The organism is Gordonia hankookensis, from assembly GCF_014673215.1.
In the GTDB taxonomy this organism is placed as follows: domain Bacteria; phylum Actinomycetota; class Actinomycetes; order Mycobacteriales; family Mycobacteriaceae; genus Gordonia; species Gordonia hankookensis.
Map to the genome: position 1 here is coordinate 288,358 of NZ_JACWMS010000005.1, position 57,671 is coordinate 346,028.

The following is a 57,671-nucleotide window of genomic DNA, read 5'->3' on the forward strand; positions in this document are numbered from 1 at the left end:
TCCGTCTCCCACGCGTCCCCTCCTTCGCGGCCCTGACCGACAACGCCGAGTGGGCCGAAGAGCTCGAGGACATCTATGGTGACATCGACAACCTCGACCTGATGGTCGGCCTGCACGCGGAACGCAAGCCCCCCGGATTCGGTTTCAGTGACACCGCGTTTCGGGTGTTCGTGCTGATGGCGTCCCGGCGGTTGTCCAGCGACCGCTTCTTCACCACCGACTTTCGGCAGGAGATCTACACCGAGGTGGGGATGGCCTGGGTGCGCGACAATTCGATGCGGTCGGTCTTGCTGCGCCACTTCCCCACCCTGGCACCGGCTCTCGCGGGTGTCGACAATCCGTTCGCACCGTGGCCGGGCCGATGACCCGAGAGGACCCCAGCACGATGACCAGCACGACGACGTACGTGCCCTACGACCCCGACCTGGAGCGCCCGAAACCCGACGAGGACACCTACATCGACAAGATCGTGGACAGCCTGCGCGGCAACAACGAACGCGCATATCGCAAGACCAAACGCGGTTTGCGTGATGCCCATGCCAAGAGCCACGGCATCCTGCGCGGCACACTCGAGGTCCACGACGATCTCGACGATGAACTGGCACAGGGCCTCTTCGCTCATGGCGGTCGACGTTTCGACATCATCACGAGGTTGTCCAGCACATCGGGTGCCATTCGCAGTGATCAGATGCGAGGTGTGCGCGGTCTCGGCATCAAGGTCCTCGGGGTGGAGGGTGAACGCGCACTGCCCGAGGACACCGCGACGACTCAGGACTTCATCATGGTGACGCACCGGGACTTCCTGTTCGCCGACGCCGAGGCGTACTACAAACGGGGCATGCCCACCGCCTGGGCACTGGCCCGTCTCTCGGATCCCGCACTGAAGATCGGGAGCGAGCTCCTGGCAGGCGTCGACAAGTGCCTCCTGCGCCCCATCGGCCGTCCGCTGCCGGAAAGTCTTGCGGTCTTCGTCCGACCGAACACCCACATCCTGGGCGACACGTTCTATTCGTCTGCTCCCTTGCGCTACGGCGAGTACGTGGCCCGGATGGCGTTCGTGCCGTCGTCGCCGGAGGTACGTGCGCTGGCGGGGGTGCGCGTGGCCGACGGCACCGGAGTCAACGCGTTCCAGGACATGGTGGTCGACTTCTTCTCCTGCCACAGCGCCGAATACGAGCTGCGGGTCCAACTCTGTGCGAGCAGTGACCGCCGGTGGATCGAGGACGCGACCTTCGACTGGCCGGAGGAGGTGTCCCCACACCGGACGGTCGCGACCGTCCGATTCGATCAGCAAGACCCCTACACGCCCGAGCGGCGGGCTTACGGGGATGACGTGTTGTCGTTCAACTCGTGGCGCGGGCTCGACGCGCACCGGCCGCTGGGGTCGATCAACCGGCTGAAGCGGAAGGTGTACGACGCATCGAGCCAATTTCGCCACCAGGTCAACAACGCGCCGATGAGCGAACCCGGTTGCCCCGGCGATCTGCCCGAATGAGCACCCTCACAGGTATGCCAGACGAGGACGAGGGACTGCGCCGAACAGTCACACCTGACCGGTCGTCCGATCTATACTCGGCCCCCATGGGAGGCCGCTGGCAGCTGCTCGGTCGACCGGCCGAAGATCATGCCATCCGAACCGCGTTGACGAGTTCTGATGGTCGCGGCGTGGTGCTCGTGGGCGCCGCGGGCGTGGGTAAGACGACGTTGGCGCGGACCGCCGCAGGCGCACTCGGTGTACCCGTCCAGTGGGCGGCCTGCACGGAATCGTCGCACGCGATTCCGCTCGGTGCGTTCGCGCCCTGGGTACAGCCGATTGCATCGCGCGACCCGATCGCAGCACTCGTGTCGGCGCGGGAAGCTCTCCTGGCCGAGCCCGACACCATCGTCGGGGTCGACGATGCGCATCTGCTCGACCAGCTCTCGGCCACACTGCTCCATCAGATCGCCATCGAGCGGTCGGCCCGCATCGTCGCGACGGTGCGGACCGGCGAACCGGTTCCCGATGCGGTGACGTCGTTGTGGAAGGACGGCTACCTGACGCGCATCGAACTGCAGCCGCTCGGCAAGGACGAATGCACCACCCTGGTCGAACGCGTGCTCGGCGGAACCCTCGAAGGCCTGAGTGCGGACGTGATCTGGGAGTCGTCCGGCGGCAACCCGTTGTTCCTGCGGAACATGGTCGAAGGCGCCGTGGACGCGGGTACCTTGTCGGAGACCAACGGGGTCTGGCAGCTCCGTGGCCCCACCGCGGTGCCGTCGGGCCTCGTCGCGCTGCTCGACGATCGTCTCGATCGCGCGGGCGCGCAGGTGATGGAGGCGCTCACGTTGCTGGCGCTGTGCGAACCCCTCGACATCGACACGCTCATCGAGTTGGTCGGCGCCGATGCCCTGGACGCGGCGGAGGTGCAGAATCTGATCCGCGTCACGCGGGACGGCCCGACCACCAATGCCCGGTTCGTCCACCCGCTCTACGGCGACGTCATCCGTCGGCGGATCGGCACCATGGCCGGCCGGAAGCTGCGCTCCCGCATCGCCTCTCGACTACGTGATCGGGAACTCGAATCTGCCGCCGACCGTATTCGGCTGGCCCGGCTGTGCGTCGACAGTGACCAGGAGATAGACGCGGGCCTGCTCATCTCGGCCGCCAAGGATGCGCTCTTTCTTGCCAACCTCCCGCTGGGCGAACGTCTGGCCCGGGCGGCATTCGACCGTGACGGCGGACTCGCCGCAGGCGAGCTGCTGTCGCGGGCACTGCTCTGGCAGGGTCGTCCGATGGAGGCCGACGACATCCTGGCCCGCTTCGACCCCGATGATCTGGACGAGCTGCAACTCGTGCAGTGGGGCGTGCCCCGCATGAGTCTGTTGTTCTGGTCGATCGGCGACGTCGAGCAGAGCCATCGGCTCCTCGATCTGATGCGAGACAAGGTCGACTATCCCGCGATCATGTTGGTCGTGGACGCTGCAGGGGCCGCGATGGCTGTGCACGAGAACCGGATCGCCGAGGGTATCGACGAGGCCGAACGGGTGCTGGCCCAGCCGGACGTGCCGAAGCAGGCCATCGACTTCGCGGCGTTCGCCGCCGGGCTGGCCATGCCGGTCGCCGGTCGCGGTCACGACTACGAACCGATCGCGGAACGGTGTCGAGCCGAGCAGAAGGCCACCGACGGGATGATCCGCGTCATGGTGCGGTACTGCGACGCGCTCGCGCTGACGATGGTCGGCGACCTCGCCACGGCCGAACGGCGGGTGGCCGGGTACACCGAGTTCTCGTCGTCGGGACAGTTCCTCGGATGGGCGATCGCCAAGATCATGTCCGGTCTGGTCGCGACCTACCGCGGGTGCTTCCGCGAGGCGATCTCGGCGATCGAGCAGGCACTCGCCGCTCTCAACGCGGAGACGTCACTGCCCTGGCGGCTTCCCGCGCGACTGCTGCTGGCCCGGGCCTATGCTGCCCTCAACGACGTGACAGAGGCTGAGCGTGTGCTTCGCGACGCCGAGGAGCACGTGGGATCGCATGTGGCGCTGCACGAACCGCAACGCATCATCGCCCGCGCCTGGGTTGCTGCCGCCGGAGGGAGTGACCGCTCGGCGGTCGAGCTCGCGCGTTCGGCGGCCGATGTCGCCCACGACAGTGGGCAGTTCGCTCTCGAAGCAGAGGCCCTGCATCACGCCGCGAGATTCGGCGACCGCACCGTCGCCGACCGCCTTGCCGCTGTCGCGCCCGGCCTGCAAGGAGGGGTGGCGCGTCTGTACGCACGGCACGCCGCGGCGGTCGCCCAGGCGGACGCGGCGGCACTCGACGATGTGAGTCGGGCCTTCGAGCATGCCGGACTGCTCTTGTCGGCAGCCGATGCCGCAGCCCAGGCGGTCGCTGCGCACGAACACGCCGGACGACGTGGGAAGCGCGCGGAGTCGAGCGCGCGTGCCCTGCGCCTCTCCAAGATCTGCGACGGCGCGACCAGCCCCGCGATCCGTCTGGCCGCCCGACCCTTGCCGGTCACGGCGCGGGAACGGGAGATCACGGCATTGGTGGCCCAGGGACTGACCAACCGCGAGATCGCCGAACGCCTCACCGTGTCCGTGCGGACCGTCGAGGGACACATCTATCGGGCGTCCATCAAGCTCGACGTCGCCGATCGGGAAGCACTGGCCAAGATCGTCTGGGACCAATAACCGCGAGCACTCGCGACCGACGGCGACTTCGGTGCACAGATGTACACTCGGTTCGTGACCGCTTCCGTCGACCGTCGCCAGGAGGAGCTCGACGCCCTCGCCGTGCTCGCGGGGACCGAACTCCGCCGCGCGACCACCGGCGTCGCCAAGGTCCATGCGTCCATCGCCGACGGCGTGTTCGGCGGGTTACGCATGGCGTTCGGGCGTCGAGCCGACCCGGTCCGCACGGTCCACAACACGCTCGCGCTGGCGGCCTACACCACCGTCGGGGGATCCGCCGATCTCGTCGGGAGACTCACCGGCATCGTCGCTGCGGTTCCGGTGGCCCGCCGGGCCCCTTCCGAGACCTCCCGCGGAGCAGTCACGCTCGGTATCCTCAACGGACTCATCGGCGACGAATTGTCCCGGGACGCTTCCCCATTGGCCGCCACGATGACGATACGTGTCGACGGCCGGGAGGTGCTCCCCACCGCGGAAGCCCTGCGAGCGGCGTTTCCCGGTGCCGGCAGCCACCTCACGGTGTTCCTCCATGGCCTGATGGAATCCGAGTACGCCTGGGAGATCGGCGGCCGCTCCAGCTACGGTCGACGACTGAGCGACGACATCGGCAGCACCGAGATCCGGATCCGTTACAACTCCGGCCTCCACGTGAGCGACAACGGTCGTGAACTCGCCGATGTCCTGTCGGCTCTCGTCCTGCTCTGGCCGGTGCCGGTGACCGGCCTGTCGCTGATCGGCCATTCCATGGGTGGGCTCGTCATCCGGAGTGCCTGCGAGCGAGCCGCCCGCGAAGACCTGTATTGGGCCGGATTGCTGAGACATGCGGTGTATCTGGGTACGCCCCATCTCGGCGCACCGATGGCGAAAGGCGTGCATGCGGCCACCGCCGCGCTCGGCGGGTTTCCCGCGACGAATCCGTTCGGCAACCTGCTCCGTCGACGCAGTGCGGGAGTCCGGGATCTCTTTCACGGAACGCTCACCGAAGAGGGGTGGCACGACATCGAGCGCGATGTGCTCCGACAGCCGCTCCCCGACGACGCGCCGCTGCCGCCGAACGTCCGCCATCTGTTCGCGACCGCGTCGGTGACCCGACGCGCCGATCACCCGCTCGGGCGACTGCTGGGCGATGGTCTGGTACTCGCCGGGAGCGGGCGCGGACAGGGTCGTGACCGCACAATCGGTCTGCGGCCGTCGGACGGCTTCCATCTCGGGAGCGCGCACCATTTCACGCTGTTGAACCACGACGGTGTCTATGCATGGCTTCGCTCCGAACTGCGCCCACGGCGTGCACTCGAGCGCCGATCCGATGCCATCGGCTTCAGTGTCCTGTGAAGGCTTCGGCCAGCCACCAGGCCCCGCCGTCGGAAGCGATCTTCGCATCGACGACCAGCACCCCCGAGGGGGAATCGAGCCACGTCACAACGTCTTCCATGTCCGCGCGGCTTCTGACCGTGACCGCGGCCGCGCCGAAACCACGCGCCAGCGCGGCGATGTCGGTGTCCGGGAAGGTCACCGATCCGAGGTCGGCGTCGGGGCCGAAATGATGCACCTCGGCGCCGTATGCGGAGTCGTCGTACACCGCGATCAGCATCGGCCGACCGAGCCGGACCGCCGTTTCCAACTCGGCGACACCCATCAGGAATCCGCCGTCGCCTGCCGCCACCACCGCGAGCCGGTCCGGTTGTGCGAGCATGGCGCCGATCCCGCTGGACAGACCGAGCCCGATGGACTGGAACGCCTGGGTGAACACGAAACCGTTCTCGTCGGGAACCCTCAGGTAGGCACTGGGATAACCCATGAAATTGCCGGAGTCGACCGCGACGACGCGCTCGGACGGCAGTGCGCGATCGAGTAGGACGCTGAACACGCGCGGATCGATGCGGTCGGCCGTCGAGATGTCCGTGGTCGTCACCTCGTTCCAGCGTCGCCCGGCCGCCAGGCGCCGCGCCACCTCCGCGGTCCGGTATCCGGTGCGCTCCTGCTCGATCGCATCGATCAGATCGGCCGCGGTCGCGTCGCAGTCCCCGTGGATTCCCATGGTGATCGGGCGATGAGCGCCGAGCGCGCTCTGATCGTCGTCGACCTGCACGACGGCAGTCTGCGCGCCGATCAGTGTGCCGTGCCGCATCGTCCACATGTTCAGGGCACAACCCCACCCCACGATCAGGTCGGCGGAACGGATCAGCTCGGCGGTGAGTGGCGTGGAGAAGCCACCGGAGATGCCGAGATCGAAGTCGTCGCCACGGAACAACCCGTTCGCGACCGCCGAGGTCGCGACGAGCGCGCCGGCACGCGCGGCGAGCTCGGCGATCCGGGCCCCGGCGGCACGACCCCCGCGTCCGGCCACGAACACCGGACGCTCCGCCGCTTCGATCGCCATCTGGAGTGCCGCGACGGAATCCGCAGATGGCCGAACCGGATCGGAGGTGAGCAGGGTGGCCACGGCATCCGGCGCGGCGAGTTCGGCGGCCTGGATGTCGAGCGGCAGACTCAGGACGACGGTACGCCTGCCCTGCACCGCGGTGCGATATGCCCGTGTCACGTCGGCCACGGCGGAAGTGGGCCCGTGGACACGATCGGCCACGGCACCGACACTGCGGGCCAGAGCGTCCTGATCGACGTTGAAGTTCGAGAGCACGGCCCCGGCCGCGGAGTCCGCGGCCAGCACCAGCATCGGGGTGCGGCTCTTGGCCGCCTCGGCGATGCCGGTCATCGCGTTCGTCAGTCCGCAGCCCTGGTGCACCGACACCAGCGCCGGGGCATCGGCAACGCGACCGTACCCGTCGGCCATCGACGCGGCGCCCCCTTCGTGACGCGTCGCCACGAACGGCACACCGCGTGCCCGAAGGGCATTGGTGAGGACGAAGTTGCCGCTACCGACCACCCCGAAGCAGGTCCCGACGCCCAGTTCGACGAGAGTCTGGGCGACGACGTCCGCCACGCACACCATGGTGTCGGCCGATCAGGCCGGGACGAGGGCGAGAACTCGTGCCGGCGAGCCGGTTCCGCCCACGATCGGCAACGGTGAGACGACCAGCATCGCGCCGGAGCGAGGGACGGCTCCGAGGTTCTGTAGCTGCGTCAGCCCATATTTGTCGGCACCGAGCAGGTGGTGATGGGCCGGGAAGATCGGATCCATCGCCGCTGCCTGTCCGGCGTCGATACCGACCGTCTCCACGCCGTATCCGGTGATCGGCGACGACGCCAGCCACTGCGCGGCGGCCACCGAGACCCCCGGGCTGTGCGGTCCGTCGTCGTCGGCGTTGAGGAACCGTTCGGCGTCGGTGTTGAATCGGCTCCACCCGGTCCGGAACAGCAGCCAGGCGCCGTCGGGCAGCGGTCCGTTCTCGGCGACATGGGCATCGAGATGCGCTGGCTCCAAAAGGAAGTCCGGATCTTCGGCAACCGCGTCGGTGAAGTCGAGGAGCACGGCCGGACCCACCAGACGACCCGGTGGGATCTGGTCGACGGAGCTACCGTCGCGGCCGGTCGCCCAGTGGCTGGGGGCGTCGACATGGGTACCCGTGTGCTCGCCGGTGTGAATGTTGTGCCAGCCCCAGAACGGTCCGTTGTCATCGAAGTCGCTCACGGTCTCCAGCGACATCGAGATCGTGTTGGCGAACGGCGGGGGCAGCTGCAGAACCGGTGTGGTCGGGCTGAGCGGCGCTGTGAGGTCGACGACCGAGACCGAGCCGTCGGCGAGCGAACTGAGAAGTGTGTCGATGACTGTCATCGGGGGCCCTTCGGGAGTCGTGCGGCTCAGCTGTCGGTGTCCACGGCGATCCGGACCAGCACCTGGCCCTTGTCGTCGCGGCGACTGATCGCGTGTCCGGTGCGTGTCGTCCCGTCGGTCACCATGGTGACGGGGCCTCCCTCACCGGTGAAGTTCCGCCACCAACTCTTCTTGTCCGGCATCGCCACGCCGACGACGATGTCGCCGCCGTCGCGGCGGTAGCCGACGGGGAGCTCGAAGCTCTTGCCCGAGGTACGCCCGGTGTATCGGAGGACCATCATCGACCGGCCGAGAACCGAACCGAGACCCGGGAGCCGCAGCACCGGGGTCACGAACTTGTTGACGATCGATGCAGTCTGCTGAAACCGGTTCACAGGGATCCCCTCGAGCGACGATGGCAGGTGTCGCCCAATCTAGTCTTCTCAGGGTCGGTGGGGCTCATTACCCTCGACATCGTGGTGGAGACAGTCGATGCCGTCGTCGTCGGCGCCGGTGTGGTCGGCCTTGCCGTGGCCCGTGACCTGGCGCGCACCGGTCACGAGGTACTCGTCCTCGAGGCCGAGAGTGCCGTTGGCACGCAGACGAGTTCGCGCAATTCCGAAGTCATCCACGCCGGCATCTACTATCCGACGGGCAGCCGCAAGGCGATCGCCTGTGTCCGCGGACGCGAGCTCCTCTACCGATACTGCGCCGACCGCGGGGTGCCGCATCGTCGCCTGGGCAAGATCATCGTCGCGACTGCGCACGACCAGATCGGTCGGCTGGACGAGATCGCGGCACATGCGGCGGCGAACGGCGTCACCGATCTGCGCAAGCTCGATGCGTCGGCGCTCCGCGACCTCGAGCCGGACCTCTCCGGTGTCGCAGCGCTGTTGTCGCCCTCGACCGGCATCGTCGACAGCCACGGCCTGATGCGGGCGCTGCGGGCCGACGCCGAGGGGGCAGGCGCCGGTGTCGCGCTCGGCAGCCGCGTGGTCGCAGGGTCGGTTCGGGGAGGCTCGCCGATGACGCTCGAGGTCGCCGATGCCGGGTCTCTCCGGTGCCGGGCGCTCGTCAACTGTGGGGGCCTCGGCGCATGGGATCTCGCCGCATCGCTCGACGGGTTCCCGGCGGAGCGGATCCCGGCACGCCGGCTGGCGAAGGGAAGCTATTACGCGCTCGCCTCGGGCTCGGCGCCGTTCCGGCGGCTCGTCTATCCGGTACCCGCAGATGGCGGACTCGGGGTCCACCTGACACTCGATCTCGCAGGTGCGGCCCGTTTCGGCCCGGACGTCGAGTGGACCGACCACGTGGACTATCGGGTCGATCCCGACCGCGCCGATCGGTTCTACGCCGAGATCCGTCGGTATTGGCCAGAGCTCCCCGACCATGCGCTGGCGCCTGCCTACGCGGGCGTCCGACCGAAGCTGAGCGGTCCCGGTGAGCCCGGCGCCGACTTCCTCCTCCAAGGCCCGACCGAGCACGGCGTTCCGGGGTTGGTCAACATGTTCGGCATCGAATCGCCAGGTCTCACGTCGTGCCTCGCATTGGCGAGCGATGTGTGCGAGATGCTGCGAGACGACACTCTAAGCTGAGGGCAATCGGCCCGTCCGGCCGGCGATGATCAACACGGGAGCGATATGAAACTCGGTCTACAGCTGGGATATTGGGGCGCGCAACCGGCGAAGAACCACGCCGAACTGGTGGCAGCCGCCGAATCGGCAGGCTTCGACAGCGTGTTCACGGCCGAGGCTTGGGGGTCGGACGCCTACACACCGCTGGCCTGGTGGGGCTCGGCGACCGAACGAGTACGCCTCGGCACATCGGTGCTCCAACTGTCCGCGCGGACGCCCACGGCCTGCGCGATGGCGGCGCTGACCCTTGATCATCTCTCCGGTGGACGACACATCGTCGGCCTCGGTGTCTCCGGCCCGCAGGTCGTCGAAGGATGGTACGGGCAGCGATTCGCCAAGCCGCTGGCGCGGACGCGCGAGTACGTGGACATCATGCGCCAGGTCTGGGCCCGCGAGGCGCCCGTGACCAGCGCAGGACCACACTATCCGCTACCGCTGGCCGGCGACGACACCACCGGGCTCGGCAAGCCACTGAAGGCGATCACGCATCCGTTGCGCGCGGACATCCCGGTGATGCTCGGAGCCGAGGGACCGAAGAACATCGCGTTGGCCGCCGAGATCGCCGACGGTTGGCTGCCTCTCTTCTACACGCCGCGCCTGGCCGACACCTACAACGAATGGCTCGACGAGGGCTTCGCGCGCACCGGGGCACGACGGAGCCGCGAGGATTTCGAGATCTGCGCGACCGCCCAGATCGTGATCACCGACGACCGATCCGCCAGCTACGAGGCGATCAAGCCGTTCCTGGCGCTCTACATGGGCGGCATGGGGAGTGAGGACACGAATTTCCACGCCGAGGTGTACCGCCGGATGGGATACGCCGAGGTGGTCGACGAGGTCACCGCCCTGTTCCGCGGCGGACGCAAGGACGAGGCGGCCCGCATCATCCCCGACGAGGTGGTGGAGGACTCCGCGATCGTCGGCGACATCGCACACGTCCGCGAACAGATCGCGCGCTGGGAGGCCGCCGGTGTGACGACCATGCTGGTCTCGCCGGGCAGCGTCGCGGACGTCGAACAACTCGCGACCCTGATCTGACCCGCGAGCACCATGTCGACCCTCGAAGCGAGCCGACGAACGCACGGCCTCGTGCGCATCACGGTCGCCTATGTGATCGCTGTCGCGGTGGCGGCGCTGTGGCTGATGTGGGGACCCGCCACGTCAGCGCTGTGGCTGGACACGCTGATCGCCGACCTCCTTGCCACTGCGGTGATCTTCGGATTCAGTCGCCACTACCGGAACTCGAGTTTCTACGACGCGTACTGGAGCGTCATACCACCGTTGATGCTGGTCTTCTGGTGGTGGCGCGGCGATCTCGGCGTCGATGATCCCCGATCGTGGATGCTGGCGATCGTGGTGATGGTGTGGGCGGTCCGGCTGACGGCCAACTGGGTGACCACGTTTCCGGGTCTCCACCACGAGGACTGGCGCTACGCGATGATCCGCGACAACGCTGGACGATGGTCGTGGCCTGCTGATCTGTTCGCGATCCACGTCATCCCCACCCTGCAGGTATTTGTCGGGATGCTCCCGGTGTACGTGGCGCTGACCCGTCCGTCGGCCGGACCGTCCTGGCTGGTCCTGGTGGCATTCGTGATCGGGCTCGGTGCGGTCCTGCTCGAATCCGTGGCCGATCGGCAACTGCGGGTGTTCGCCGAGAGCCGCCGCCCCGGTGAGGTCATGGACCGAGGCGTGTGGGGCTGGTCCCGACACCCGAACTACTTCGGAGAGTTCTCGTTCTGGTTGGCCTTGGCACTGTTCGGTGTCGCCGCGGCACCTGCCGACGCATGGTGGCTGTTCGCCGGGGCGGTGATCATGCTGGCGCTCTTCGAGGGTGCGAGTATCCCGATGATGGAGAAGCGCAGCCTCGAGCGTCGTCCCGGATACCAGGAGGTCATCGACCGGGTGCCGCGCTTTGTGCCCCGGCCGCCGCGGGCGGCGGCGCATGGCTGACGGAACCCGAGCCCGGCGGATCGTGGTCGCCGGGCTCGGCGACACCGGCATCCTCACCGCGATCCACCTGGCCCGCCACCATGACGTCGTCGGGGTCTCCGTCAAACCCGGACTCGTGAGCGGACAGGAGGTCGGCAGCCGGATCACCCGGCCGGACGCGTGGCGGCGGGACTATTGGATTCCCTTCACCAGGTTCCGGGGACTCGACGGCGTGCGCGTCGTCCACGGCACCCTCACCGGTCTCGACCCGGCCGAACGCACCGTCACGGTATGTGGTGGCGACGGTGACGTCGTCGTCGAAAGCTATGACGCCCTTGTCATCTCGACCGGGGTGCGGAACGGGTTCTGGCGGCAACCGACGCTTCAGTCGATCGATGAGGTCGACGCAGACCTCGAGTCCACGCACGAGCGGCTGTCGGCTGTGTCGTCGGTGGCGGTGATCGGTGGCGGGGCCGCGGCGGTCAGTGCGGCGGCCAACGTCGCGGGCGTCTGGCCCGGCAAAACCGTTGATCTGTACTTTCCCGGCGATCGCGCACTCCCCCAGCATCATCCACGGGTCTGGCATCACGTGCGCCGGCGACTCGACCGACTCGGGGTGGGCGTGCACCCCGGGCACCGCGCGGTGATCCCGGATGACGGGGTCGTCGATCGGATCACCGCCGAGCCGGTGACCTGGTCCACCGGTCAGCAGCCGACGCGCGCCGACGCGGTCATCTGGGCGATCGGTGCGGTCCGGCCCAACACCGAATGGCTGCCCGACGACCTCCTCGACGATCGCGGCTTCGTCCAGGTCACCACGGATCTCCGAGTGCACGGTAAAGACGACATCTTCGCGGTCGGGGACGTCGCCGCCACCGATCCGCTGCGCAACTCGGCACGCAACCGGGCCGATCGGCTTGTGGCGCACAACGTCATGGCCTCATTCGCCGGGAGGCCGCTGCGCAGCTACCGGCCCCGCAGTCGGCGCTGGGGATCGGTCGTTGGCGTCCAGCCCGATGGACTCGAGGTCTTCGCGCCCAATGGCAGGCCGTTCCGGTTCCCGGCATGGTCGATCGATTCGGTGCTCCAGCCATGGATCGTGCGCCGCGGGATCTATCGCGGGATTCGCGACTGATCGGGCGCGTGCCAGAGCGGCGGGAAACGTAGTCGTCGTCAGGAGGGCTGGACCTGTCGCAACGATTCCAGCCACGTGTGCACGAGGGGGACCACACTGGCTCCCTCGCCGCTGGCCGCGGCAACGCGCTTCATCGAGCCCGCCCTGATGTCACCGGCGGCGAACAGCCCGGGTTCGCTGGTGGCGAGGTTGGCAGGCGGGACATCGCCGATCCAGCGATCGTGCGACACGTCCCGACCGGTCAGGACGAAGCCGTCGTGGTCACGTTCCACGTCGTCCGGCAGCCAGTCGCAATGTGGCAATGCTCCGAGGAGCAGGAACAGGCCGGCGGCCGCGCATCGCTCCTGAGACCCGGTGATCCTGTCGCGCAATGTAATCCATTCCAGACGACCGGCACCCCCGCCGTCGACGACCTCGCTCGAGCCGCGCACCGTGATCCGGGGGTTGAAGGCGATCTCCCCGATCAGGTACTGCGACATCGTCGAGGTGAGGTCGGGGCGTCGGACCACGATCGTGACCGAACGCGCGTATCGGGCGAGGTGGATCGCCGCCTGGCCTGCCGAGTTTCCGCCGCCGACGACGAACACATCGTGTCCGTCCATTTCTCGGGCCGCGCTCATCGCCGCGCCGTAGTGGACGCCGAGACCGACGAGGTCCTCGAGGTCGGCGACGCCGAGGCGACGGTAGGCGACGCCGGTGCTGATCAGGACGGACCGGGCACAGACCTCGCCCCCCTCGGTCAGCAGGCGGAATGGCGCGGCGGAGTCCTCGACGAGGAGACTCTCCACCGGCCAGCCCGTGAAGAACCGCGCACCGAAGCGAACGGCCTGGGTGCGCGCCCGCTGGGCGAGACGCATACCCGAGATACCCCTGGGGAAACCGAGATAGTTGCGGATCATCGAGCTCGTGCCCGCCTGTCCCCCGATGGCCTCCGACTCGATGACGACGGTGCTCAGCCCCTCCGACGCCGCATACACGGCGGCAGCGAGGCCGGCCGGTCCCGCCCCGACCACCGCCAGGTCCATGATGGTCTCGAGCTCGATGTCGGAGGGCCGGCCGTAGAGCAGTTCCGCGACGTCACGCACCGAGTCCGGCGAGATGACCGCGTCGGCCGTGCCCCGGAGTGAGTGCACCAGCGGCGTGGGTACCGCGGTGTGTGACTCATCGGGCGCGGCGGTGCTGTCGTCGGGGAAGAGATTGCTCTCGGCGGGAAACAGGTTGCTCTCGGCGGGGATCCGGGTGCCGTCGGCGGACCAGAGCGCGATGGCGGCTCGTCCCGCGGAGCTGTCGGGAGAATATGTCCGGTACGGCATGCCCATTCGCTCGAGGAAGTCCCCGATCGACATGGTCAGTGGCGTGAGCGCGGGGCTGATGATGCGGAGCACCTCGACCTCCGGCGCTGCGACGGTTGCGCCCCAGTCCGACAGGAGTTCGGTGATCGCGTAATGGAACTCCTCGTCCCGTGGTCCGCGTGGGATCAGGAGGAACGTATCGAACTTGCCCTTCTGCAGGGCAGGCCGCAGCGTCTCACTGTCCTGGAGGAAACGACTCCAGTGGATCCCGACGACCCGCCGGGCGGTCGGCACGATACTGCGGAATGTCGAGAGCGCCTCGAGGAGATTCATGTCGGTGAGTTCGGATTCGGCGAGGATCAGGGCCACCTGATGCCCTTCACTCCGGAGCCTGCCGAGCAGAGCGATCGCCTCGATCGCCGAACTCGCGCAGGTGATGTCGTAGTCACGCCGATAGCGCTCGAACTCGGACATGAGGGTGTCGGCATGATCGGCGGACACCACGACGACGGCGGGACGTGTACCCGCTTCGGCGGGCGGAGTGGTCATGGGTCCAGTCTTCCATCTGATCTCGCACACGTCCGGACGGTCGGTCCACGCTGATCGACGGGATCTGCGACTACTCGGCGTGACGTGGGTCCGTCTCGATCACCACGGTCCGGGTGGCGAGGGCGCGATCACGGACGGTGAACAGCCGCGTACCCGGCTTTCGTCCGGTCCTGACCTCGCTCGTCGGCACTCCGCGATCGGCCAGCCGACGGTGCGTCACCGCGGCATCTCGCGATCGCCACGCGACACCCCACAACGCGCAGGGCTGCGGATCACCCGTCGCCTGCGTGGAGCCGGTCACCACCTCCACCACGAGATCGGCTGCCCGGAAGAACAGTTGGCGTGCGCCGTCGCCGATCTCCCGATCGAGCCGGAAATCGAGGTCAAGGCAGGCCCCAAAGATCGCCAGCGCGTGATCGCGGGATTGCGCGGTGAAGACGAGATGATCGATGGCCTCGATGTCTCCGTCACCGGCCTCGACGAAGCCGGTGTCGTCGATGATCGCGACCGGCTCGTCGTGGGGCAGCCCACGCCGGTCGAGGAGTCGCTCGGCCACGACACGGTCGGCGACGCCGAACAACACTCGGTGGGTGTCGTTCGCGTTCGTCTCATGCCATCGGATCGACCCGTTGCCCACGGACGACGGCGTCGATTCCGAGCCGCCCAGCAATCGCGCATACGCCTCAGCGGTGGCCGCCGTGTCGGCGGTGGCCAGGTCGATCACCGCGCCGGCCGGTCCGAGTCGGGTCATCGTGGCGACCGGCTCGTGATATGCCATGAGCCGCAAACACATTCATAGCAACGCAACGTCACGTCGGGAGGGACACGGTGGCGGATCCGCGCAATGCTGTCGCGCGCAGACATCTCCGCGGAGAACGAGTCCTTCTCCGGGGTCGGGCACACGGTGGCACGGCGCCCCTCGACAGCGATTCTTCGACGGCGCCGAGGAGGTGACGCGGCGGTGCGCGCCTCGATGTCCCGATAGAACGCGTCGAGGTCATCGTCGGAAAACGGCACCAACCCAGTTTAGAGCTTCGTGGGCGGGTCCTGGCCGTCGCCGCCGAGGTCCGCGCGGGCCGCGACCCGGTAGGCGGCACCGGCGCCCTCACGGCGCTTCATCGCCTGCAGGGCGATGTGGTGGCGGCGCGCGTGATAGGCCAGCGGGAAGTAGGTGAGCCGCTCGGGCAGGACTCGGTACGACAGCCGGATGGCCGAGTGGATCCGCTCCAGTTCACGCTGCTCGTCGGCGCTCCACGACAAGCCGAGGATCTCGCGTACGCGTGGTTCCATGACACCGACGGTGGTCAGGTAGTTCAGCTTCTGGACCGGGACGGCGGCGACCCGCGCGATCGCGTTGACCGGCCGGAGCACGGCGGGCGGGACCACACCGTCGAGCCTCGGCGCCGCCTTCATCTGGGCGATCAGGTCGAGCGCCACCGGATGTGCGATCAAGGTGTTCTCGACCATGTCGTCGTAGTACGGCCAGAACTCCTCGATCGATTCGGGATAGCCGCGCATCGGTACCTGCACGATCTTCGCGATCCGCCGGTTGTCGCGGAAGACCTCGTCGCGTTCGGCCGCAGTGAACTCCCGCCCGAGGATCAGCGGCGCGGCGCTGCACGAGGTGGGAAAGGCGGTGGCGATGACCCACTGGTAGGCCTCGGGGTTCAGGGCGCTGATGTGATCACCCTGGGCGTTCCGCATCTGGAGGGGCTGGTGCATCCGCCGCAGTCGCTTACCCTCGTTGATCGCCTCGGTGCCGCCGTAGACCCATCGCAGCACGGAATCGATCGAGCGAACGGCGCGCCCGAGCGGATCTGTCCGGAACACCGAGTACTTCCCGACGATGTCGCCGATGGTCGGGTGCATCACCTGCATCACGAAGGCGGCGCCGTTGACCGGCAAGAAGGTGAACCGCCCGGTGAGCTCGGCGGTGAGCGAGTCCGGTGGGACGAGCTCGATCTCGTCGTCGGCGTGCGAGATCACCGCGCCTGCGGACTCGGTCGGCGAGGGCTGTGTGACCGTCATGTCGGACCTCCACGAATTCTGACGACAAGCATTCTGAGGACTGCTGTTGTCAGATTAGCGTCCGAGAGGCCCGGAGTCGAGCACTTCGGTCAGGCACCCGTGCCGACGACCGGGTTCAGCGCGCCATCCACAGTCGGCGACGGATCACGCTGCGCATCCTGCCCAACTCCGAATGCGTCAGCGAAGGAGGCGGATCCGACGCGACGATCCGGTCTACCTCCCTGAAGAAGTCGCGATCGGTGAGGCCGAACCGCTCGGTGATCACGCGCGACGAGCCACCGCCGAGTTGGTACCAATCCGTTTCGAATGCCAGCATCTGCTGCTGCTTGTTGTCCATTGCCATCACGCCCCGCGATTTGTCTTCCGGACACTGCGACCCGCGGCGACCCGCGCCGCCGACTTGACGCGCTCGCCCGTACAGGCACCAACCCATTGTGCGCCGAGTCACCGACCAGTGTCACCAGATGAGCCGACGTCCATGTGACCTGTGAGCGAATGGTCCACGATCGGCAGATGACCAACGCGAAGCCCGCTACGACGCGTGGCGTCAGGCACCGGAGTCATAGCGTGGCACCACGGCGAAGACCTCCAGATCGCGAGGTACGCCTTTCGCCTTGAACCGACGCCTGCGCCGGTGATACTTCTCGGCGTCCGCGGATGCGAGGGTGGCATCGCTGACCAACAGCTCGCCGGGACCGGCGGCATCGGCGACCCGCGCCGCGATGTTGACGTCCACGCCGAGGAAGTCGTCGCCGACGGCGCGCGGTGTCCCGGTGTGCAGCCCTGCGCGCAGCTGTGGACGATAACCGTCGATGGTCAATGCGCTCACCGCACAGATGGCCTCGTACCCTGCCTCGATGGCCTCGGTCCCGTCGAGGAAGACCGCCATCGAACCGTCGCCCAGTTGTTTGACGACACTGCCGGCACGAGCGGTGACGACGGATTCGGTCACGTCGTTCACCTGGGCGAGCAGTCGCAGGACCTGGTCGTCCCCGGCACCGAGCGCCCAGGTGGAGAATCCGACCAGATCGGTGAACAAGATGGTGGCGGGCACCGGATTGTCGTCGTGGACAGTGCGACGCGAGACGAGCGACTGCCACACCTGAACGGCGCCCAGTCCCAGTTCACGCACCACGCTGGGGCGGTCCGGACGGGATTCACCGATCAGACGCGCCACGCGATCCGACGTGCGGCCACCGGATGGTGCGGACCGGGAATCCGGGAGAAGGCTGCGCGCAGCTCGAGCGGCACGTACCGCGCCGGCGTTCGCATCGGATCTCGCGAGAGCGTCGGCCGCCCGCCGGCTGGGGCGCGCGGCGGCAGGTCGATCGTCCCGCTGCTCCCCCGATGCCGCCGCGTCTCCGTCCGTACCGGTCACGACGTGAAGTCTAGCCCGGTACCCAGGCGCCACCGCGGATCGGACGCTGCGCGGTGGCGCGTGACGCGAGCGTGGGTCGCTCAGTGCGCGACCCCGACCTGCGTCCGGCGTTCGTTGCGGCGTCGATCACGGCGATTGGCTCCGACGCTGCTGGCCAGCGACGCACCGATGAAGGCGACGCCGACCAGGCCGGTGATGACCTCGTTGATGTGGATGTGCACGCTGAGCAGCAGGATCGCCGCGAGAGCGCCGATCGCCCAATGGGCCCCGTGCTCGAGGTAGCGGTACTGACCGAGCGTGCCCTGACGGACCAGATAGATCGTGATGGACCGGACGAACATGGCGCCGATGAAACCGAGTCCGAGGGCGATGATGATCGGGTCGGGCGTGATCGCGAAGGCGCCGATCACCCCGTCGAAGGAGAACGACGCATCGAGCACCTCGAGGTAGAGGAACAGGAAGAAACCGGCTTTGCCGACGGCCACGGTCACCGGGCTCGGTCGTCGTGCCGAGCCGGCCTCGGCCATGGTGGCCTCCGCGGACGGCAGATGATCGTCGCTGCCGGGTTGTTCACTCTCGAACAGCGAACTCAGGCCGTCGACGAGAATGTAGGTGATCATGCCCAGCAGCCCGGAGATGAGAACGGTGGCCCGACCGTCGTCGGGCACCAGGTACTCCCCGACGACGACGAGCGTGACGGCCGCGAGAACGATCGACAGCTGATCGAGCCGCCCCAGCCGACCCAGCGGCTTCTCGATCCACGACAACCAGGTGATCTCGCGGTTGCTGAGGACGAAGTTCAGGAACAGCAGGAGGAGGAACATGCCTCCGAAGGCCGCGATCTGCGGATGCGCATCCAGCAGGATCGTCTCGTAACTCGGGGTGCCGTCGGGGAAGTACTCCGCGTCACCCGCAGGCGGATTCATGGCCAGCCGAAAGGCCTCGACGGGATTGAGCCCGCCGGTGATCCACACGATCGCCAGCGGGAACAGCAGCCGCATCCCGAAGACCGCGATGATCACCCCGACGGTCAAGAACATCCGCTGCCAGAACCGGCTCATGCGCTCGAGCACGGTCGCGTTGATGACCGCGTTGTCGAAGGACAGCGACACCTCGAGGATGCCGAGGATCGCGCAGAGGGCCAGACCGGTCCATCCCTGATACAGATACGCGACCAGCAGCGCCGCCAGGGTGACCAGCGCGGACAGCCCGAAGATCCGGACGATCACCGCAGTCGCTCGGCTTCACGTGCCAGTGACAGCAGATCGTCGCCGAGCGAGTTGAGGGTGGCCACGTCCGCGCGTTCGGAGACCGCGGTGACCAGGTCTTCGGCAGCGCACCGGAGAGCGAACATCCGATCGCCGAATGCGTCGGCCTCGGAGGCCGTCAAGATCACCGCATCTGCGGGAATAGAAGTGCCCTGCGTGAGCGCTCTCTGTTCATAGGCGCGTTGGCGGCAGGACTGCTTGCAGTATTTGCGTCGTCTGCCCTGGTGCGAGTCGATCATGCTGCGCCCACACCATGCGCACGAGTACGGGCGTCGGCGAGGGTCGTCCACGGTTATGACCGTACCCGGGGGCCCCACACGTCGCCGTCCGTGGCTCGCCCGGCGAGCACTGACGGACGCGTAGAATGATTTGTGTTCAGTGCCGAGGTGCCGCACGCACTCCCGGTGCCCGATAGCGATGGGCCCGCTTGTCAGCGCCGGCGCCCGACGAAATGTTTGAGAGGAATTGTCCATGGCAGATCGAGTACTTCGAGGTAGCCGCCTCGGTGCGGTGAGCTACGAGACCGATCGCGATCACGACCTCGCACCACGACGTATCGTCCAGTACCGCACCGACAACGGCGAGATCTTCGACGTCCCATTCGCCGACGACGCCGAGGTGCCGTCGAAGTGGCCGTGCAAGAACGGCATGGAGGGCACTCTGCTCGAGGGCGCCGAGCCCGAGGAGAAGAAGACCAAGCCGCCGCGCACCCACTGGGACATGCTGCTCGAACGGCGCTCCGAGGAGGAGCTCGAGGTGCTGCTCAACGAGCGCCTCGACCTGCTCAAGCAGCGCCGCAAGGGCGTCACGAACTGATCGCAGTCGACAACGGCCGGATGAGACCTCGTCTCGTCCGGCCGTTTCGCGTCTGAGGTGAGTCGGTGACGCACGCCGCCAGTCTTACTGCCGTCAGTTCTTGCCGTCGTCAGTTCTTACGGAGTCCGAACCGTTCGATCCGACTCTCCAGTCCCCACCGCGCGACCATCAAGAACGCCTCGGTCATCACTCCACCGCTCATCTTGGACTCGCCGACCTCGCGTTCGGTGAAGGTGATCGGGACCTCACTGACGTCGAAGCCGGCCCGGACCGCACGCCACGCCAGGTCGATCTGGAAGCAGTATCCGGCGGATTCGACCGATCCCAGATCGATCTTCTCCAGGACGGTTCTCCGATAGGCACGGAACCCGGCGGTGATGTCGTGCACCTTCGCGCCGAGCGCTAGACGCGCATAGGTGTTGGCACCGCGGGACAGGAATTCCCGACGTTTCGGCCAGTTGATGAGTTCGCCACCACGGACGTAGCGCGATCCGATGGCCAGATCGGCGCCTGCGTTGATCGCCTCGAGCAATCTACAGAGCTGTTCGGGCGCGTGACTGCCATCTGCGTCCATCTCGACGATCACCGCGTAATCGCGGGCGAGACCCCACGCGAAGCCGGCCAGATAGGCCTTGCCCAGACCGTCCTTCTCCGTACGGTGCAGGACATGGACGCGTAGGGCCGTGTCCTGCGCCGCGATGCCCTCCGCGACGTCGCCGGTGCCGTCCGGACTGGAGTCGTCGACGACGAGGACATGGGCACCCGGCAGAGCCGCATGCAGGCGGGTGACGATGCCAGGCAGGTTCTCGCGCTCGTTGAACGTCGGGATGACGACCAGTACGCGTTCGCCCTGCGCCCCGACAACGGCCTGCATGTCGTCGTGGGGGGCCCCGCTCGCCCGCTGATTGTTCCCCGGTTGCTCATTCCCGGGTGTCTGACTACCCAATGCCACCGAGCTCCTTCGTTTGATCTTCGGGCCCCGCGTGGTCCTTCGTCACTGCCTGGCCGACGGGCTGTGCCAGGTCCGCGGAAGCGGGGTCTGTGACTCGGCGATGTGGGCTGCGTTGCCTGAATGAGAACCTAGTATGCCGTCCCACCGCGAACAAAAGCCCCACCGCCGCGATGATCATCGCCACGGTCTGCGGCCAGCTCCCCAACCGGGTCGCAGGCGTGATGTCGCTGCGCAAGGGCAATCGGCTCGACAGCACTGCGGGGCTGAAGATGCCGCTCTGAGCGGTGATCATCCCGTCGGGATCGATGATCGCGCTGACACCGCTGGTGGCGGCGACCACAACGGCACGTCCGTGTTCGACTGCTCGCACCTGCGACATGGCGAGCTGCTGATAGGTCATCTCGGTGCGGCCGAACGTCGCATTGTTGGTCGGCACATAGAGGATCTGGGCGCCGTCGTCGACCGCCGCGCGCGCCGATCTGTCGAAGGCGACCTCCCAGCACGTCGAGACGCCGACCTGTACGGGTCCCGACCGCCCCGGCACGGTCAGCGTCGACGATCCGGAGCCCGGCCGGAAGTTGCCTGCCATGTCCGCATATGAGGAGAACTTCCGGAAGAAGCCGCGCCACGGCAGATACTCGCCGAAGGGCTGGATGATGTGCTTGTCGTAGCGATCGACGGGGCCACGCTCCTGATCCCAGACCAGAACGGTGTTGGTCGGCCGGCCGTCGGGGTTCATCACGAGGGTGCCCACCAGGATCGGCGCGCCGACCGAAACCGACGCAGCGGTGATCTCCTGCGCGGCGTCCGGGTTGGTGAGCGGCGAGATGTCCGAGGCATTCTCCGGCCACGCCACGAAGTCGGGTTGCTCGGCGTTGCCGCTACGAACGGCATCGGCTAGTCGTTCGGTCTGCCGGACGTGGTTGTCGAGAACCGCGCGTCGCTGTGCGTTGAACTCCAGTCCGAGCCGCGGCACATTGCCCTGGACGGCCGACACCTGCGCCGACGACGACGCGACGTTGCGATCGACGGTGCCGGGGGTCAGTGCGATGGCACAGATCGGGCCGATCAGGGCGAGGACGACGGCCAGTGCAGCTCCGCGGACCACCGCTCGACCATGGTGCTCGCCGTCGCGGACGGCCGTGACGACGATCTGACACAACCACGCGATCGACGCGCCCAGGAGTGCCACCGCGGCCGAGAGTCCCGGCGCCCCCAAGACCGATGCCATGGGCAGCAACGGTCCGTCGACCTGACTGAATGCTGCTCTCCCCCAAGGGAATCCGCCGAACGGGAAGGCCGATCGCAAACCCTCGACCGCCACCCAGGACAGGGTGAACCAGACGGGCGGGACCGGCAGCCGCATGGTGAGCACGGCGATCACCCCGAAGAGCGCGAGAAACACCGACAGCACCGCGGCAAGCGCCAACCACGGCAGCGGGCCGACGTAGACGCCGATCCACGGGAGCAGCGGCACGAAGAACGCCAGTCCGAAGACGAAGCCGAGCCAGGCCCCGGTGCGGACCCGTGGGCGACCGGCGCCCAGGAGGACCGCCATCAGGCCGAGGCCGACGACCGCGAGGAACCAGAGGTTGCGGGGCGGAAAGGCCGCCCACATGGCGATGCCCGCGACCACGGCGACGATCGTCTGGGCCGACAGCACGGTCCACGCGGACCGGGGTGATCTCACGCGGGGCCGCCGTCGAGCGCCCCGCCGTCGAACACGACGGTGTCGCGGTGGACGGTGCGGACGCATCTCGGAAGTCGCGCCCCGGGGGCGATGTCCGGAAGGGCCGGCACCCGCGAGCGGGGGTCGGTCGACCAGCGCTGCACCCCGGCGTGGGATCCGGCGACCACGAGATCGTCGATATCCCAGACCGCGTAGCTCGCAGGAGCCCCGGGGACGAGCGTCCCGGTGAGCCCATCGTTGACGCCTGCGGCCCGCCAGCCACCTCGGGTCGACGCGGCGAACGCGCCGCGGGCGGAGATCGCGTTGCGGGGTTGGTGGTGGTGCACCGCCGCCCGGATGGACGACCACGGATCGATCGGTGTCACCGGCGCGTCGGACGAGAAGGCCAGGATCACCCCTTCGCGGGCGTGTCCGGCGAAGTTGTTCAGCCCGGCGGTGCGCGGAACTCCGAGACGTTGCTCATAGAGCTCGCCCGGCCCGCCCCATTCCGCGTCGAACAGCGGCTGCATGCTCGCGACGACACCGCAACGTGCCAAGACCACGGCCTGCTCGGTCGACACCATCTCGGCATGTTCGAGTCGGTGGGCGCACCGGGCCAGTGCCGGTGTGCCGAGTTCGGCGGCGAGTTCCTGGAACGCTGCGACCACCGAAGCCGTTGCCGCGTCGCCGATCACATGGAACCCGGCCTGGATGCCGATCACGGTGCACGCCCGGATGTGGTCGCGGATGGTCTCGTAGTCGAGATAGCTGATGCCGGTGTGGCCGGGGTGGTCGGCGTACGGCTCGGTCAGCCAGGCGGTGTGCGAGCCGATCGCCCCGTCGATGAAGAGATCGCCCGCCAGGGCGTCGGCATGGCTGATCGCCAGGAGTTCGCGGGCATGCTCGGCGCTCTGGACGGCCTGACCCCAGTAGCGACGCACCTCGACCGGATGGTCGAGGTCGGCGAGTGCGAGGAAGTCGTCGAGACCGCTGATGTCGGGCCCGCCGTTCTCGTGGACGGCGACGACACCATGTGCGGCCGCGGTGTCGAGGGCGCGGCGCTGGGCGCGGGTGCGCTGTGCCGCGGTGACCAGTTGACGGGCCGCCCCGCGCACCAGGTGATGGGCCTCGGCGACCAGTGGTTCGTCGGGGTGGTAGCCGACGGCGGCCTCGAGGTCGGGCACCAGGCGACGTAACGCGGTCGATGCGACGGCCGAATGTTCGTCGATACGGGCCAGGTAGACCGGAAGATTGCCGACCACCGCGTCGATCTCCGCGGTCGTCGGGAACCGGCGATCGTCGGGGTCGGCACCCTGCCAGCCGGAATCGTCCCAGCCGAGGCCCCAGATCAGCTCACCCTCATCGGTGACGGACGCGAATGCGGCCACCCGACGCAGACAATCCGTCCGGTCGGTTGCCTCGTTGAGGGTGAGGCCTGCGAGTGCCAGGCCCGTGGAGGTGAGATGGACATGCGAGTCGACGAATCCGGGTCCGACGAAGCGGCCCTGCAGGTCGGTGACCCGGGCATCAGGGTGCAGAGCCTTGCCGACGTCGTCACTGCCCACCCAGACGACGGTGCCGTCGGTCACGGCCATGGCGGTGGCATCCGGGGCGGCCGGTGAATAGACGACGCCGCCGAGTAGCAGTTCCGTGGTCACGGTGGTCCAGTGTGCCCTGACGAGCGGGCGCCCGGACTATCGCCCCCGGGGCAGCCCGCGATCTGCAGGCCCTGGTGTCGGATCGACGACGGTGCCGTCCACATCGACCACCGTGCCGTCGACGACGGTGCCGCGGCCGACGTACATCCCGCTGGCATAGATGCCCGCGCGGTCCATGGTCGCGGCGAACCGGCGGGCGCCGGCGGCGGCGACCACCGGGCGCATCATCCGACGCACCGGCGGCGCCAGCAGCACCAGACCGATGATCGTGGACACGATCCCGGGGATGACGAGCAGAAGACTCGACGCGGCGAGAAGTGCGGTATCGGTGAGCGGACCTCGCGGGTCGACCTCGTTGCGCGATGCACGTCGGAGCTCGCCGAAGACCTTGCGACCCTGTTGCTGGAGCAGCGCGAAGCCGGCCACGACCGCGGCCAGGGTGATCAACACCGCCCATCCGAATCCGAGGAAGTGTGCCATCGCGACGAACGCACCGATCTCGACCGCAAAGTAGGCGATCACGTAGATCATCCGCATGGGGATCTCCGCCTTTCCGAGACCTCGTCCACCGCCGAGATGGTCGGTGTCGCCCTGTCTCTGCCCAGTCCAACGATCGAGCGTGCCGGTTTTCTCCCGAATCCGCGGGATTTCTTTCCGGCCGGGCCGTCGCTGTGGGCACAGCGGTGATCACATCACTCGGCGCGACCCTCGATATCTCCTTCGGCCTGCAGATAGACCTGGCGCAGCCGATCGAGCATGTCGGCAGGCGGTTGCTCCCACAGGTCCCGATCGACCGCCTCGAGCAGTCGTTCGGCGATGCCGTGCAACGCCCAGGGGTTCGACTGCTGCATGAAGCGCTGGTTGTCCTCGTCGAGGACGTAGGACTCGGTGAGCTTCTCGTACATCCAGTCGGCCACCACGTTGGTCGTCGCGTCGTAGCCGAACAGATAGTCGACCGTGGCCGCCATCTCGAATGCGCCCTTGTATCCGTGACGCTGCATGGCCGAGATCCAGCGGGGATTGACCACGCGCGCCCGGAAGACCCGGCTGGTCTCCTCCGACAGAGTGCGCGTGCGCACCGAGTCCGGGCGGGTGCTGTCACCGATGTATGCGTCCGGCGACGACCCCGTCAGTGCGCGCACGGTCGCCACCATGCCCCCGTGGTACTGGAAGTAGTCGTCCGAATCGGCGATGTCGTGCTCACGGGTGTCGGTGTTCTTCGCCGCGACGGCGATGCGTCGGTATGCGGTCCGCATGTCCTCGACCGCCGGGATGCCGCCGAGGTCCCGGCCGTACGCGTAGCCACCCCATTCGGTGTAGACCTGCGCCAGATCGGCGTCGCTGCGCCACTCGCGCGAGTCGATCAGCTGCAACAACCCGGCCCCGTACGTGCCCGGCCTGGAACCGAAGATCCGGGTGGACGCGCGTCGCCGATCGCCGTGCTCGGCCATGGCCGAACGCACGTGGGCGGCGACGTGATTCTGATCGTCGGGTTCGTCGGCCGCGGCGGCCAGCGCGACGGCATCGTCGAGCATCGTGACCACGTGCGGGAACGCATCGCGGAAGAACCCGGAGATGCGCACCGTGACGTCGATCCGGGGACGTCCGAGCTCGGCGAGGCCGATCAACTCCAGATCGACGACCCGTCGGGACGCCTCGTCCCACACCGGCATCACACCGAGAAGCGCGAGGACCTCGGCGATGTCGTCGCCGGAGGTGCGCATCGCACTGGTCCCCCACACCGACAAGCCGACCGACGCCGGATAATGGCCGTGCTCGCCGACATACCGCTCCACCAGCGAATCAGCGAGGGCGCGACCCGTTTCCCACGCGAGACGTGACGGGACGGCCTTGGGATCCACCGAGTAGAAATTCCGTCCGGTCGGGAGCACGTTGATCAGGCCGCGCAGCGGCGACCCGCTGGGGCCTGCCTCGATGAATCCGCCGTCGAGGGCGTGCAGGATCTGGTCGATCTCGCGGCCGGTCTGCCGCAGGCGCGGCACCACTTCGCGGGCCGCGAATCCGAGGACATCGGCCACTGCAGGCGGATGCCCGGCAGCCGCCGCGTCGACGGCCGCGTGCGTCCAGCCCTCCTTCGCGCAGGCCGCGACGAGCTCTCGGGCGGTGGCCTCCACCTCGTCGACCGGGTTGCGGGCCGCGCTGCCGTCCTCGATGAGACCGAGGGCCTCGCGCAGGCCGGGGAGTGCCTGGGTGCCGCCCCACAGCTGACGCGCCCGCAGCATCGCCAGGACGAGGTCCACCTCGCTCTCGTCCTCAGGTGCCTGACCCAGAACGTGGAGACCGTCGCGGATCTGAACGTCCTTGATCTCACAGAGCCAGCCGTCGACGTGCAGCAGCATGTCGTCGAAGACGTCCTCGTCTGGACGTTCGGACAGGCCGAGGTCGTGGTCCATCTTGGCGGCGGTCAGCAACGTCCAGATCTGCTGACGGATCGCGGGCAGCTTGGCGGGGTCGAGCGCGGAGATGTTGGCGTGCTCGTCGAGCAGTTGCTCGAGCCGCGCGATGTCGCCATAGGACTCGGCGCGCGCCATCGGAGGGATCAGATGGTCGACGAGCACCGCGTGGGCCCGTCGTTTGGCCTGCGTGCCCTCCCCAGGATCGTTCACCAGGAAGGGGTAGATCAGTGGGACGTCGCCGAGGGCGGCGTCGGTGCCGCACGCGGCCGACATCCCGAGGGTCTTACCGGGCAGCCACTCGAGATTGCCGTGCTTGCCGACGTGCACGATCGCGTCGGCGCCGAACCCGTCGATGTCGGCGACGCCGTCACCGCGACCTGTCAGCCAGCGGTAGGACGCCAGATAGTGGTGCGACGGAGGCAGATCGGGATCGTGATAGATCGCGACCGGATTCTCGCCGAACCCGCGCGGCGGCTGCACCATGAGGGTGATGTTGCCGAAGCGCATGGCGGACACCACGATCTCGCCGTCGGGGTGCGACGACCGGTCCACGAACAGATCACCCGGCGCGGCTCCCCAGTGCTGTTCGACGGAGCTCCGCAGGTCGTCGGGCAGGGTTGCGAACCATCGGCGGTAGTCGTCGGCGGCGACGCGGATCGGGGCGGCCGCCAGTGTCTCCTCGGTCAGCCAGTCCGGGTCCTGCCCGCCTGCCTCGACGATGGCGTGGATGAGGGCATCGGAATCCTCGTCGGCCAGTCCGGGTATCGCGTCCGGACCGGCATCTGGCCCGATGTCGTAGCCGGCTGCCCGCAAGGCGACGAGGAGATGGAGCAGGCTTCGCGGGGTGTCGAGCCCGACGGCATTACCGATCCGGGCATGTTTGGTCGGGTACGCCGAAAGCATCAGTGCGACACGGCGATCCGACGGCGGCGTACGTCGCAACCGGGCGTGTGCCACCGCGATCCCGGCCACCCGGGCGCAGCGTTCCGGATCCGGCTGATACCAGGGCAGGCCGTTGTCGTCGAACTCCTTGAAGGAGAACGGCACCGTGATGATGCGCCCGTCGAACTCGGGTACGGCAACCTGCGTCGCCACGTCCAGGGGCGAGAGTCCGTCGTCGGTGGCGGCCCAGTCGGCGCGGGAACCGGTGAGACACAGGCCCTGCAGGATCGGGACGTCGAGCGCCGCGAGCCGCTCGATGTTCCACGCGTCGTCGTCACCCCCGGCCGACGCCGTCGCCGGTGTGGCACCGCCTGCGGCAAGGACGGTGACCACCAGCGCGTCGGCGGTGCCCAGCAATTCGATGAGATCGTCGGGCGCGGTGCGCAGCGACGCGCAGTAGATCGGCAGGGCGCGCCCACCGCGCTGCTCGATCGCCGTGCAGAGCGCCTCGACGTAGCGGGTGTTGCCGGCGAGGTGCTGCGCGCGGTAATAGAGGACGGCAATGGTTGGCGCCGAGGTGACGGTGGCCTGCGCCGGGCGTTCGAGTACGCCCCACGCCGGTGTCTGCTGCGGCGGATCGAAGCCGAGACCGGTCAGCAGGACGGTGTCGGACAGGAAATTGTGGAGGTTGACGAGGTTGGCCACGCCGCCGGCCGCGAGGTAGTTGTGCGCCTCGGCGACCACACCGGCCGGCACGGTCGAGTGCGCCATCAGGTCGGGGTCGGGCTGCTGTTCGCCGGAACAGACCACCAGCGGTTTACCGGTCGCCGCCACCGCGGCGAGCCCGTCCTCCCAGGCCCGCGTGCCCCCCAGGATGCGCACGACGACGATGTCGGCGTCCGCGGCGAGCGGGCCGATGTCATCGACCAGGATGCGCGACGGGTTCGCACCGGAGAAGTCCCGGTCGCAGGCCGCTGCCGTGATGAGGTCGGTATCGGAGGTCGAGAGCAGCAGGATCATGGTTCTCCTCGCCGGGATGGCGCGCCCGGTGTGTGGTCGGTGGTGCCGTCTGTCGTGCGTGTCGGGTTACCGGAGCGCAGGTCTGGCTTCGGTGTCCTCGGTCGTCGACCGGCGGACACCGTCACAGTGGCGCGACCGCGTCGGATTTGCACCGGCTTCTGCCGCTCCTCGGTGCGTTCAGCCTAGTCAGCGCGGGCTTCGCGGCGTTCCGGCGGGGGCCTACCCTGGGAGAGGTGACCGAACCCGTCCGGCGCGATGCCACCGACCGCTGTCCCGGCGTGTTCAGCACCCATGCCGCCGCCGACGGCGCGGTTGCCCGGGTGCGGCTCCCGGGCGGGCGGATCCGACCCGATCAGCTCGAACTCCTCGCCCAGGCCGCGACCGAGCACGGTGACGGATATCTCGAGCTGACGGCACGGGCCAATCTCCAGCTGCGCGGCCTCACCGACGTCGATGCGGTGGCCGATGCGGTCGTCGAGGCAGGCCTCGCCCCGAGTTCGACGCACGACAAGGTGCGCAACATCGAGGTCAGTGCACTGACCGGTCGGATCGGTGGCATCGCCGACGTGCGCCCGCTCGCAGATCTGCTCGACGACCGGCTGCAGGCGGCCGACGTGTCGGTGTCGCTCTCCGGCCGCTTCCTCTTCGGCCTCGACGACGGCCGCGGCGACATCGCGCGCCGGGAACCCGATGTCTGCGCTATCGCGCGATCCGCCGATGTGTCCGGCGAGATCGTCGTCGATGTGCTGGTGGGCGGCACAGCCCTCGGTTCGGCACGCGGCGACGACGCGGTCACCGCGGAACTCCTGGCCGTCGCCACCGACATGATCGACATCTGCCCCGGAGCGTGGCGGGTCACCGATCTCACCGACGCGCAGCGAACCGAACTCGACGGCCGGGTTCGCGCGCGGCTGGCGCCGGCCGTCGGAGGTCCCGACCCCCAGCCTGCCGACCCCCAGCCTGCCGACCCCCAGCCTGCCGACCCGATCGTCGGCTGGTTCGACCAGGACGACGGCCGTGTACTGCTCGGCGCCGTCGTCGAGCTCGGCCGGCTGCCCGCGCGGCTCGCCCAGTTCGTGGCCGCCGTGCAGGCACCGATCGTCGTGACCCCCGACCGCGAGATCCTCATCTGCGATCTGGACGAAGGTGTGGCCGAGACGGTGGTGCGGGTCCTGGCTCCGATGGGCCTGATCTTCGACGCCGCCTCACCCTGGGCCGCGGTCAGCTGTTGTGTCGGAGCCCCGGGATGCGCGAAGTCGCTGGCGCCGGTCCGCGACGATCTGCTGGTACGGATCCGAGACGGCGAACCGGTGACCGAGCGCGAGCACTGGGTGGGGTGCGGCCGCCGATGCGGCTCCCCCAGCGGCCCGCATCGCAGTGTCGAGGCGACTCCCGACGGCGGGTACGTGACACACCGTCGATAGGCTGGCCGCACCATGAGCGACTACCTGCGTGACGGCGCCGCGATCTATCGCCAGTCCTTTGCCACGATCCGTGCCGAGTCGGATCTGACGGCCTTCGCACCCGACGTGGCGCAGGTGGTGGTGCGCATGATCCACGCTTGCGGGCAGACCGACCTCACCGAGGACGTGGTGGCCACCGAGGGTGTCGTGCAGGCCGCCCGTGCGGCGCTCGGAGCGGGTGCACCGATCCTCTGCGATGCCTCGATGGTGGCCGCGGGGGTGACCCGTAAGCGTCTGCCCGCCGACAATGACGTACGTTGTCACCTCGCCGAACCGTCGCTGCCCGCTCTCGCCGATCGCCTCGGCACCACCAGAACGGCTGCCGCGCTCGAGTTCTGGCGTCCACATCTCGACGGAGCAGTGGTGGCGATCGGCAACGCCCCGACCGCGCTGTTCGCGCTGCTGGACATGATCGACGACGGGGCACCGCATCCGGCGGCGATCGTCGGCGCACCCGTCGGCTTCGTCGGTGCCGCGGAATCCTGTGCGGCCCTGGCTCTCCGCAGTGATCTCGAGTTCATCACGGTGACCGGGCGGCGCGGTGGATCGGCGATCACCGCCGCCGCGATCAACGCATTGGCCAGTCCGGAGGAGTGACGTCGGTGAGTGGAAAGCTCTGGGGGATCGGCCTCGGGCCCGGGGACAGCGACCTGGTCACGGTGAAGTCGGCCCGCATCATCGGGTCTGCCGATGTCATCGCATATCACTGTGCGAGACACGGGAACAGCATTGCGCGGTCGGTGGCGCAGCCGTACCTGCGCGAGGGACAGATCGAAGAACGCCTGATGTATCCGGTGACGACCGAGTCCACCGATCACCCGGGCGGGTACGCAGGCGCGTTGCAGGATTTCTACGCCGAGAGCGCCGCCCGCCTCGCCGGGCATCTGCGCGCGGGCCGCGACGTGGCACTGCTGGCCGAGGGTGATCCGTTGTTCTTCAGCTCGTACATGCACATGCACAAGAGGCTCGTCGGCGAGTTCGATGCCGAGATCGTGCCCGGCGTGACGTCGGTGAGTGCGTCGTCGGCCGCCCTCGGAATCCCGCTGGTGGAAGCCGACGAGACCCTGACCGTGGTACCCGGCACCCTGCCGGCGGCAGAGCTGGTCGCGCGCTTCCGCGCCGCGGACGCCATCGCCGTCCTGAAGCTCGGCCGCACCTTTGTCCGGGTGCGTGACGCCCTGGTGTCGGCGGGCCGCGCCGACGAGGCCTGGTACGTGGAACGCGCGTCCACTCCGGCCCAGCGAGTCATGCCGCTGCGCGACGTGAAACCCGATGAGGTGCCGTACTTCTCGATGATCGTGGTACCCGGGCCGCTGAACAATCCGAATCGCCCGGAGGTGGCCGCGGAGCGCGGCGAGGTGGTGGTGGTCGGATTGGGTCCCGGCGCAGACGATCAGACGACGCCGCAGGTCCAGGTCGAACTCGCCCGCGCCACCGATCTCGTCGGCTACACCACCTACCTGTCGCGGGTCACCGCGCGACCCGGCCAACGCGTCCACGCGAGCGACAACCGGGTGGAATCCGAGCGGGCGGAGTTCGCACTCGATCTCGCCGCCCGCGGCGCTCGGGTCGCCGTCGTGTCCTCCGGGGATCCCGGCGTCTTCGCGATGGCCGCTGCCGTCGCCGAGGTCGCTGCCGAACCCCGTTGGCACGACGTCGCGGTCCGGGTGGCCCCCGGGGTGACGGCTGCGAGCGCGGTGGCCGCCGCCGTGGGTGCGCCGCTCGGCCACGACTTCGCGATCATCTCGCTGTCCGATCGGCTCAAGCCGTGGGAGGTGATCGCGGACCGGATCCGGCACGCGGTGGCAGCCGATCTCGTGGTGGCGATCTACAACCCCGGTTCGTCCCACCGCACCTGGCAGGTCGGCCGGCTCAAGGAGATCCTGCTGGAGTCGGTCTCACCGGACCGGACGCTGGTCGTGGGTCGTGATGTGGGGGGACCGACCGAACGTCTGCGGACGATCTCGGTCGGCGAACTCGATCCTCAGACCGTCGACATGCGCACCCTGCTCATCATCGGGTCGTCGGCGACCACCGCGGTGACGCGTGCGGGCGGCGACCTCGTGTACACGCCGCGGCATCACCCGGGTTGAGTCAACCCCCGGTCAGATGGTCGTGAACCCAATCGATCGCGGCGGCCACCGAATCGACGGAATCTCCCGACGCCGGTTCGGCCGGACGGTCAACCATCACCACGTCGACACCGAGCCCAGCGGCCGCGGTGAGCTTCGCCCGGGTGAGCTCTCCCCCGCTGTTCTTGGTGACCAGCACGTCGATCTCGTTCGCACGCAGCAGTTCCCGCTCACTCGAGAGATCGTAGGGACCCCGTGAGCGCAGGATCCGGTGGTGCGCGGGCAGGTCTGACGTCGGCGGATCGACCACCCGGATGAGAAACGTGGCGTCGGTGATGCCTGCGAACACCCCGACGTCCTGGCGACCGGTGGTCAGGAACACCCGCAGAGCCCGCTGTCGGGCGGCGCGCGACTCGATCTCGCGGGCCGCGGCACGTATATCTGGCACCGCCACCCAGCTGTCGTCAGCGGTGGGCGTCCACGCCGGACGCCGAACTCGTAAGAGCGGGAGGTCCATTCGGTCGGTCACGGTAGCGGCGTGATAGGTCATGGTGGTGGCGAAGGGATGCGTCGCATCGACCACGCCGACGACATGATGGGTCCGAATCCAGTCGGCGAGGCCGTCGACTCCCCCGAAGCCGCCGATCCGGACATCCCCGACCGGTAGGCGCGGGTCGCGGACCCGGCCGGCCAGCGAACTGATCACCGCGATGTCGGCGGCGACCAGACGCTCGGCCAATGCGCGGGCCTCGCCGGTACCCCCGAGCAGCAGGATCGGCCCGTCGCTCATCGTGTCGGGATCATCCATCACGCCGGAGCTTTGTCATGCGGGCCTCGGAGTAGAGGTAGCTGTCGCTGACGGCGGGATGGGCGGACGGATCGAGAACTCGGCCGACGAAGATCACCGCGGTGCGCCGTATCCCCGCGTCGGCCAACGTCACCGGGAGGTCGGCGAGGCGGCAGCGCACGATCTGTTGATCCGGCCGGCTCGCGAACGCCACGGTGGCGGTGGGACATTGCGCCCCGTAATGCGGACTCAGGATTGCCGTGAGTTCGGTGGCACGATGTGCGGCCAGGTGAAGGGCCAGGGTCACACCGCTGGCCGCGAGGCGATCGAGTTCCTCGCCCGGGGGCATGTCCGTCGACAGTGTCGAGACCCGCGTGATCAGGAGACTCTGTCCGACGCCCGGTGCGGTCAGCTCGCAGTCCAGAGCGGCCGCAGCGGCCGCGAACGCGGGGACGCCCGGCACGACCTCCACCGGAATCCCGCGGGCGGCCAACTCCCGGCGCTGCTCGGTCATCGCCGAGTACAACGACGGGTCGCCCGAATGCAATCTCGCCACGTGATGTCCGGCGGCATCCGCCGCCACGATGTGGGAGATGATCTCCGCGAGCGGCATCCGGGCGGTGTCGATGAGGACGGCGTCCGGCGGGCATCGGTCGAGGAGCTCGGCGGGAACCAACGATCCCGCGTACAGGCAGGTCTGGCAACGGCCGAGGATCTCGGCACCGCGCAGGGTGATCAGGTCCGGGGCGCCAGGGCCGGCGCCGATGACGTACACGGTCATGATCTGTCCACCACCCACTGAACGATCGGCAAGGCCGGGCGCCACGTGGTCAACGTACCCAATGGGGCCGCTGTCTCCACGGACAGCCGACGCAGCGAACCCCCATGCCGGCCATACCATTCGGCGAGCAGATTCTGGTTCTCCAGGCTGACCGCGTTGGCGACGAGCCGGCCGCCTTCGCTCAGCGCGGCCCATACGGCCTCGAGAACGAGCGTGCTGAGCCCCCCTCCGATGAAGACGACATCGGGTTCGGGTGCCGTCGACAGGGACTCCGGCGCGGCGCCTGCCACCGTCAACCGGCCGCGAACACCGTGGCGGGTGGCATTGGCGACGAGTTGCGCACTGCGTGCGTCGTCGCGCTCGAAGGCGATGACCCGTCCGGTGGGTTCTGACCGCAGCCATTCGATGGAGATGCTGCCGGACCCGGAGCCGATGTCCCACAGGAGTTGCCGGTGACTCGGCGCAAGCGCGGACACGGTCAGCGCGCGGATCGGCTGCTTGGTGATCTGGCCGTCGTTGGCGTACTCGTCGTCGGGATGCCCGGGTGCCCGGCTGCGGTGAGGTCCGATGCAGCTGATGGCCACGACGTTGAGCGGATCGCCTGCCGGCTCGGACCACGTGCGCGCGATTCCGCGGACGATCCGTTCCGCAGGGCCGCCGAGCTGCTCGAGGACGGTGATCGACGACCAGCCGAAATCGTTGTCGGACAACAGCTGTGCGAGCTGTGCCGGTGTCGTCTCGTCGCGACTGAGGACGAGCAGGTTCCGGCCGTCGGTGAGGGCGTCTGCCACGGATTCCAGGTCGCGGGCGACCGCCGTCACGATCCCGACGTCGGTGAGATCCCATCCCAGTCGAGCACACGCGAGCGCCGCGCTGGACACGGTCGGGATCACGTCGACGCGGGCCGCGCCGACAGCGCGCACGATCGTTGTGCCGATACCGTGGAACATCGGGTCACCGCTCGCCAGGATGTGGACAGTGCCGTCCCGCCCGGGGCCGTCCTGCCCGGTGTCACCGTGCCCGCTGTCATCACCGTCCGTGCCGCCGGACGGCGTGGTCGCGAGGACCTCGGCCAGATGTGTGCTCATCGGCGAATCCCACGGTCGGAGGTCCGCCTCGAGCGCAGGCAGCAGGTCGAGTTGCCGGGCCGACCCGTAGATCGTCGTTGCGCCGGCGAGCTCGTCACGGGCCCGGCGGCCGAGGCCGTCCCAGCCGGCGGCGCCGATCCCGATCACCACGAACCGATCCGTCATCGAGACAGCCGTCGCCAGATCGGGCGAGGGATGAGCCGCATGCCGACGAACAATGGTCGCAGGGCCCACGGAATCCATACTTCGCCCCTGCCCCGTCGGTACGCGCGCGCGACTGCATCTGCGACCTTTTCGGCGTCGACCGACAGTGGTGCGGGTTTGACGCCCGACTCCATGAGGTCCTTGGTCATCGCGCCGATGACGAAACCCGGCCGGGCGAGCAAGAGATGAACTCCGCTGCCGTGGAGTGCATCTGCCAGTCCGCTGGCGAATCCGTCGAGGCCCGCCTTGGTGGACCCGTAGACGTAGTTGGCCTTACGGACCCGGATGCCTGCCACCGACGAGAAGACGATGATGGTCCCGGAGCCCTGCGCGCGCAGCGCGGTCGCGAGCGGGGTCAGCACGCTGATCTGGGCCAGGTAGTCGGTGTGCGCGATCTGGAGCGCATGTTCGACGTCGGTCTCCGCGCGGGCCTGATCGCCCAGGATGCCGAACGCGACGATGGCCGCCTCGATCGCACCGAATCGGGAGATCACCGACTCGATGAGCGCTCCGTGGGACGCGGTGTCGTCGGCGTCGAAGGCGACCGTGTGCACCTCGGAAGCGCCTGCGTCGATCAATCGGGACGCCTCGGCCCCGAGATCGTCGGGGCGTCGCGCGGCCAGGACCACGGTGCGCCCCTGAGCGAGCCGTCGTGTCAGCGCGACGCCGATCTCGCTTCGGCCGCCGAACAGCACGATGGTTCCGGTCGTCGGTGGCAGGGCCATGGCTGTCAGTATCGCATCGACCGCTAACGTGACCGCCATGACCCGTACCCCTGCCGATCTGGGCCCGGCCGCGGCCGAATTCCTCCGCGAACGCCATCTCGCCACGCTCGCGACCGCGCGCGCCGACGGAACACCTCACGTCGTCGCCGTCGGCTTCACGTGGGATGGCGAGCACGGGCTTGCCCGGGTGATCACCACCGACGGGAAACAGAAGGTCCGCAACGTCGAGCGCGGTGGGTACGCATCGGTGACCAACGTCGACGGCCCACGGTGGCTGACTCTCGAGGGACCGGCCACGATTCGCCGCGAACCGGACGATGTCCGGGATGCGGAGGAGCGCTACGCCCTGCGCTACCGCGAGCCGAAACCCAATCCGCGACGTGTGGTCATCGAGATCGCCGTCCGGCGCGTCATGGGTTCGAAGACGCTCCTGGGCTGACTTCCGACCTTCGCTGGAATTCTGTGCCCAGGCGGCGGATCAGAGGATCGCGAGTTCGTGCGGCCGGGTGTTCATCGCCTCGCAGCCGTCGTCGGTGACCACCACGATGTCCTCGATGCGTGCCCCCCACCGACCGTCGAAGTAGACACCCGGTTCGACGCTGAATGCCATCCCTGGCCGCAACGTGATGCCGTTGCCGCCGACGATGTAGGGCTCCTCGTGCACCGACAACCCGATGCCGTGCCCGGTTCGATGGATGAAGTTGTCGGCGAGACCGAACTCGCGCAGGTGATCTCGCGCCGTCGCGTCGACCTGCTCGGCGGTGATCCCGGGGCGGATCACTGCGACGGCTGCTCGCTGCGCATCGTGCAGTGCGGCATAGGCGTCGGCGACGTCGGAAGCAGGTTCGGCGAAGCAGTAGGTACGCGTGGAGTCCGAGTTGTATCCCGGATCGACGGGACCGCCGATGTCGATGACGACGATGTCGTCGGCCTCGATGACGCGGTCGGAATACTCATGATGCGGGTCCGCGCCGTGCGGGCCGGACCCGACGATGATGAACGCGGCCTCGGTGTGGCCCTCGGCGAGGATCGCGGCGCGGATGTCGTCGGCGACGTCGCGCTCGGTGCGGCCGGGCCGCAGCCATTCCCCCATCCTCGCGTGCACCCTGTCGATCGCCGCTCCGGCCTCCCGCAGCGAGTCGATCTCGCTGTCGTCCTTGATCATCCGGAGCTCACGCAAGACATCGGTGGCCAGCGCGGGGGTGGCGCCGGTGTGCGAGGCGATCGGGACCACATGCAGTGCGGGCATCGTGTCGCACACCGCGAGCTTCGACGACGGCGGCAATCCGGCGAGGGCGAGCCCGTAGGGATCCTGCCCGTCCACCCAGTCCGCGACGTCGATCCCGAGGTCGGCGATGGCCGAGTCGCGGACCGACGCCAGTTCCAGGCGGGCGACGACAAGTCGTGGATCGGCGTCGGCCGGCACGACCAGTGCGGTCAGGCGTTCGAAGGTGTCGGCGCGTGAGCCGGTGAGGTATCGCAGGTCCGGGCCGGTCGACACCAGGAGCGCGTCGAGGCCCGCATCCGCAGTGAGTTGTCGGGCCTTCTCGAGGCGATTGCGGTAAACGTCGGAGGAGAACCGGTAGGCCATGAGCGCAGCCTACGCCGGACAATGACAGAGTTGGGGCATGGCTGGTTCGCTGATGCTCCTCGACGGGGCGAGTCTGTGGTTCCGCTCTTTCTACGCCCTGCCGGAGAAGATGACCTCGCCAGATGGCCGTCCGGTCAACGCGGTCCGGGGTTTCGTCGACACCATCGCGGCTCTGGTCACCAGGGAACGGCCGACCCGCCTCGTCGTCTGCCTGGACCTCGACTGGCGGCCTGCGTTCCGCACCGACCTCATCCCGTCGTACAAGGCGCACCGGGTGGCCGAAGAGGTTCCACACACCCCGGGCGGCGCCGCGGACTCCGACGGCGGACCTCTCACCGACGTCGAGGAGGTCCCGGACACGTTGACGCCGCAGGTCGACATGATCCTCGACGTGCTGCGGTGCGCGGGGATCGCGACCTCGGGCGCGGTCGGCTGTGAGGCCGACGACGTGATCGGCACCCTGGCCTACGACGAGTCGACGGACCCGGTCGTCGTGGTCAGCGGCGATCGAGACCTTCTGCAGGTCGTCTCCGACGATCCGGTCGAGGTCCGGGTGCTCTACGTGGGCCGGGGCCTGTCGAAGGCGGAGATGATGGGTCCGGTCGAACTCGCCGAGAAGTACGCGGTTCCCGAGGACCGGGCCGGTGTCGCGTACGCCGAGATGGCGATGCTGCGCGGCGATCCGTCGGACGGGCTGCCGGGCGTTCCCGGCATCGGCGAGAAGACCGCGGCGAAACTGATCCGCGAGTTCGGGAGTCTCGACGCACTGGAGGCCGCCGCGGCCGACAGCGCATCGTCGCTCGCCACCCGAGCGCGGAAGTCGTTGCTGGCCTCCGCGGACTATCTGACGGCCGCTCGCACGGTGGTGTTGGTTCGCACCGATGCCGAAACCATCGACAGTACCGACGACGATCGGCTGCCCGACGCCCCCGCCGACCCCGGCGGACTGGCCGATCTGATCGACGAACTCGGTATCGGGGCGTCGGTGGCACGCTTGGCCAAAGCCCTCGACTGGCCGGCCCGATCAGACCGATGAATCCACGACGAGGGGCCGAAATCCGCCTCACCGGCTGGATTCTCGTCCCTGCCGAAGAACGCGAACGCGTGGACACACTGCTCGAGCAGCACTGCCGCCTGACCCTGGCCGAGGCCGGGTGTGTCGCCTTCTCGGTCACTCCGAGCCCCGATCACCCGGATCGGTTGACGGTCGAGGAATGCTTCACGGATCGGGCGGCGTTCGACGCCCATCAACGTCGAACCGCGACGTCGGAATGGGGCGTTGCCACTGGCCATCTCCACCGCGAGTACACGATCGCCACCGGTCCGGCCTGACTACGCCGTGTGCGAGAGCGCACTTCAGCTGGTCGGGCGAGACACCTCGTACTTGCCGTCGTCGTCGAGGAAGGTCACCGTGACGGTCTGCTGCTGACCGCCGACAGTGGCCTTGCAGGTGAAGGACGCCCCTTGCTCGACGCGTTGGCCGGACGGGCACTCGACGTCGGAGACCTCGCTGGCCTGATAGTCCTCGGTGAGCACCTTCTTGACGCCGTCTTGCACGGCGTCCTGTGAGATCGTCTTCGGCGCCCAGCCCGGCACGACGAATGCGGTGATCAGGACGATCGCCAGGATCAGGATCGCGGCCCCGCCGCCGAACAGCAGCAGTCGGCGCCGACTCGACTTGCCCTGAGGTGTGGCCATCGACGAGAACTGGTCGCCCCCGAACTGGCCGTACTGCGGCGGACCCGCGTATTGCTGCTGGGTGTGATCGCCGGGCGGCGGACCGTACCCTCCCCCCGGTTGGGACGGATCACCATACTGACCCGACCCGGCATACTGCCCGGGAGCGTACTGCCCCGGTGCACCGTAGTGGCCGGGCTGCCCGGGTGCGTATCCCTGGGCAGGCGGAAAGGCGCCGGCGGCCGGCTGTTGGGCGCCGTAGGCAGGCGGCTGGCCGTAGATTTGTTGGCCGTGGTTCTGTTGGCCATAGCTTTGCTGCCCATAGCCTTGCGGACCCGGAACCTGCTCTCCCTGTGCGGGCTGTCCGGGCTGGCCGTACATCGGTTGGCCATACGCCGGTTGGCCATACGCCGGCTGCCCGTAGGCGGGTTGACCTTGCGGCTGTGCCGGACCGGTCGGTCCGGGGCCGTGATCACCATGGCCGGTCTGGGAGAATCCCGGTTGCGGGTATTCGGGTTGCTGCATGTGCGGCGCGGGTGCCGCGTCGGGCGTCGAGGCATCCTGTGCCGTCCCCGGCTCCGATCCATCCGAGTCCGGCTGCTGTCCGCTCGGACCGCTCGGATCGTTCGGCTCGCTCATGCGTCTCTCCCGCTCTGCCCGGTGTCTGGGCACCGTTACGCCTGGACATGGTGGTCGTCGAGGGAGGAACGTGCCCCGCCGCGGGTCCCGCGACGGGTGGTCGAACCGGCCCACCCCGTACTCCCGACCGCGTGGAGAACGTTACCTCACACGTCGGGAGCCCAGCGTGCTCCTGACGCGTGTGTGGTAAGGCCGTCCAGGTCGCCCTCAGCGCAGCTCCGCGGCCACCACGCCACGCCGGATCGCGCCGACGGCCGCGCGTGCCGCGCCTGCGAGCCGCGTATCGGCCCCCACTCCGAGCCGGATCTGTTCCAGGAGGTCGATGACCTGACGATTCCACCGGACGAAATCTCCCGGCGACAGCAACTGACCGCGCTCACCCGCCGCGGCGAGGGATTCGGTGAGCGAACGCCCAGATGCCCACAGCGACACCGCAACCGAGAATCCAGTGTCCGGTTCCCGGGTGGGGTCGACACGATGCCTGGACTCGACGTCGGTCACCTCGCGCCAGATCTCGACTGTGCGGGCGAGGGCATCGCGCTGCGCGGCGTTGCCGGGCATCGCGTCGATGCCCGAGTAGCTCTCCCGGCGGGCCTCGAAGACCATCGCGGCGACCACTGCGGCCAGTTCGTGCGGAGCCAACGCGTCCCAGATCCCGGCTCTGATGCACTCGGTCACCAGCAGGTCGCTCTCGCTGTAGATTCGGCTGAGTAGATGACCCGCAGCGGTCACCGACGTCTCCCGGCCGCCGGGTCCATCGGAGGCATCGAGATACCCCAGTTCGGCGAGGACGCCGACGATCCGGCCGAACTGCACCCCCAGCGTCGAGGTACGTTCTCCGATCGCGCGGTCGGCGGACGCGATCTCGCGGACCACCCGATTGCGTCGCTCCGCGAGTCGGAACAGTTCGTCGTTGCCGTCGAGACCGTGTGCGGGGTGATTGCGCAAGGTCGAACGCAGGCGGCCGAGTTCACGATCGTCGGCGGCGACCGCACGCTGCTTCTTGGACCGACCGCGCGGCATCTCGATACCCGTCGATCGCAGTGCGGACGCGAGATCCCGACGCCCCTTCCCGGTGCGCCGGTCGACATGTTTGGGCAACCGCATGTTGCCGAGGACCTGCGGCGGATTGACGAAGTCGCGGGTGCCCACCCGGCCACACCAGGCATCCTCGCTCAACACCAGCGGCTTGGGGTCCACCGCTTGCGCGGCGGGTTCGAGGACCACCGCGAGCCCTCGGTGGCGACCGCCGTGGAGGCCGATGACATGTCCTCGTTTCAGAGCGGCCAGATCCGCAACCGTCGACTGCGTGTTGGCCGTGCGGCGCTCGAACTTGAGTTCTCGTTCACGGCGCCGGATGTCCTCCCGGAGCTGCACATAGCCCAGGAATCCCGGATAGGTCTCATGGCTGTCGGGATCGTCGTCGTCGGTGTCGAGGACGCCCGGCTCCAGCCCACGGTTCTCGGCAGCCCCGGCCAGTTCGACGTCGAGCTTGCGCAACCGCCGACGGGCCTCGTCGGCCTTGCGTGCCTGACCGACCACCGACCGATCGGCCTGGAACTGGGCGAAGGACCGGTTCAGGAGTTCGCGCGAACCGGCGAGGCCGAGGCGGCCGATCAGGTTGACCGCCATGTTGTATTCGGGCTGGAACGAGCTGCGCAGCGGAAAGGTTCGCGCGCCGGCCAGACCCGCGACCTCCTCGGGCACGAGGTCGGGGGTCCACACGACCACCGCGTGCCCTTCGACATCGATCCCGCGCCGACCTGCCCTACCGGTCAACTGGGTGAACTCACCGGGCGTCAGGTCGACGTGGGCTTCACCGTTGAACTTGATCAGCCGTTCGAGGGCGACGGTGCGGGCGGGCATGTTGATACCGAGCGCGAGGGTCTCCGTGGCGAAGACCATTCTGACCAGACCGAGCGTGAAGAGTTCCTCCACGGTGTGCCGGAAGGTCGGCAGCAGGCCGGCGTGGTGGGCGGCGAAGCCCCGACGCAGACCAGCCCTCCACTCTGCGACGCCGAGGATCTCTTCGTCCGCCGGTGACAGTTCGGTCAGGTGCCGGTCCACCACCTCGTCGACCGCCTGGGACTCCCGTGGGGTCAGCAGATGCAGCCCCGACCGCAGGCACTGTGCGAGGGCGCCATCGCAACCTGCGCGGGAGAAGATGAAGCCGATCGCCGGCAGCAGACCTTCTCGATCGAGGCGCGCGACCAGATCGGGCCGCGAGGGCGGACGGGCACCGCCGCCTCGTCGTCCGCCCCGTGGCGGTGGCCCACGGCGCCCTCGGCCCCGACCGCGGTCGTCCCGGTCGTCGGCCATCAGGACCCGGTGTCGGATGTAGCGCTTGAGTTCCGGGTTCACCTGCGGACGTACCGTTTTCGACGGGCTCGGGGCGTCGGCCGTCGGGTCGAAGAGGTCGAACATCCGGGTACCCACCAGCATGTGCTGACTCAGCGGAACCGGGCGGTGTTCGTCGACGACGACGGTGGTGTCGCCGCGAACGGTCTGGATCCAGTCGCCGAACTCCTCGGCATTGCTGACCGTCGCAGACAGACTCACGACCCTCACCGCCGGTTCGAGGTGCAGGATCACCTCTTCCCACACCGCACCGCGGAACCGGTCCGCGAGGAAATGCACCTCATCCATCACCACATGGGAAAGGCCTTGCAGCGCACGCGAGTTCGCATAGATCATGTTGCGCACGACCTCGGTGGTCATCACCACCACCGGTGCGTCGGAGTTGATCGACTGGTCCCCCGTCAGCAGACCGACCGAGTCCGCACCGTGGATGGCGACCAGGTCGGCGTACTTCTGGTTGCTCAGCGCTTTGATCGGCGTCGTATAGAAACATTTCGTCCCACCCGCGAGCGCGAGGTGGACGGCGAACTCACCGACGATCGTCTTCCCCGCGCCGGTCGGCGCGCAGACCAGGACGCCGTGCCCGGCCTCCAGGGCGACACAGGCCCGGCGCTGGAAGTCGTCGAGCCGAAAGGCGAGCCGGTCGGTGAAGTCGTCGAGTCGGGTCACAGGATGTCGTCGAAGGTGTCGCGGTCGCGTACCGAGGTACCGGCTGCGGAAGCGCCGTGGCCGTGAGGATCCGACTGCGACGATGCGATCCGCGACGCCGTGGGTGCGGGCCCCGTTGCCGGGAGCGGGCTCGCCTGGTCGTCGGGTATCGAGGACCAGTCCGTTGCCGCCTGCCGCTTGCGCCGCTTGTCGTTGATCCGCGCGAACTGGATCGCGAACTCAAGGAGCACCGTCAGGGCCACCGACAATGCGAGCATGCTGAAGGGATCCTGCCCGGGGGTTGCGATCGCGGCGAAGACGAACAACGCGAAGACCAACCCACGACGCCACGACTTGAGACGCGCATATGTCAGGACGCCGATGACGTTCAGCGCGACGATCAGGAGCGGCAACTCGAAGCTCACGCCGAAGATGATCAGCAGGTGGAGCATGAACCCGAAGTACTGGTCGCCTGCCAATGCGGTCACCTGCACATCGTTGCCGACCGTCAACAGGAAGTGGAAGGCCTTCGAGACGACGAGGTAGGCAAGGATCGCACCGGTCACGAACAGGGCCGCGGCGGCAGACACGAAACTGACCGCGTAGCGGCGTTCGTTCGAGTGCAGGCCGGGGGTGATGAACTCCCAGATCTGATAGAGCCAGATCGGGCAGGCGAGCACCACGCCCGCGGTCAGTGCGACCTTCAGCCGCAGCATGAACTGATCGAATGGACCGGTCGCCAGGAGACGGCACGAGCCGTCATCGGTGAGTGTCGCCCGTGAAGACGAGGGCAGGTCGCAGTACGGCCCGCGCAGCAACTCGCCCAGTGACGGGGTGCCGAACAAGCCGTGTGTGTACCAGATGAAGCCGATGATCGTCGTCACGACGATCGCGAGCATGGAGATGACGACTCTGGTCCGGAGTTCGTAGAGATGCTCGACCAACGGCATGGTGCCGTCAGGGTTGAGCTTGCGTTTACGGCGTCTCGGGTCGAGAGAAATTCGCACGCGGGTGCCCTGGCCTCGGTTCCGCCGAGCGCCTACGCGGACTTCTTCACGTCATCGGGCGACTTCGGCGCGGAGTTCGTAGGCGCGGAATTCGTGGGAGCCTCGCCGGGGGGAAGCTCGCGTGTGGTCGGCGCGGCAGGCTCGCCGGGGTCCTTGCCGTCGTTCTGCATCTCCTTGACCTCGCTCTTGAAGATCCGCAACGACTGGCCCAGTCCGCGCGCGGCGTCGGGCAGCTTCTTGGAGCCGAACAAGATCACCACCACGAGCAAGACGATCACCCAGTGCCACCAGGACAAAGCGCCCATGTTTCTACCTCCGAATCGCGACATTGCCAATGCTACCCGAGGGAAGTCGGGCAGCCGAGTGCACAACCGGTCGCCGCGACCTCACTGATACCGTCCTCGAGCTGCCGCAGCCGTCGAGGCGACCATATCAGCGATACCGGGGTCCGAGACAGGTCTGACGCGACCCCCGAAACCCAGCAGGAATCGCGACAGCCAGTCCGCCGAACCGTAGACGAGGCGTGCGCGCAGCGGCGCGTCCGGGTCGGTGCGGTTCTCGACCGGCTCGAGTGGCTCGACGAGGTAGTAATCGAGGATCCAGAGCTCGTCCGGGTCGATCTCGATCTCGGCCGACGGCAGATCCGGATTGTCGGAGAGGATCGCCGACTGCGGATGTGCGAGCGCTTCGGCCGGCGGGGTTGCCGGTTCGTCCAGCATTGTCGCGGTCTCGACCCGATCGAAGCGGAACAACCGGACCCCGTCGCTGCTCCGGCACCACGCCTCGAGATAGGTGTTGCCGTCCATGGTCTGCAGCCGGATCGGATCGACGACTCGTTCGGTCACGCTGTCGCGAGTGGCGGAGTAATAGCGGATCTCGAGGGCACGCTCGGCCCGTACCGCGTCGCGGATGGTCGCGTAGGTGGGGTTGTCGGAGTCGCCACCCTCGTCACCGCCGCCGGTGGGGACGGGCAGGCGCTTCTCCGAAGCCCCGACAGCCTGCTCGATCTTGGCGATGGCACGGCGCGCGGCCGCGCGGTCGACCGCGCCGGGCATGTCGAGCAGGGCACGTAGGGCGACGAGCATGGTGCTCGCCTCGGTGCTGGTCAGACTCAGCGGGCGATTCATCCCGGCGGTGAACCCGACCTCCACATAACCCTGTTCGAACTGCAGATCGATGAGGTCGTCGGGAAAGTGCCCGGGCAGGCCACAGACAAAGAGGAGTTCGAGATCCTTGGTCAGTTGCCTTGGGGTGATGCCGAGGTCGCGGGCGGCCTGCTCCAGCGCGATACCGCGTCGCGCGGCGAAGTACGGGACCAGCGCGAGCAGGCGACTGAACCGATCGGGACGCGGCGCCATCAGGCGCTCACCCCGGTGAGTCGGTCCAGCGATGCGATCACCATGTCCCGCAGTTCGGGAGGCGACAGCACCACGGCGTCGGCGCCGGCGCCCAGCGCCATCCGGGCCAGGGTGGACATCGACCGGATCTCGATCTCCAGGACATCACCTGCCTCGCCGTCGTGGTCGTGGGCGGCCGCCTGGGTGGCGAGACGTCGAAGTCCGGCGGCCCGGTCAGCCGCCACCCAGATGCGGGCGGTCCGGCCGTCCGAACCGGCCGCGGACTCGACGGCGGTCGTGACGATGCTCTGGAGGTCGGTGTCGTCCGGGACGGTCACGGTGCCCGCGGCGCCGACCGCGGTGACATCCGAGATCCGCGAGAGTCGGAAGGTGCGGGTGGCCGCGCGATCGCGGTCGTGCCCGACGACGTACCAGCGCCCTCGATGGGTCACCACTCCCCAGGGCTCCAGGGTCCGGGTCGCCGCTGTCGAGGCCGCGCCCGACCGGTAGGTGAAGGTCACCGCCTGCGACGCCCCGATCGCCGACAACAGCGTCGCCAGAGCCGATTCCGAGCCGACCGACCGAGCGGACAGGGCGGCGGAGAAGCCGATCTCGTCGTCGGTGCGGACGTCGATCCCGGCGGCCTGGAGCTTGAGTACGGCCGTCTGTGAGATCGCGGCGATCTCCGGGGCATCCCACAGCGCCGCCGCCATCGCGACCACGGCGGCCTCCGAACGGTCGAGCTCGATGTCGGGCAGTTCGTAGCTGTCCCGGTTGATCCGGTACCCGTCGGCACCACCCGACAGCCGCTCCCGGCCGGTCACCAGCGGGATGCCGAGGTCGCGCAGCTCCGTCTTGTCGCGTTCGAACATCCTGTTGAAGGCCTCGACGGACTGCCCGTCGTCGTTGTAGCCCTTGACGTTGCGGCGGATGTACTCCGCGGTCACGAACTGACTGGTCGACAGCAGGCAGATCACGAGGTTCAGCAGGCGTTCGACTTTCGGGGTTGACACCGGAACAGCTTACGCATCACATCGACGCGATGAGTCGATCGACGCGCTCGTCGACACTGCGGAACGGGTCCTTGCACAACACCGTCCGCTGCGCCTGATCGTTGAGCTTCAGATGCACCCAGTCGACGGTGAAATCCCGACCCGCCTTCTGCGCGGCGGAGATGAAGTCGCCGCGGAGTTTCGCACGGGTGGTCTGCGGCGGTTCGTTCACCGCGTTCGCGATCGCCTCGTCGGTGGTGGCCCGCGTGACCAGCCCCTTGCGCGTCAGCACGTCGAACACCCCGCGACCGCGCTTGATGTCGTGGAATGCGAGATCGAGCTGCGCGATCTTCGGGTCCGAGAGATCCATCGAGTACCGGTCCTGGTACCGGTCGAACAGCTTGCGCTTGATCACCCAGTCGACCTCGGTGTCGACCTTGGAGAAGTCGTCGGCCTCGACGGCGTCGAGCATCCGCCCCCACAGGTCGACCACCTGGTCCATCTCCGGATCCGGGCGGCGGTTGACCATGTGCTCGACGGCCCGCGCGTGGTACTCACGCTGGATGTCCAGGGCACTCGCCTGCCTGCCGCCTGCCAGGCGCACCGGTCGTCGACCGGTGGGGTCGTGGCTGACCTCGCGGATCGCGCGGATCGGGTTGTCGAGGGCGAAATCGCGGAACGCGACACCGGCCTCGATCATCTCCAGCACGAGCGCAGCCGAGCCCACCTTGAGCATCGTGGTCATCTCGGCCATGTTCGAGTCCCCGACGATGACGTGCAGCCGTCGGTACTTCTCCGCATCCGCATGCGGCTCGTCGCGGGTGTTGATGATCGGTCGTGACCGGGTGGTCGCCGACGACACGCCCTCCCAGATGTGTTCCGCTCGTTGCGAGAGGCAGAAGGTGGCGGCCTTCGGGGTCTGCAGGACCTTGCCCGCACCGCAGATCAGCTGCCGGGTGACCAGGAAGGGCAGCAGCACGTCGGAGATCCGGGAGAACTCTCCTGCCCGCACCACCAGGTAGTTCTCGTGGCACCCGTAGGAGTTGCCCGCCGAGTCGGTGTTGTTCTTGAACAGGTAGATGTCGCCGCCGATCCCCTCGTCGGCCAATCGCTGCTCGGCATCGATCAGGAGATCCTCCAGGACGAGCTCACCGGCCCGGTCATGGTTGATCAACTGGATCAGGCTGTCGCACTCGGCGGTCGCATATTCGGGGTGCGATCCCACGTCGAGATAGAGGCGCGCCCCGTTCTGCAGGAAGACGTTGGACGAACGTCCCCAGGAGACAACCCGCCGGAAGAGGTAGCGGGCCACCTCGTCCGGACTCAATCGACGATGACCGTGAAAGGTACATGTGACACCGAATTCGGTCTCGATACCCATGATTCGACGCTGCACATCGTCAACCCTACTCGCGGAACACCCCGTGGACCCGGCGACGCGACGGCGGTGGCCCGACCGGATGGTCCGGTCCGGTCACCGCCCGGGCGCAGTCAGGATTCCGTGTCCCCCGAGGAGGAGGCCGCGTCGTTCCCGTCCCCGTCGCCGGCCTGCGAGTCGGGCCCGGGGGCGACACTGGGCAGCAGATCCGTCAACGCGGTGTTGTTCAGTCGCTTGAACGCCCTGCGCGGACGATTCCGATCGAGGATCGCCACCTCGAGATCGTTGGCGGTCAACTCCCGTGGCGGCGCCGACGTCGCGGTGGCCGTCGACGACGCGCCGGATCCGTTGCCGCTCGCCTCGGGTGGGGTCGCCAAGGCCGCCACGGCGACCGCCAGGGCCGCCGAGAGCTCGAGATCGGGCTCGTAGCTGGTGCGCAACGCCGCGGTGATCGCGTCGTTGGCGCCACCCATCACCAGGAACCGGGTCTCGTCCGAGATGGAACCGTCGTAGCTGATGCGATAGAGCTGCGACGGGCCCGGCTTGCCCGGCTTGGCCACCTCGGCCACACACAGCTCGACCTCATAGGGCTTGGCCTGCTCGGTGAACACGGCGCCCAGGGTGTTGGCGTAGGCGTTGGCCAACGAGAGACCTGCGACGTCGGCACGGTCGTAGCTGTAACCGCGCATGTCCGCGAGCTGGATGCCCGCCTTTCGGAGGCTCTCGAACTCGTTGTACTTGCCGACCGCCGCGAAGCCGATGCGGTCGTAGATCTCGCTGACCTTGCGCAAGGTGTTCGACGGGTTCTCCGCGACGAAGAGCACCCCGTCGGCATATGTCAGGGCCACCACACTGCGGCCACGCGCAATCCCCTTGCGCGCCAGGTCCGAGCGGTCGCGCATGATCTGTTCGGCACTGGCGTAATACGGGAACGTCATCGTGGATCCCCCTCGTGCTCGGCGGCCCGTCGGTCCAAGATGACCCGTGCCGCCTCCTCGATCTCCGACGGTGCGACCTCGCGCGCCCCGTCGGCCGCCACGATCACCGCGGTCGGGAAGATCTTGCGAATGAGGTCGGGGCCGCCGGTCGCCGAGTCGTCGTCGGCGGCGTCGTAGAGCGATTCGATCGCTATCGACAACGCCGATACGCCATCCAGGTCGTTGCGGTACAGCTTCTTGAGCGACGACTTGGCGAAGACCGATCCCGATCCGATCGCCTGGTAGCCGCCGAGTTCCTCGTGCCGGTCGCCTGCGACGTCGAAGGAGAAGATCCGGCCGCGTTCGGACGGATCGTCATGATCGATGTCGTAACCGACGAGCAGCGGGATGGCCGCCAGTCCCTGCATGGCAGCGCCGAGGTTGCCGCGCACCATGGAGGCGAGACGGCTCACCTTGCCGTCCAGGGTGAGCGAGACGCCCTCGATCTTCTCGTAATGCTCGAGCTCCACCGCGAACAGCCGGACCATCTCGATCGCGATCCCGGCTGTACCGGCGATGCCGGCGGCCGAGTACTCGTCGGTGATGTAGACCTTCTGCACGTCACGATTGGCGATGAGATTCCCCGCGGTGGAACGCCGGTCGCCGGCAAGAACCACGCCACCCGGATAGGACACCGCGACGATCGTGGTGCCGTGCGGGATCTCGTCCGCGGTACCCGCGCCACTGATGCTCATGCGCTCAGCCCGGTGCTGCGGAAGCTGCTCGGGCGCGTGCGCCCGGACGTACTCGGTGAACGACGAGATGTCCGCCCCCATCAACGACGAGGATGCAGATGTGGGCCGCGCGGATTGGTAGGGGTGCAGTGATCCGAACCGATCGCTCACTGGCCGCCCTTCTGCACGTAGGCGCGCACGAAGTCTTCGGCGTTCTCCTCGAGCACGTCGTCGATCTCGTCGAGCAGGTCGTCGGTGTCCTCGGCAAGCTTCTCGCGGCGTTCCTGGCCGGCACCGCCGTCCGAACCGATGTCGTCATCGTCGTCGCCGCCACCGCGCTTGGTCTGTTCCTGCGCCATCTGCTGCCTCCTTCAACCGATTCGGCCCGCTCGGCCGAGATCCGGCAGATCGTTGCCGGACTCCACATCGTGTAACTCCACACCCTACCGGTGCGGACGCCCGCAGGGGCGGAAGCGAACACGCCCGCCGCGCGGCTGCGTCAGGAGGTCGTCGTCAGCTGGTCGACGAGCTCCGCGGCGGAATTCACCGAATCCAGGAGCTCCCCGACGTGGGCACGACTCCCCCGCAGCGGCTCGAGCGTCGGTATCCGGACCAGCGAATCGCCGCCGAGGTCGAAGATCACCGAATCCCAGCTGGCGGCCGCGATCTCCGCGCCGAACCGCCGCAAGCACTCGCCCCGGAAGTACGCCCGGGTGTTGTCCGGGGGCTGGTTGATCGCCCGCATCACGTCGTTCTCGTCGACGAGACGCTTCATCGATCCACGCGCCACGAGCCGGTTGTAGAGACCCTTGTCGAGCCGGACGTCGGAGTACTGCAGATCGATCAGCTGCAGTCGCGGCGCCGACCATCCCAGACCCTCGCGCTGGCGGAATCCTTCGAGGATGCGCAGCTTGGCGGGCCAGTCGAGGATGTCGGCGCACTCCATCGGATCCCGCTCGAGCCGGTCGAGGACGTCGGCCCAGGTCTCCAGGACGTGCGCGGCGCGGGTGTCGTCGCTGCGTTCGGTCTCGTGGAACTTCATGCACCGCTCGAGGTACTCCCGCTGCAACGCGAGCGCGGTCAGTTCCCGGCCGTCGGTGAGCGCGACAGTGGTGGTCAGACCGGGGTCATGGCTGATCGTGTGCACAGCCTGCACCGGTCGCGCCAGCTCGATGTCGGAGAAGTCGACGCCCGCCTCGATGAGGTCCAGGACCAGGGCGGTGGTGCCGACCTTGAGGTAGGTCGCGGTCTCGGCCAGGTTCGCGTCGCCGATGATGACGTGCAGTCGGCGATAGCGTTCCGGATCGGCGTGGGGCTCGTCGCGGGTGTTGATGATGCCCCGCTTGAGGGTGGTCTCGAGGCCGACCTCGACCTCGATGTAGTCCGAGCGCTGCGACAGCTGGTAGCCCGCCTCGTCGCCGGACTGGCCGATGCCGACCCGGCCCGACCCGGTGATCACCTGACGCGAGGCGAAGAACGTGGTGAGACCGGCGATGACCGCGGTGAACGGGGTCTCGCGGTTCATCAGATAGTTCTCATGGGTGCCGTAGGACGCACCCTTGCCGTCGATGTTGTTCTTGTAGAGCTGCAGGCGAGGTGCGCCCGGGACACTGGCCACATGCCGGGCGGCCGCCTCCATGACCCGCTCCCCCGCCTTGTCCCAGATGACCGCGTCCATCGGGTCGGTGACCTCGGGAGCCGAGTACTCCGGGTGCGCATGGTCGACGTAGAGGCGGGCGCCGTTGGTCAGGATCATGTTCGCCGCGCCGATCTCGTCGGCGTCGATGATGGGTGCCGGACCCGACCCCCGCCCGAGATCGAATCCGCGGGCATCACGCAGGGGGGATTCCACCTCATAGTCCCAGCGTGTGCGCTTCGCGCGCGGCACACCCGCGGCCGCGGCGTACGCCAGCACGGCCTGGGTGGAGGTCATGATCGGGTTCGCGGTCGGGTCGCCGGGAGCTGAGATCCCGTACTCGACCTCGGTGCCGATGATTCGCTGCATGCTACGAGCGTAGATGTTCATCGTGCTGCGGTCGCACCCTCGCCCCCGTCTCGGTAGCGTCGACGCGGTGAAAGCCTTCCGCCGGTTCACCGTTCGGGTGCCGTTACCAGCCGAGCTCACCGACCTCGCCGACCTCGCCCACAACCTGCGCTGGGCGTGGCACGCCCCGACCCAGGAGCTATTCGCCGCGATCGATCCGGCGCTCTGGCACGACACGACCGATCCGCTACGACTGCTCGCGGAGGTGGACCCGGACCGCATCGCCGAGCTGGCCCGGGATCATGCCTTCCTCGACCGACTCGCGATCGTGCGTGAGGATCTCGAACGCTATACGAGCCGACCCCGGTGGTTCGGTGACTATGCCGACCACCTGGGACCGGAAGCCGTTGCACCGCAAGCCATCGCCTATTTCTCGATGGAGTTCGGCATCTCGGAGGTGCTACCCATCTATTCCGGTGGACTCGGCATCCTCGCAGGCGACCACCTGAAAGCCGCCTCCGACCTCGGTCTGCCCCTCGTCGGCGTCGGCCTCTTCTACCGCTCGGGCTACTTCCACCAGAGTCTGTCCCATGACGGCTGGCAGGTCGAGCGTTATCCGGTCAACGACCCGACGTCACTGCCGCTGAGCATCCTCGCCGACGACGACGGTCCGGTCGTCGTGACGATGTCGATGCCGGGCGGCCGGACCCTCGACGCCCAGGTGTGGGTGGCGACAGTCGGCCGGATCCCGCTCCTGCTGCTCGACTCCGATCTGCCGACCAACGACGAGGAACTCCGCAACGTCACCGACCGGCTCTACGGCGGCGACCAGGACCACCGCATCAAGCAGGAGATCCTGCTCGGCATCGGGGGCGTACGCGCGGTACGGGAGTACGTCCGGATCAGTGGGCACGCCGTCCCGACGGTGTTCCACATGAACGAGGGACACGCGGGGTTCCTCGGCGTCGAGCGGATCCGGGAACTGTGCAGCGATCCGGCGCCGGGAGCGACCGACTCCCTCGACTTCGACACGGCGGAGGCCGTCGTGCGGGCGTCGAACATCTTCACCACCCACACCCCGGTACCCGCCGGCATCGACAGATTCCCGCTCGACATGGTGCGCTACTACCTCGACGCCGACGACGCCGGGAACTCGCGGTTGGTGCCGGGGCTGTCGGTGGCCACTGTCCTCGACCTGGGCGACGAGGCAGATCCCGGCGTGTTCAACATGGCGCACATGGGCTTCCGGCTCGGGCAGCGGAGCAACGGCGTCTCGCAGTTGCACGGTGCGGTCAGTCGTGAGATGTTCGCCGACCTGTGGCCGGGTTTCGACGCAGGTGAGGTCCCGATCGGAGCCGTCACCAACGGGGTCCACGGACCCACCTGGACCGCCAGGCGCTGGCAGGAACTGGCTGTGGACGACGGGGACGGCGCCGCCGGGGTCGTCGCGGGGCTTCCGGCCGACGATATCTGGGAGATCCGCTCGACCCTGCGGGCCCGGCTGGTCGACGAGGTGCGTCGACGCGCTCACGCCAGCGGCCGTGACCGGGGGTTCACCGACGCCGAACTGGGGTGGACGGGCGACATCTTCGATCCGACCGCACTGACGATCGGCTTCGCCCGGCGAGCGGCGACCTACAAACGACTCACCCTGATGCTGCGCGATCCCGAGCGGATGCGACGTATCCTCACCGATCCGGATCGCCCGGTACAGCTGGTCATCGCTGGTAAGGCACATCCAGCCGACGACGGCGGCAAGGCACTCATCCAGCAGGTGGTCCGGTTCACCGACGACCCCGGACTCCGGGACCGGATCGTCTTCCTCCCCGACTACGACATCTCGATGGCGCGCGAGATCTACGCCGGCTGTGACGTCTGGCTCAACAACCCGGTTCGCCCGATGGAGGCCTGCGGCACATCCGGCATGAAGTCCGCCATGAACGGCGGCCTCAACCTGTCCATCCTCGACGGTTGGTGGGACGAGATGGCCGACGGCGAGAACGGCTGGGCGATCCCGTCCGCGGAGGGTGTCGCCGATGAGCACCGACGCGACGATCTCGAGGCGGAGGCGCTCTATTCGCTGCTCGAGGAGACCGTGATCCCGATGTTCTACAACCGGTCGGTCGCGGGTGTGCCCGAACGCTGGGTGGAGATGGTCCGGCACACGCTGAGCAGGCTCGGGCCGAAGGTCCAGGCGTCGCGGATGGTGCGGGACTACACGACCGCCCTCTACGGCCCTGCTGCCACACAGTTCGCCTCCATCTGCGCGGACGGCTTCGCACCGGCGCACGATCTCGCCGACTACCGGCACCTGCTCGATCGGAGCTGGCCCGCGGTGCAGATCGCCGGCATCGACGAGTCGGGATCCGGTGGCTCCCTCGTCGAGGGCAGCCCGCAGCGGGTGAGCCTGACGCTCACCGCCCACGTGGCGCTCGGCGAGCTGACGGCCGACCGGGTGCGCGTCCAGGCGCTGGTGGGCCGGGTGACCGACGACGGCGAGATCATCGATCCGGTGATCGCCGAGATGACCCCGACGGCCGGTACCGACCCGTCCGGGCGCACGCTGTTCGTGGCGACCGTGTCCCCCGCCCGATCCGGCCGCCACGGATACACCGCACGGGTGCTGCCCCGGCATCGACAACTCTCCGACGACGCCGAGCTCGGTCTGGTGCGCTATCCCGTCGGGACGGCCGCCGATGCCGGACCGGCGTTGGCCGGAACCGTCCCGGTCTCCGGCGCACACTCCTGACGACTCCGACGGCGAGGGCCCCACGCGTCAGATGCGTGGGGCCCTCGCCGTCGGAACCGATCGGCCGCGAACCGGCCTACAGGTACTGGCCCGTGTTGGTCTCGGTGTCGATCGCACGGCTCGCGCCTGCGCTCTTGCCGGTGACCAGCGTGCGGATATAGACGATCCGCTCGCCCTTCTTGCCCGAGATCCGGGCCCAGTCGTCGGGATTGGTGGTGTTCGGCAGGTCCTCGTTCTCGGCGAACTCGTCGAGGATCGAGTCGAACAGGTGCTGCACCCGAAGACCTGGTTGGCCGGTGTCGAGCTGCGACTTGATCGCGTACTTCTTGGACCGGTCGACGACGTTCTGGATCATCGCGCCGGAGTTGAAGTCCTTGAAGTACATGATCTCCTTGTCGCCGTTGGCGTAGGTGACCTCCAGGAACCGGTTGTCGTCGCTCTCGGCGTACATCCGCTCCACGACCCGTTCGATCATCGCGTTGACGCACGCGGTGCGGTCTCCGCCGAACTCGTTGAGGTCGTCGGCGTGCACCGGCAGCTGCTCGGTCAGGTACTTGGAGAAGATGTCCATCGCAGATTCGGCGTCGGGGCGCTCGATCTTGATCTTCACGTCGAGCCGGCCCGGTCGCAGGATCGCCGGATCGATCATGTCCTCGCGGTTCGATGCGCCGATCACGATGACGTTCTCGAGGCCCTCGACGCCGTCGATCTCACTGAGCAGCTGCGGCACGACGGTGGTCTCCACGTCCGACGAGACGCCGGACCCACGGGTCCGGAAGATCGAATCCATCTCGTCGAAGAAGACGATCACCGGGGTGCCCTCGGACGCCTTCTCCCGGGCCCGCTGGAAGATCAGTCGGATGTGACGCTCCGTCTCACCAACGAACTTGTTGAGCAGCTCGGGGCCCTTGATGTTGAGGAAGTACGACTTCGCCTCTTTCGCGTCGTCGCCACGCACCTGAGCGATCTTCTTGGCCAGCGAGTTGGCGACCGCCTTGGCGATGAGGGTCTTGCCGCACCCCGGCGGGCCGTAGAGCAGCACACCCTTGGGCGGGCGCAGTGCGTAGTCGCGGAACAGGTCCTTGTGCAGGAACGGGAGCTCGACGGCGTCGCGGATCTGCTCGATCTGGCGACCGAGTCCGCCGATGTCCTCGTAGCCGACGTCGGGGACCTCTTCGAGGACCAGGTCCTCCACCTCGGCCTTGGGCACCCGCTCGAAGGCGAAGCCGGCCTTGGTGTCGATGAGCAGCGAATCGCCGGGGCGGAGTTTGCGGCGCTTGCCGTCTTCACCGTCGACCTCGCCCATCAGCGGTTCGGCCAGCCAGACGACACGTTCTTCGTCGGCATGGCCGACGACGAGCGCGCGACTACCGTCGCCGAGGATCTCCCGCAGCGTGCTGATCTCGCCGACGGAGTCGAACTCACACGCCTCGACGATGGTCAGCGCCTCGTTCAGCCGCAGGGTCTGCCCCTTGCTGAGCGACTCGACGTCGATGTTCGGCGAGCACGTGAGCCGCATCTTCCGGCCGGAGGTGAACACGTCCACGGTGCTGTCGGGGTGGATGTCGAGGAGCACGCCGTAGCCACTCGGCGGCTGCCCGAGTCGGTCGACCTCCTCACGGAGTGCCACGAGCTGCTGGCGGGCCTCTTTGAGGGTGTCGAGCAGCTTCGCATTGCGCGCGGTCAGGTTGTCGACCCGTTCCTGCAGGTCCTTGGGGTCGGCCGGCCTTGCGAATGACGAGCGTTGCGAGTCCGGACGCGCGACGGGCGACGCATACGCGGGGATGAAACTCTCTTCGGGCATCTGTGCGGACTCATCGCGATCGGATCCGTCGTCGTGCGCACCCGAGGACCCGAGGCGGTCGGCGCCGCTGGCGCCCTGGCGGTCAGATTCGGTCATTGCTGACTCCTCTCCCCGGCAAACACTTCTCTCATGGAGTGTTTGCGCCGTAACACCACGCTACCGGTGTGGACCGGAAAACGCCGTGCACCGCGCGATTCACGGTGTTGACGGTCTGTTAAATGTACGTATTCGCAACGTATTCGCGACGTTTCGCGCGGTAAACCCCTTACGCCCGCGACGAACGCAACACGCTCACCCTTTCGACGGCCGACGCTGCGGCCGAAGCGTCGTGACGCCGTCCGCGAGGCGTCGAGTCGTGATGAGAAAGGCCGTATGGCCTTGCATTTTGTGTTCCGGACGCACCGCGAGGCCGACGGCACTCCAGTCCCTCACCAGGGACTCCCAGGCACGGGGCTCCGTCCAGCACTCCTGTTCGCGCATCGCCTCCATGACGCGCGACAGCTGCGTGACCGTCGCCACATAAACGATCAACACGCCGCCGGGGGTGATCGCGTCCCGCACCACGTCGAGGGGCTCCCACGGGGCCAGCATGTCGAGCACGATGCGGTCGAAACGACCGTCGGCAGACAGTCCGGACGTGTCCAGATGTGCGAGATCGTCGATGACGAGATCCCAGTTGGCAGGCCTGCCGCCGAAGAACGTATCGACGTTGCGGACGGCATGTTCGGCGTGATCGTCCCGGACCTCGTAGGAGGTGACCGTGCCCTCGGGTCCGACGGCACGGAGCAATGAACAGGTCAGTGCGCCCGAGCCTGCGCCCGCCTCCAGGACCCGCGCGCCGGGGAAGATGTCACCCTCGGTGACGATCTGCGCCGCGTCCTTCGGATAGATGACCTGGGCACCCCGCGGCATCGACAGGACGTAGTCCACCAACAGAGGGCGCAGCGCGAGATACTGCGTCCCGCTCGTCGCCGACACGATGCTCCCCTCGGGAGACCCGATCAGGTCGTCGTGGGCGATCGCACCACGGTGGGTGTGGAAGAGCTTCCCCTCCTCGAGGTTCACGGTGAACTTGCGTCCCTTGGCGTCGGTGAGCTGTACGCGGTCTCCCACGGTGAAGGGGCCGGATGTCGGCATCGGATTGAAGTCCTTCCGGCTGGTCAGGGTGTCGTTCCCTGAACCTGTCACTGTCGCGACCTACCCTGCCAGTTGTGAGTACGACAACCGAAGCCGGGCCCGTTCCCGGGCCCTCGGAAGCCGCGGGCCCCGGCGAGAGCGGACCGTCGCCGAGAGGACTGGTCGGGCGCCCGTTGGCCCTGTCCCCCTCGCGCGCAGCGGACTTCAAACAGTGTCCGCTGCTCTACCGCTACCGGGCGATCGACCGGTTCCCGGAGACCCCGACCCAGGCCCAGACGCGAGGGACGGTGGTGCATTCCGCACTGGAGAATCTCTTCGACATGCCGGCGGAGCTGCGTACCCAGGAGTCCGCAGACCTGCTCGTCGAGGGCGCATGGGCGGCGATGTGCGAGGCCGATCCGCAGCTGTCCGATGTGGTCGACGAGAGCCAGAGCGGGCGGTTCGTGGCGGAGGCCCAGAAACTCATCGCGACGTATTACACGATGGAGAACCCGACCGCCTTCGAGGCCGAATCCTGCGAAGAGCACGTCGAGATCGATGTCGATGACGTGTTGATGCGTGGATTCATCGATCGGATCGACATCGCACCGACCGGAGAGATCCGGGTCGTCGACTACAAGACGGGGAGATCACCCAGCGAGGCCTACGAGGCCAAGGCCCTCTTCCAGATGAAGTTCTATGCGCTCGCGATCCTGCGCACCCGTGGCGTGGTGCCCAAGCGGCTCCAGTTGATGTATCTGTCCGACGGTCAGCAGCTCGTCTACGAACCCGACCGGGCCGAACTCGAACGATTCTCGCGCACCCTGAAAGCGATCTGGTCGGCGATCCGGTCGGCGGTCGCCAGTGGCGATTTCCGTCCGCGCCGGTCGCGGCTGTGCAACATGTGCGAGCACAAGGCACGTTGTCCTGAGTTCGGCGGCCAGGTGCCGCCCTACCCGGGGCCGCCGCCGGGATTCACCCCCTGATCGCCGACCACCGACCCTTCTGCTGACCACTATGACGGTTGGCATACGGTGGCTTTGTGGAGAGCTGTTACTACGTACCGATCGACCGCCCGGAGACGCAGACGCCAGACGCCGGGGCA

General features: G+C 68.0%; 51 protein-coding genes (2 of these 51 only partly in view). 18 read left to right on the forward strand and 33 right to left on the reverse strand.

The genetic code is table 11. From position 1 onward, the window contains the following. The 4 genes from IDF66_RS21830 to IDF66_RS21845 all read left to right on the forward strand — a co-directional run. Nucleotides 1–365: the 3' end of a peroxidase family protein gene (locus tag IDF66_RS21830; protein ID WP_190268683.1), read on the forward strand. It extends 1,447 nt beyond the left edge of the window; the window shows 365 of its 1,812 coding nt (coding positions 1,448–1,812); the start codon falls outside the window, past its left edge; the stop codon is at nucleotides 363–365. A 20-nt stretch (nucleotides 366–385) separates the two neighbouring features. Beyond that, a complete protein-coding gene (locus tag IDF66_RS21835) occupies nucleotides 386–1,495 on the forward strand; it encodes a catalase family protein (RefSeq protein WP_164309705.1) in 1,110 nt (369 codons plus the stop codon). An 86-nt stretch (nucleotides 1,496–1,581) separates the two neighbouring features. Beyond that, complete coding sequence (locus tag IDF66_RS21840; protein ID WP_190268598.1) at nucleotides 1,582–4,173, forward strand: LuxR C-terminal-related transcriptional regulator; 2,592 nt, start codon at nucleotides 1,582–1,584, stop codon at nucleotides 4,171–4,173. A 54-nt stretch (nucleotides 4,174–4,227) separates the two neighbouring features. Further along, nucleotides 4,228–5,505, forward strand: coding sequence for an esterase/lipase family protein (locus tag IDF66_RS21845; protein WP_317628808.1), 1,278 nt, complete (start codon nucleotides 4,228–4,230; stop codon nucleotides 5,503–5,505). Here IDF66_RS21845 and IDF66_RS21850 read toward each other — a convergent pair. From IDF66_RS21850 to IDF66_RS21860, 3 genes are read right to left on the reverse strand one after another with little or no spacing between them, the layout of a single operon-like run. Further along, nucleotides 5,492–7,114, reverse strand: coding sequence for a thiamine pyrophosphate-binding protein (locus tag IDF66_RS21850; RefSeq protein WP_317628809.1), 1,623 nt, complete (start codon nucleotides 7,112–7,114; stop codon nucleotides 5,492–5,494). The genes IDF66_RS21845 and IDF66_RS21850 overlap by 14 nt on opposite strands. 21 nt (nucleotides 7,115–7,135) lie before the next feature. Then, entirely contained in the window at nucleotides 7,136–7,906 is a 771-nt protein-coding gene (locus IDF66_RS21855; protein WP_190268601.1) for a cyclase family protein, read from the reverse strand. Between the two features lie 26 nt (nucleotides 7,907–7,932). Continuing rightward, nucleotides 7,933–8,280, reverse strand: coding sequence for a nitroreductase/quinone reductase family protein (locus IDF66_RS21860; RefSeq protein ID WP_190268602.1), 348 nt, complete (start codon nucleotides 8,278–8,280; stop codon nucleotides 7,933–7,935). An 81-nt stretch (nucleotides 8,281–8,361) separates the two neighbouring features. On the opposite strand from IDF66_RS21860, the gene IDF66_RS21865 reads away from it, so the two are divergent. Genes IDF66_RS21865 through IDF66_RS21880 form a run of 4 tightly spaced genes read left to right on the forward strand, consistent with a single transcriptional unit; the run spans nucleotide 8,362 to nucleotide 12,586 of the window. Then, a complete protein-coding gene (locus IDF66_RS21865; RefSeq protein ID WP_317628810.1) occupies nucleotides 8,362–9,480 on the forward strand; it encodes an NAD(P)/FAD-dependent oxidoreductase in 1,119 nt (372 codons plus the stop codon). A gap of 45 nt (nucleotides 9,481–9,525) precedes the next feature. After that, on the forward strand, nucleotides 9,526–10,557 hold the full coding sequence (locus IDF66_RS21870) for an LLM class F420-dependent oxidoreductase (RefSeq protein ID WP_190268603.1): 1,032 nt from the start codon (nucleotides 9,526–9,528) through the stop codon (nucleotides 10,555–10,557). 12 nt (nucleotides 10,558–10,569) lie between these two features. Further along, entirely contained in the window at nucleotides 10,570–11,472 is a 903-nt protein-coding gene (locus IDF66_RS21875) for a DUF1295 domain-containing protein (protein ID WP_190268604.1), read from the forward strand. Then, on the forward strand, nucleotides 11,465–12,586 hold the full coding sequence (locus IDF66_RS21880; RefSeq protein ID WP_190268605.1) for an FAD-dependent oxidoreductase: 1,122 nt from the start codon (nucleotides 11,465–11,467) through the stop codon (nucleotides 12,584–12,586). Before IDF66_RS21875 ends, IDF66_RS21880 begins: the two co-directional genes overlap by 8 nt. A gap of 38 nt (nucleotides 12,587–12,624) precedes the next feature. Here the strand turns inward: IDF66_RS21880 and IDF66_RS21885 are convergent, their stop codons facing one another. From IDF66_RS21885 to IDF66_RS21915, 7 genes are all read right to left on the reverse strand, one after another. Beyond that, nucleotides 12,625–14,427, reverse strand: coding sequence for an FAD-dependent oxidoreductase (locus IDF66_RS21885; protein ID WP_190268606.1), 1,803 nt, complete (start codon nucleotides 14,425–14,427; stop codon nucleotides 12,625–12,627). A gap of 70 nt (nucleotides 14,428–14,497) precedes the next feature. Continuing rightward, nucleotides 14,498–15,205, reverse strand: coding sequence for a VOC family protein (locus tag IDF66_RS21890; protein WP_223309960.1), 708 nt, complete (start codon nucleotides 15,203–15,205; stop codon nucleotides 14,498–14,500). Nucleotides 15,206–15,453: 248 nt separating this feature from the next. After that, on the reverse strand, nucleotides 15,454–16,455 hold the full coding sequence (locus IDF66_RS21895; RefSeq protein WP_164309695.1) for an oxygenase MpaB family protein: 1,002 nt from the start codon (nucleotides 16,453–16,455) through the stop codon (nucleotides 15,454–15,456). Between the two features lie 115 nt (nucleotides 16,456–16,570). Further along, a complete protein-coding gene (locus IDF66_RS21900) occupies nucleotides 16,571–16,792 on the reverse strand; it encodes a DUF3263 domain-containing protein (protein WP_164309694.1) in 222 nt (73 codons plus the stop codon). 210 nt (nucleotides 16,793–17,002) lie between these two features. After that, entirely contained in the window at nucleotides 17,003–17,833 is an 831-nt protein-coding gene (locus IDF66_RS21905; protein ID WP_190268607.1) for an adenylate/guanylate cyclase domain-containing protein, read from the reverse strand. A gap of 80 nt (nucleotides 17,834–17,913) precedes the next feature. Beyond that, nucleotides 17,914–19,062, reverse strand: coding sequence for a DUF475 domain-containing protein (locus IDF66_RS21910; RefSeq protein WP_190268608.1), 1,149 nt, complete (start codon nucleotides 19,060–19,062; stop codon nucleotides 17,914–17,916). Continuing rightward, nucleotides 19,059–19,340: a hypothetical protein gene (locus tag IDF66_RS21915; RefSeq protein ID WP_203589296.1), complete on the reverse strand. Its 282-nt coding sequence runs from the start codon at nucleotides 19,338–19,340 to the stop codon at nucleotides 19,059–19,061. The genes IDF66_RS21910 and IDF66_RS21915 overlap by 4 nt, the downstream gene beginning before the upstream one ends. A gap of 232 nt (nucleotides 19,341–19,572) precedes the next feature. Here IDF66_RS21915 and IDF66_RS21920 point away from each other — a divergent pair, with 232 nt between their 5' ends. Further along, nucleotides 19,573–19,917: an RNA polymerase-binding protein RbpA gene (locus tag IDF66_RS21920; protein WP_124707309.1), complete on the forward strand. Its 345-nt coding sequence runs from the start codon at nucleotides 19,573–19,575 to the stop codon at nucleotides 19,915–19,917. A gap of 109 nt (nucleotides 19,918–20,026) precedes the next feature. On the opposite strand, the gene IDF66_RS21925 is transcribed toward IDF66_RS21920, so the two are convergent. The 5 genes from IDF66_RS21925 to cobN all read right to left on the reverse strand — a co-directional run bounded on the left by IDF66_RS21925 (nucleotide 20,027) and on the right by cobN (nucleotide 28,515). Beyond that, nucleotides 20,027–20,791, reverse strand: coding sequence for a polyprenol monophosphomannose synthase (locus tag IDF66_RS21925; protein WP_190268686.1), 765 nt, complete (start codon nucleotides 20,789–20,791; stop codon nucleotides 20,027–20,029). A gap of 64 nt (nucleotides 20,792–20,855) precedes the next feature. Further along, entirely contained in the window at nucleotides 20,856–22,487 is a 1,632-nt protein-coding gene (gene lnt, locus IDF66_RS21930; RefSeq protein ID WP_223310011.1) for an apolipoprotein N-acyltransferase, read from the reverse strand. Nucleotides 22,488–22,555: 68 nt separating this feature from the next. Beyond that, entirely contained in the window at nucleotides 22,556–24,196 is a 1,641-nt protein-coding gene (locus IDF66_RS21935) for an amidohydrolase (protein WP_190268611.1), read from the reverse strand. Nucleotides 24,197–24,232: 36 nt separating this feature from the next. Beyond that, on the reverse strand, nucleotides 24,233–24,733 hold the full coding sequence (locus tag IDF66_RS21940) for an FxsA family protein (RefSeq protein ID WP_190268612.1): 501 nt from the start codon (nucleotides 24,731–24,733) through the stop codon (nucleotides 24,233–24,235). A 155-nt stretch (nucleotides 24,734–24,888) separates the two neighbouring features. Beyond that, a complete protein-coding gene (gene cobN / locus IDF66_RS21945) occupies nucleotides 24,889–28,515 on the reverse strand; it encodes a cobaltochelatase subunit CobN (RefSeq protein WP_190268613.1) in 3,627 nt (1,208 codons plus the stop codon). Between the two features lie 233 nt (nucleotides 28,516–28,748). On the opposite strand from cobN, the gene cobG reads away from it, so the two are divergent. From cobG to cobJ, 3 genes are read left to right on the forward strand one after another with little or no spacing between them, the layout of a single operon-like run. Beyond that, the gene (gene cobG, locus IDF66_RS21950) at nucleotides 28,749–29,939 is read left to right on the forward strand and encodes a precorrin-3B synthase (protein ID WP_190268614.1); all 1,191 of its coding nucleotides are present in this window, start codon (nucleotides 28,749–28,751) and stop codon (nucleotides 29,937–29,939) included. A gap of 12 nt (nucleotides 29,940–29,951) precedes the next feature. Further along, on the forward strand, nucleotides 29,952–30,575 hold the full coding sequence (locus IDF66_RS21955) for a precorrin-8X methylmutase (protein WP_190268615.1): 624 nt from the start codon (nucleotides 29,952–29,954) through the stop codon (nucleotides 30,573–30,575). 5 nt (nucleotides 30,576–30,580) lie between these two features. Beyond that, complete coding sequence (cobJ, locus tag IDF66_RS21960) at nucleotides 30,581–32,071, forward strand: precorrin-3B C(17)-methyltransferase (protein WP_164309684.1); 1,491 nt, start codon at nucleotides 30,581–30,583, stop codon at nucleotides 32,069–32,071. Nucleotide 32,072: 1 nt separating this feature from the next. Here cobJ and IDF66_RS21965 read toward each other — a convergent pair whose 3' ends face one another. The 4 genes from IDF66_RS21965 to IDF66_RS21980 are packed head-to-tail and all read right to left on the reverse strand — an operon-like array spanning nucleotide 32,073 to nucleotide 35,635. Further along, nucleotides 32,073–32,858, reverse strand: a complete 786-nt coding sequence (locus IDF66_RS21965; protein ID WP_387999572.1) for a cobalt-precorrin-6A reductase — start codon at nucleotides 32,856–32,858, stop codon at nucleotides 32,073–32,075. Next, entirely contained in the window at nucleotides 32,851–33,618 is a 768-nt protein-coding gene (locus tag IDF66_RS21970; protein WP_164309683.1) for a cobalt-precorrin-4/precorrin-4 C(11)-methyltransferase, read from the reverse strand. The genes IDF66_RS21965 and IDF66_RS21970 overlap by 8 nt, the downstream gene beginning before the upstream one ends. Further along, the gene (gene cbiE / locus IDF66_RS21975; protein WP_190268616.1) at nucleotides 33,615–34,871 is read right to left on the reverse strand and encodes a precorrin-6y C5,15-methyltransferase (decarboxylating) subunit CbiE; all 1,257 of its coding nucleotides are present in this window, start codon (nucleotides 34,869–34,871) and stop codon (nucleotides 33,615–33,617) included. The genes IDF66_RS21970 and cbiE overlap by 4 nt, the downstream gene beginning before the upstream one ends. Beyond that, nucleotides 34,868–35,635, reverse strand: a complete 768-nt coding sequence (locus IDF66_RS21980; protein ID WP_164309681.1) for an SDR family NAD(P)-dependent oxidoreductase — start codon at nucleotides 35,633–35,635, stop codon at nucleotides 34,868–34,870. Before IDF66_RS21980 ends, cbiE begins: the two co-directional genes overlap by 4 nt. A gap of 37 nt (nucleotides 35,636–35,672) precedes the next feature. Between IDF66_RS21980 and IDF66_RS21985 the strand changes: the two genes are divergently transcribed. Next, nucleotides 35,673–36,074, forward strand: coding sequence for a PPOX class F420-dependent oxidoreductase (locus IDF66_RS21985; protein ID WP_164309680.1), 402 nt, complete (start codon nucleotides 35,673–35,675; stop codon nucleotides 36,072–36,074). A gap of 39 nt (nucleotides 36,075–36,113) precedes the next feature. Here the strand turns inward: IDF66_RS21985 and IDF66_RS21990 are convergent, their stop codons facing one another. Next, a complete protein-coding gene (locus tag IDF66_RS21990) occupies nucleotides 36,114–37,226 on the reverse strand; it encodes a M24 family metallopeptidase (RefSeq protein ID WP_190268617.1) in 1,113 nt (370 codons plus the stop codon). 52 nt (nucleotides 37,227–37,278) lie between these two features. On the opposite strand from IDF66_RS21990, the gene IDF66_RS21995 reads away from it, so the two are divergent. Continuing rightward, nucleotides 37,279–38,262 carry a 5'-3' exonuclease gene (locus IDF66_RS21995; protein WP_164309913.1) on the forward strand — a complete coding sequence of 328 codons (984 nt, stop codon included), beginning with the start codon at nucleotides 37,279–37,281 and terminating at the stop codon, nucleotides 38,260–38,262. After that, entirely contained in the window at nucleotides 38,259–38,558 is a 300-nt protein-coding gene (locus IDF66_RS22000; protein ID WP_164309678.1) for a putative quinol monooxygenase, read from the forward strand. The genes IDF66_RS21995 and IDF66_RS22000 overlap by 4 nt, the downstream gene beginning before the upstream one ends. A gap of 24 nt (nucleotides 38,559–38,582) precedes the next feature. Here the strand turns inward: IDF66_RS22000 and IDF66_RS22005 are convergent, their stop codons facing one another. From IDF66_RS22005 to dop, 11 genes are all read right to left on the reverse strand, one after another. After that, entirely contained in the window at nucleotides 38,583–39,542 is a 960-nt protein-coding gene (locus IDF66_RS22005) for a DUF4333 domain-containing protein (RefSeq protein ID WP_190268618.1), read from the reverse strand. Nucleotides 39,543–39,749: 207 nt separating this feature from the next. After that, nucleotides 39,750–42,569 (reverse strand): DEAD/DEAH box helicase, encoded by a 2,820-nt coding sequence (locus IDF66_RS22010; protein ID WP_190268619.1) that lies wholly within the window; start codon nucleotides 42,567–42,569, stop codon nucleotides 39,750–39,752. Then, the gene (gene tatC / locus IDF66_RS22015; protein ID WP_190268620.1) at nucleotides 42,566–43,555 is read right to left on the reverse strand and encodes a twin-arginine translocase subunit TatC; all 990 of its coding nucleotides are present in this window, start codon (nucleotides 43,553–43,555) and stop codon (nucleotides 42,566–42,568) included. The genes IDF66_RS22010 and tatC overlap by 4 nt, the downstream gene beginning before the upstream one ends. Before the next feature lie 32 nt (nucleotides 43,556–43,587). Then, entirely contained in the window at nucleotides 43,588–43,860 is a 273-nt protein-coding gene (gene tatA / locus IDF66_RS22020; RefSeq protein ID WP_190268621.1) for a Sec-independent protein translocase subunit TatA, read from the reverse strand. An 81-nt stretch (nucleotides 43,861–43,941) separates the two neighbouring features. Beyond that, the gene (locus IDF66_RS22025; RefSeq protein WP_387999750.1) at nucleotides 43,942–44,916 is read right to left on the reverse strand and encodes a helix-turn-helix transcriptional regulator; all 975 of its coding nucleotides are present in this window, start codon (nucleotides 44,914–44,916) and stop codon (nucleotides 43,942–43,944) included. Further along, nucleotides 44,913–45,905, reverse strand: a complete 993-nt coding sequence (locus tag IDF66_RS22030; RefSeq protein ID WP_164309672.1) for a helix-turn-helix transcriptional regulator — start codon at nucleotides 45,903–45,905, stop codon at nucleotides 44,913–44,915. Before IDF66_RS22030 ends, IDF66_RS22025 begins: the two co-directional genes overlap by 4 nt. A gap of 16 nt (nucleotides 45,906–45,921) precedes the next feature. Further along, on the reverse strand, nucleotides 45,922–47,280 hold the full coding sequence (pafA, locus tag IDF66_RS22035) for a Pup--protein ligase (RefSeq protein ID WP_164309671.1): 1,359 nt from the start codon (nucleotides 47,278–47,280) through the stop codon (nucleotides 45,922–45,924). Nucleotides 47,281–47,375: 95 nt separating this feature from the next. Next, on the reverse strand, nucleotides 47,376–48,200 hold the full coding sequence (gene prcA / locus IDF66_RS22040) for a proteasome subunit alpha (protein ID WP_190268623.1): 825 nt from the start codon (nucleotides 48,198–48,200) through the stop codon (nucleotides 47,376–47,378). Beyond that, a complete protein-coding gene (prcB, locus tag IDF66_RS22045; RefSeq protein WP_190268624.1) occupies nucleotides 48,197–49,084 on the reverse strand; it encodes a proteasome subunit beta in 888 nt (295 codons plus the stop codon). Before prcB ends, prcA begins: the two co-directional genes overlap by 4 nt. Then, the gene (locus IDF66_RS22050; protein WP_161059114.1) at nucleotides 49,081–49,272 is read right to left on the reverse strand and encodes a ubiquitin-like protein Pup; all 192 of its coding nucleotides are present in this window, start codon (nucleotides 49,270–49,272) and stop codon (nucleotides 49,081–49,083) included. The genes prcB and IDF66_RS22050 overlap by 4 nt, the downstream gene beginning before the upstream one ends. A 140-nt stretch (nucleotides 49,273–49,412) precedes the next feature. Further along, the gene (dop, locus tag IDF66_RS22055; protein WP_164309668.1) at nucleotides 49,413–50,918 is read right to left on the reverse strand and encodes a depupylase/deamidase Dop; all 1,506 of its coding nucleotides are present in this window, start codon (nucleotides 50,916–50,918) and stop codon (nucleotides 49,413–49,415) included. Nucleotides 50,919–50,985: 67 nt separating this feature from the next. Between dop and glgP the strand changes: the two genes are divergently transcribed. Then, a complete protein-coding gene (glgP, locus tag IDF66_RS22060) occupies nucleotides 50,986–53,646 on the forward strand; it encodes an alpha-glucan family phosphorylase (protein WP_190268625.1) in 2,661 nt (886 codons plus the stop codon). Nucleotides 53,647–53,722: 76 nt separating this feature from the next. On the opposite strand, the gene arc is transcribed toward glgP, so the two are convergent. Beyond that, the gene (gene arc / locus IDF66_RS22065; RefSeq protein WP_203589325.1) at nucleotides 53,723–55,450 is read right to left on the reverse strand and encodes a proteasome ATPase; all 1,728 of its coding nucleotides are present in this window, start codon (nucleotides 55,448–55,450) and stop codon (nucleotides 53,723–53,725) included. A 291-nt stretch (nucleotides 55,451–55,741) separates the two neighbouring features. Then, the gene (locus tag IDF66_RS22070) at nucleotides 55,742–56,587 is read right to left on the reverse strand and encodes a tRNA (adenine-N1)-methyltransferase (protein WP_164309912.1); all 846 of its coding nucleotides are present in this window, start codon (nucleotides 56,585–56,587) and stop codon (nucleotides 55,742–55,744) included. Between the two features lie 74 nt (nucleotides 56,588–56,661). On the opposite strand from IDF66_RS22070, the gene IDF66_RS22075 reads away from it, so the two are divergent. Both IDF66_RS22075 and IDF66_RS22080 read left to right on the forward strand, forming a co-directional pair. Beyond that, entirely contained in the window at nucleotides 56,662–57,552 is an 891-nt protein-coding gene (locus IDF66_RS22075) for a RecB family exonuclease (protein WP_190268626.1), read from the forward strand. Nucleotides 57,553–57,608: 56 nt separating this feature from the next. Continuing rightward, nucleotides 57,609–57,671: the 5' end (the start) of a thioesterase family protein gene (locus tag IDF66_RS22080; RefSeq protein WP_164309664.1), read on the forward strand. It continues 783 nt past the right edge of the window; only the first 63 of its 846 coding nucleotides appear in the window; its start codon is at nucleotides 57,609–57,611; the stop codon falls past the right edge of the window.

What these genes read in the sequence shown, in the direction of transcription:
- IDF66_RS21920 (WP_124707309.1), top strand. Translation starts at nt 19,573, where the DNA reads ATGGCAGATCGAGTACTTCGAGGTAGCCGCCTCGGTGCGGTGAGCTAC.
- IDF66_RS21895 (WP_164309695.1), bottom strand. Translation starts at nt 16,455, where the DNA reads ATGACGGTCACACAGCCCTCGCCGACCGAGTCCGCAGGCGCGGTGATC.
- dop (WP_164309668.1), bottom strand. Translation starts at nt 50,918, where the DNA reads ATGCAGCGAATCATCGGCACCGAGGTCGAGTACGGGATCTCAGCTCCC.
- IDF66_RS21880 (WP_190268605.1), top strand. Translation starts at nt 11,465, where the DNA reads ATGGCTGACGGAACCCGAGCCCGGCGGATCGTGGTCGCCGGGCTCGGC.
- IDF66_RS21840 (WP_190268598.1), top strand. Translation starts at nt 1,582, where the DNA reads ATGGGAGGCCGCTGGCAGCTGCTCGGTCGACCGGCCGAAGATCATGCC.
- cobN (WP_190268613.1), bottom strand. Translation starts at nt 28,515, where the DNA reads ATGATCCTGCTGCTCTCGACCTCCGATACCGACCTCATCACGGCAGCG.
- IDF66_RS21995 (WP_164309913.1), top strand. Translation starts at nt 37,279, where the DNA reads ATGCTCCTCGACGGGGCGAGTCTGTGGTTCCGCTCTTTCTACGCCCTG.
- IDF66_RS21970 (WP_164309683.1), bottom strand. Translation starts at nt 33,618, where the DNA reads ATGACCGTGTACGTCATCGGCGCCGGCCCTGGCGCCCCGGACCTGATC.
- IDF66_RS21875 (WP_190268604.1), top strand. Translation starts at nt 10,570, where the DNA reads ATGTCGACCCTCGAAGCGAGCCGACGAACGCACGGCCTCGTGCGCATC.
- IDF66_RS22005 (WP_190268618.1), bottom strand. Translation starts at nt 39,542, where the DNA reads ATGAGCGAGCCGAACGATCCGAGCGGTCCGAGCGGACAGCAGCCGGAC.
- IDF66_RS21855 (WP_190268601.1), bottom strand. Translation starts at nt 7,906, where the DNA reads ATGACAGTCATCGACACACTTCTCAGTTCGCTCGCCGACGGCTCGGTC.
- IDF66_RS21890 (WP_223309960.1), bottom strand. Translation starts at nt 15,205, where the DNA reads ATGGCATATCACGAGCCGGTCGCCACGATGACCCGACTCGGACCGGCC.
- tatA (WP_190268621.1), bottom strand. Translation starts at nt 43,860, where the DNA reads ATGGGCGCTTTGTCCTGGTGGCACTGGGTGATCGTCTTGCTCGTGGTG.
- IDF66_RS21925 (WP_190268686.1), bottom strand. Translation starts at nt 20,791, where the DNA reads ATGCAGGCCGTTGTCGGGGCGCAGGGCGAACGCGTACTGGTCGTCATC.
- IDF66_RS21940 (WP_190268612.1), bottom strand. Translation starts at nt 24,733, where the DNA reads ATGCGGATGATCTACGTGATCGCCTACTTTGCGGTCGAGATCGGTGCG.
- IDF66_RS22050 (WP_161059114.1), bottom strand. Translation starts at nt 49,272, where the DNA reads ATGGCGCAGGAACAGACCAAGCGCGGTGGCGGCGACGACGATGACGAC.
- IDF66_RS21885 (WP_190268606.1), bottom strand. Translation starts at nt 14,427, where the DNA reads ATGACCACTCCGCCCGCCGAAGCGGGTACACGTCCCGCCGTCGTCGTG.
- IDF66_RS21915 (WP_203589296.1), bottom strand. Translation starts at nt 19,340, where the DNA reads ATGATCGACTCGCACCAGGGCAGACGACGCAAATACTGCAAGCAGTCC.
- IDF66_RS21965 (WP_387999572.1), bottom strand. Translation starts at nt 32,858, where the DNA reads ATGGATGATCCCGACACGATGAGCGACGGGCCGATCCTGCTGCTCGGG.
- arc (WP_203589325.1), bottom strand. Translation starts at nt 55,450, where the DNA reads ATGCCCGAAGAGAGTTTCATCCCCGCGTATGCGTCGCCCGTCGCGCGT.
- IDF66_RS21985 (WP_164309680.1), top strand. Translation starts at nt 35,673, where the DNA reads ATGACCCGTACCCCTGCCGATCTGGGCCCGGCCGCGGCCGAATTCCTC.
- IDF66_RS21990 (WP_190268617.1), bottom strand. Translation starts at nt 37,226, where the DNA reads ATGGCCTACCGGTTCTCCTCCGACGTTTACCGCAATCGCCTCGAGAAG.
- IDF66_RS22070 (WP_164309912.1), bottom strand. Translation starts at nt 56,587, where the DNA reads ATGCCGACATCCGGCCCCTTCACCGTGGGAGACCGCGTACAGCTCACC.
- IDF66_RS21955 (WP_190268615.1), top strand. Translation starts at nt 29,952, where the DNA reads ATGAGCGACTACCTGCGTGACGGCGCCGCGATCTATCGCCAGTCCTTT.
- IDF66_RS21980 (WP_164309681.1), bottom strand. Translation starts at nt 35,635, where the DNA reads ATGGCCCTGCCACCGACGACCGGAACCATCGTGCTGTTCGGCGGCCGA.
- lnt (WP_223310011.1), bottom strand. Translation starts at nt 22,487, where the DNA reads ATGTGGGCGGCCTTTCCGCCCCGCAACCTCTGGTTCCTCGCGGTCGTC.
- IDF66_RS21900 (WP_164309694.1), bottom strand. Translation starts at nt 16,792, where the DNA reads ATGGACAACAAGCAGCAGCAGATGCTGGCATTCGAAACGGATTGGTAC.
- IDF66_RS22000 (WP_164309678.1), top strand. Translation starts at nt 38,259, where the DNA reads ATGAATCCACGACGAGGGGCCGAAATCCGCCTCACCGGCTGGATTCTC.
- cbiE (WP_190268616.1), bottom strand. Translation starts at nt 34,871, where the DNA reads ATGACGGATCGGTTCGTGGTGATCGGGATCGGCGCCGCCGGCTGGGAC.
- prcA (WP_190268623.1), bottom strand. Translation starts at nt 48,200, where the DNA reads ATGACGTTCCCGTATTACGCCAGTGCCGAACAGATCATGCGCGACCGC.
- IDF66_RS21870 (WP_190268603.1), top strand. Translation starts at nt 9,526, where the DNA reads ATGAAACTCGGTCTACAGCTGGGATATTGGGGCGCGCAACCGGCGAAG.
- IDF66_RS21835 (WP_164309705.1), top strand. Translation starts at nt 386, where the DNA reads ATGACCAGCACGACGACGTACGTGCCCTACGACCCCGACCTGGAGCGC.